Genomic DNA, 55,106 nt, shown 5'->3' with positions numbered 1-55,106 from the left:
AGGTCCTTCTTCCAGTCGAGCTTGATGGCGCCACGGATGTGGCCGGCGTCGTAGGCCGAGGCGTCCTCGTCGACCTCGATGAGGACGACCTTGTCGTTGTCGAGGTTCTCCTCGACCCAGTCGGCGGTGACCAGCGCGGTCTCGCGGCTCATTTCTTCTCCTTCAGTGGGGTGAATCGTGGGGATGGATTTCTCAGGCTCGCTGCGGCGCGACGCGACGCGCGAGCAGGTACATCTCGCAGCCGAGGCAGAAGCCGGTGGCGGCGTTGAGCAGGGCGGCGACGAAGGCGGCGGCCAGCGCCACGAGGGCGACGACCTCGCCTCCGGCCGCCGCCGCGATCAGCGCGACGACCGTGAAGGCCAGGCCGACCGTTTGCGCGAAGCGCGGCGGGCGGGCGTCCTCCAGCTCGGCCGGGGCCCCGAGGCGGGGCCGGACGAAGCGGGCGAACAACCGCGCGTACGGCGAGTACCGCACGCCGAGGAAGGCGCCGAGGGCGAACACGACCGCCTGGACCGCCGTCAGCGTGACGGCGACCTCGGGCAGCGCGGTCAGCGTCGCCACGGCGACGGCGAGCACGGCCGCCGTGATCGCGGCGGCGAAGCGCAGGCCGCGTGGATCGACCTGCCCGGCAGGGGACGTGGACATTCAGGACTCCTCGCGCCACAGGGGCGCATGACGAGAGACGGCTCGCGGCGGCGGGGCGGGCCGGGGACGGGATCAGCCGCGACGGGAGCGACACAACGCCGAGCGCGTACGGCAGTTGTCGACCGCCAGGCGCCGCGTGAGGTGCGTGTGTCCGAACATGTCCACCAATGTAGGCACTCCGCCCCAGGGGCACACCTCACCGTCTCACAATTCGGGACTACTGTCCACATTTCGATACGTCTTGCGTGATACGCCTGCGATTCCAACGATAGGAAAATCGCCGTCATCGGCCGTGTTCACTCGTCCACCACGGCCAGCGCTGCCTCGACCTGCTCGCGGCGCGGCGCTCCGGAGGCGCGTCCGCGCACGGCGCCGCGACCGTCGAGCACCACGACCGTGGGCGTCCGCAGCACCCCGAGACGGCGCACGAGGCCGAGGTTGGCCTCGGCGTCCACCTCGACGTGCGCCACGTCGTCACGGCCCGCCGCGACCTCGGCCAGCACGAGGCGCGTCGCCCGGCAGGGGGCGCAGAACGCGCTGGAGAACTGCAGCAGCGTGGCGCGCTCCCCCAGCGGGGCGCCGATCTCCTCGGCCGTCACGACGTCCACGTCCGTCCCCTCCCCGGCGGCCCGGAACCGGCCGTCCCACCACCGCTTCGCCAGCGCCACCGCCCCGGCGGCGACGACCGCCGCCAGCAGCACCCAGACGCCGGACATGAGTCAGGCCGACGCGCCGAGCTGGCCGATGAGGTGTACCAGCGGGGCGGCGAGCGCCACCGACATGGCACCGGGGAACCCCCAGCCCGAGGACGCGTGACGGCGCCCCTCGCCCCACGCCCGGCCGACCGCCTGGCCGAGGAGGGCGCCCAGGCTCACCTGCGTGCCCATCAAGAGGCCGAAGACCCACGTGTAGTAGCCGTCCTGCGCGTACGCGACCACCGCGCTGGCCAACGCGCCGCCGGCCATCGCGATGGAGGCGATGAGATAGCGGTCGCCCGGCAGGCACCACAGCAGCACCGACACCGCCGTGCCGACCGCGCCCAACGTCACGATCTCGACGCCCATCGCCTCGCGCGCGGAGGTGATCCAGCCGACCGTCAGGGTCGCCAGCAGCGCGGCGGTCGCGGCATGGGCGGTGGTGAGGACCAGCTCGCGTCGGCCGTCCTTGCGGAACATCTGCGAGATCAGCGCCACCACGACGCCGACCGCAGTCGCGGGGACCACCGCCATGATCGACCCGGGGACCACCGAGGCGATCTCGCCCGCGGTCGTGCCGTCGGCGCCGACCATGAGACGCGGCCACAGGGTCAACGTCGTCGCCGCCACAGAGGCCGCCACGACGGCCGCGAGCTTCGGAGCCCGGATCGTGCGGCCCCGCGCGTCGGCTGGATGCGGACCCACCGCGATCTGCGCCTGGACCAGCAGGACCGTCGCGGCGACCAGGATCGGGTCGGCGCGCACGGCCAGGGTCATCACGGCGACGAGGACCACCGTCCAGGCGGCGGGAGCGAGACGGGACACCCCCGCATGATGCCACCTGACACCGAACCGTCATCACCTCGACGCGCTTGTGACAGTCGTCACCGCCGCGCCGTCGACTGGATATAGGACCGACACCGTCGGTAACATGAACGTCGCAACGAGGCCCCGTGACCCCCGTCACCGCAGCCTTTTCCTGTTCTCGGAGCCCTTGCGCCGCGGAGGTGCCCATGTCCCACCTGCTCCTGCTGACCCGAAGTCCGCAGTCATCGGTGGAGGTGCTTCCCGCCCTCGCGCTGCTGCCGCATCAAGTGCGCATCCTGCCCGCGGAGGCCAGCGCCCTGCTCGACGCTCCCGCCTGCGACGCGGTGCTCATCGACGGCCGCCAGGACCTCGCGCAGGTGCGCAGCCTGACCCGGGTCGTCCGCGCCACCGGCGTCGAGGAACCGCTCCTGGTGATCCTGACCGAGGGCGGACTCACCGCCGCCGCCGCCGACTGGGGCATGGACGACGTCATCTTGACCAGCGCCGGACCGGCCGAGCTGGAGGCCCGGCTGCGGCTGTGCATCGGCCGGGTCCAGGCCGGCGCCGGGGACGACGGCGAGAGCCACATCATCTCCAACAGCGGCCTCGTCGTCGACGACGCCAGCTACACCGCCAAGCTGCACGGCCGTCCGCTCGACCTCACCTTCAAGGAGTTCGAGCTCATCAAGTTCCTGGCGCAACACCCGGGCCGGGTCTTCACCCGCCAGCAACTGCTGCAGGAGGTGTGGGGCTACGACTACTTCGGCGGCACCCGCACCGTCGACGTCCACGTGCGCCGCCTGCGCGCCAAGCTCGGACCCGAGAACGAGACGCTCATCGGCACCGTCCGCAACGTCGGCTACCGCTTCGTCGTCGCCACCCCCGACCAGGAGACCAGCGAGGCGTGAGGCCCGTCCGCGTCTGAGAGACTGCCCGCGTGGCCCACCTCACCGCGCATGACCTGATCGACCTCGTGCTCGACGCCGGCTCGGCAGAGTCGTGGGACGGGCCGGTCGACCTCTCCGACTACCCCGACGCCTACCGGCGCGAGGTGGAGGCGGCCCGTGAGCGGTCCGGCGTCGACGAGTCGATCCTCACCGGACGCGCGACCGTGCGCGGACGTCCGGTCGCCTTCGTCGTCAACGAGTTCCGGTTCCTCGCCGGGTCCATCGGGAAGGCCGCCGCCCTCCGCATCGTCGCGGCGGTGCGCCGGGCGACCGCCGAGGGCCTGCCGATCCTCGCCGCGACCGCGTCGGGCGGCACCCGCATGCAGGAGGGCACCCCGGCGTTCGTGCGCATGGTCGACATCAGCCGGGCGATCATGGACCACCGCGCGGCGGGCCTGCCCTACCTCGTCTACCTGCGCCATCCGACCACCGGCGGCGTCTTCGCCTCGTGGGGCTCGCTCGGCCATGTGCGCGTCGCCGAGCCGGGCGCGCTGCTGGGCTTCCTCGGCCCGAAGGTCTACGAGCTGCTCAACGGCCGCCCCTTCCCGCCGGGGATCCAGCTGAGCGAGAACCTGGCGCGGCACGGCATCGTCGACGCGGTCGTGCCGCCCGAGGAGCTGCCGCTGGCGGTCGACCGGGCGCTCGCGCTGCTGCTCGACGGGCCGCAGGAACGCTCGACGCGGCCGCGTCGCGGGACGGTCGGGCGGACCGTCGACACCTGGGAGGCCATCGGTCTCACCCGCGCCGCCGACCGCGCCGGAGTGCGCGAGGTGCTGCGCTACGGCAGCGACCAGACCGTCCGTCTGCAAGGCACAGGCGAGGGCGAGCGGGACGCGACGATGCTGATCGCGCTGGCCCGGATCGACGGCCAGCCCTGCGTCGTCATCGGCCAGGACCGCAGCACGCAGACGCCGGACTCCCCCATGGGTCCGGGGGCGCTGCGCGAGGCCCGGCGCGGCATGGAGCTGGCGAACGAGCTGGGACTGCCGCTGGTCTCCTTCATCGACACCCCCGGGGCGGCGCTGTCCCCGGAGGCCGAGCAGGGGGCCGTGGCCGGGGAGATCGCCCGATGCGTCAGCCAGATGTCGACCATGCGGGTGCCGACGGTCTCGGTGCTGCTCGGCCAGGGGTGCGGCGGCGGCGCGCTGGCCTTGCTGCCCGCCGACGTCGTGATCGCGACCGAGCACGCCTGGCTGTCTCCGCTGCCGCCGGAGGGCGCGAGCGCCATCGTGCACGGCGACGTCGAGCACGCCGCCGAGATGGCGCGGGCGCAGCGGGTCGGGGCGGTGGAGCTGGCCGAGGACGGGATCGTCCATCAGCTGGTCGCCGAGCACCCCGACGACGACGCGGAGTCGCTGGCGCGGGCGGTGGCCGCCGAGGTCGCCGCGCAGTTGGAAGCGCTGCGGTCGTGACGGACCTGCGGGAGCTGGCCGAGCGGGTCGCGGCGGCCGACGGGGTCGCACCGCTCAACGAGGCGAGCCTGCTGGCGCTCGACGCGGTCGAGGCGGCGCGGGTGGACGAGCGGGTCGAGGCGGACGGACTGCTCGTGGCCGCCGCCTACGCCCCCGGCGACGCGCCGGTCGAGGTGTTCGTGGATCCGGCGCGGCGGCGGGAGGGCTTCGGCACACGACTCGCCGCCGCCCTGGCGGAGCGTGGCGAGCGCCGGTTCTGGGCGCACGGCGACCTGCCGGGCGCCCAGGCGCTGGCCGCCCGGCTCGGGCTGCGGGCGGTCCGCACCCTGCTCGTCCTGCGCCGGGAGGACGCCTCGCCCGCTGAGGAGCGGACGCTCGCAGGCGTCACGATCCGGACTTTCCGGCCCGACGACGTCGACGCGATCCTCGCGGTGAACGCCCGCGCCTTCGCCGACCATCCCGAGCAGGGCGCCATGGACCGGGCCGACTTCGAGCGTCGCGCCGCGTCGGACTGGTTCGACCCCGAGGGGTTGTTCGTGGCCGAGCGGGACGGCGAGGTCGTCGGCTTCCACTGGACGAAGGTCGAGGGAGACGTCGGCGAGGTCTACGTGGTCGGCGTCGACCCCGCCGAGCACGGACGCGGCCTCGGGACGGCCCTGACCGCCCACGGCCTGCGCCACCTCGACGAGCGCGTGCCCGTCGTCGACCTCTACGTCGAGGCCGACAACGCTCCCGCGCTGGCCGTCTACCAACGCCTCGGCTTCACCGAACACGCCCGGGACACCCTGTACGAGGCGGCCCGCTGAGCTGAGGATCACACAGCCGTGCCCGCCACCTCGTTCATCGCGAGCTCGACCACCTTCTCGCTGAGCGCCACCCCGGCGTCGAAGGAGACGCCGCCCTCGGTCAGCGCCGCGACCAGATAGGTGCGCCCGTTCCGCTCGATCTCGCCGATGCTCGTGATATCCCACAGCCCCGTCGCCGAGCGTTGCAGGTAGCCGACTTTGAGCGCGGCGTCGCTCGGATCGTCGGCCGCCGCCGTCACGCCGAACCGCTGCTCGTCGACCACCTCGCTCATCAGCTCGCGCAGCGTGCTCTGCCCCGTCTCGGCCAGCACCGAGTCCTCGCCGAGCACGGCGTCCAGAAGCCGGACCTGATCCTCCGCGGTGGTCTGGGTGAGCCCCCAATAGCCGTCCGTCCCCGCCGTGGTGTCGGTGAGGCCGATCGACGCGTTGAAGGCGTCGAGCCCTTCGGCCCCGCCGATCGCCTCGAAGAGCGCGGTCGCCGCATCGTTGTCACTGCGTGTGATCATCGCCTCGGCGAGCTCCAGCTGTCCGGCGGTCAACTCCCCGTCCTGCTGAGCCAGCAACGCCGCGAGGATGTCGACCTTGACGATGCTCGCCGTGTCGAAGGTCTCGTCCACCTCGCCGAAGGACGTCATCTCACCCGTCCCGACGTCGAGCACGGCGACCGACCAGACGCCGTCGACACCGACCGCCTCCGAGTCGGCGACCGTCGTCACAGACGAGGCCTCGGTGGTGGTCGTGGTGGAGACCGCTGTGGACGACGCCGTCCGGGTCGTGTCCACGTCACGGGCGACCATGAGCAGCGACCCGGCGACGAGCGACCCGGTCATCACAGTGGCGAGCATCTGGCGAGTGAGAGTTCCCATGACGCAGATGCTGGGGGCCGAACCTCTGACCGCCCTTCGGCCCGCCTGTCAGCCACACGTGAACCGCACGCCGCCGACGGGGGACGGCGACGACGTCGATCAGCGGCTCCTCAGGACACCCCGCGCTGCAGGGCGGCGGCGATGCGGTCGACGGCGGCGGGGGCGGAGCGGCCGAAGGAGACCATGTTGGCGAAGCCGTGGATGAGGCCCTCCTCGCAGTGGTACTCCACCGACACGCCCGCCGCCCACATGGCGCTGGCGTAGGCCGCGCCCTCGTCGAGCAGCGGGTCGAAGCCGGCCGTCACGAGATAGGCGGGCGGCAGCCCGGCCAGGTCGCCGTGCAGCGGGGACAGGCGCGGGTCGTCCAACTCCTCCGCGCCGGTCAGGTAGGTCTCCTCGATCTTCGTCATGAAGCCCTCGGTCAGGTAGAAGCCCTCGCCGAAGCGCTCCCGGCTCGGCCGGCGCATCGAGAAGTCGGTCGCCGGGTAGATCAACAGCTGGAACACCGGCTGCCGGCCGCCCTCGCGCACCGCCCGCTGCGCCACTCCGGCCGCGAGGTTGCCGCCCGCGCTGTCGCCGCCGACCGCGATCTTCGTCGGGTCGATGCCCAGGCCCTCGGCCTCGGAGCGCACCCAGTCGAAGGCCGCCCAGCAGTCCTGCGGCGCCGCCGGGAACTGGGCCTCCGGCGCGAGCCGGTAGTCGACCGAGACCACCCGGACCTGCGCGCTCTCGGCGAGGTGGCGGCACAGCGCGTCGTGGCTGTCGAGGTCGCCGAAGACGAAGCCGCCGCCGTGGAAGAACACCAGCGCCGGGGACTCGCCCGCCAGATCGCGGGGCGTGTAGAAGCGCAGCGTGACCGGGCCGCCCGGACCATCGATCTCCCGGTCGGTGACCGCGCCGATCGGCGGCGTCCCGCCCACCAGCCGCGCGTTCGAGCGCAGCGCCCGACGACCCCGCCGGATGCTGACGTCCTCCACCGCCGGACCGTCGAGCCGCTGCAGCCTCAACAGCAGCGCCATCTCGTGGTCGAGGCGTCGTCCCTCGACTTCCACCCGGCTTCCGGCCGCCGCCTTCAACACCGGCGAGGGAAGCCGCATCAGGCTTCGAGCGGCCACACCGCGGACTGTCCCGACAAGCGTCATGACGGCCAAAGTACCGCACTTCGCCATGTTCACCTTCTCGCTACCTTGGCGTGCCACCATGACGCCCATGGAGAGCACCGGCCTGGAGGTCATCGACACCACATCCCCCGACGAGTTCGACGTCGACCCGCCCTTCGACACGACCCGGGGAGCGTTGCCCGACGACCGTTTCCTCGACCGCGAGCTGTCCTGGATCTCCTTCAACGAACGCGTCCTGGAACTCGCCGAGGACCCCTCGCTCCCTCTCCTGGAGCGAGTGCGCTTCCTCGCGATCTTCGCCAGCAACCTCGACGAGTTCTTCATGGTGCGCGTCGCCGGCCTCAAGCGGCGCATCGCGGCGGGGGTCGCGGTGCCGTCGGCCAGCGGCCTGCCGCCGAAGGAGGTGCTGGCCCGCAGCGTCTCGACGAGCCAGGAGCTGCAGCGCCGCCACGCCGCCACGCTCCACGACCATCTCGTCGGCGACCTCGCCGAGGCCGGCATCCACCTGCTCGGCTGGCACGACCTCACCGCCGAGGAGCGCAAGCTGGTCGGCACCACCTACCGCGAGCGCGTCTTCCCGGTGCTCACGCCGCTGGCCGTCGACCCCGCCCACCCCTTCCCCTACATCTCCGGGCTGTCGCTCAACCTCGCCGTCGTGCTGCGCAACCCGGAGACCGGCAAGGAGCACTTCGCCCGCGTCAAGGTCCCGCCGATCATCGACCGGTGGATGTCGGTCGGGCCGCAGCGGTACGTGCCGCTGGAGCAGGTCATGGCCGCCCACCTGCCGATGCTGTTCCCCGGCATGGAGATCCTCGCCCACCACGCCTTCCGCGTCACCCGCAACGAGGACCTGGAGGTCGAGGAGGACGACGCCGAGAACCTGCTGAAAGCGCTCGAGAAGGAACTGCTGCGCCGCAAGTTCGGCCCGGCCGTGCGGCTGGAGGTCGAGCCGGACATCGCAGGCGAGGTGTTGGATCTGCTGGTCTCGGAGCTGAGCGTCAGCCCCGAGGAGGTCGTGCGCCTCGACGGCCCGCTCGACCTGCGCTCGCTCCACGAGATCGCCGACCTCGACCGCCCCGAACTGCACTTCGAGGCCTTCGTCCCCGGCACCCACGAGCACCTGGCCGAAGTCGAGACGGCGAGCCCCGCCGACCTGTTCAGCGCGCTGCGCAAGCGCGACGTGCTCGTGCACCATCCCTACGACTCCTTCGCGACGAGCGTGCAGCGGTTCATCGAGCAGGCCGCCGCCGACCCGAAGGTCCTGGCGATCAAGCAGACCCTCTACCGCACCTCCGGCGACTCCCCCATCATCGACGCGCTCATCGACGCCGCCCGCGCCGGAAAGCAGGTGCTGGTGCTGGTCGAGATCAAGGCGCGCTTCGACGAGCAGGCCAACATCCGCTGGGCGCGCAAGCTGGAGCGCGCCGGGTGCCACGTCGTGTACGGCATCGTCGGCCTGAAGACGCACTGCAAGCTGGCCCTCGTGCTGCGCGACGAGCCGGACGGGCTGCGCCGCTACGCGCACATCGGCACCGGCAACTACAACCCCAAGACCGCGCGCATGTACGAGGACCTGGGCCTGCTGACCGCGAACCGCGAGATCACCCACGACCTCACCAACCTGTTCAACCACCTGTCGGGCTTCTCCCAGCAGACCGAGTTCGACACGCTGCTCACCGCCCCCACCGGACTGCGCGCCGGGCTCCTCGAACGGATCGGCCGCGAGGTCGAGCACCACCGCGCGGGCCGGGCGGCGCGCATCCGGATCAAGCTGAACTCGCTGGTCGACGAGGACGTCAGCGACGCGCTCTACGAGGCGTCCCGGGCGGGTGTGCCGGTCGACATCGTGGTGCGCGGCATCTGCGCGATCCGTCCCGGCGTGCCGGGTCTGAGCGAGAACATCCGCGTGGTCAGCGTGTTGGGCCGCTTCCTGGAGCACAGCCGTGTCTACTGGTTCGCGAACGGGGGCGAGCCGGAGGCGTGGATCGGCTCGGCCGACCTCATGCACCGCAACCTCGACCGCCGCGTCGAGGTGCTGGTGCGGGTGCCGGGCGAGGCGCACACGGCGCAGCTCGGCGAGTTGCTGGCGACCGCCGCCGACGGGCAGACCGACCACTGGACGCTCACCGCCGACGGCGTCTGGCACCGCGACACCGGCCCCCGCGACCTGCAGGCCTGGCTGATCGACAAGGCCCGCCACCGTCGGTCACGGACGAGCTAGGCCGGACAGGAGGCGAACACCATCGGACCGGTGAACGACATCAGCGCGACGGCCCTCTCCTGCCGTTCGAAGTCCAGCACGGCCACGTCCCCGGAGGCGCGATGATCCCGCAGCACGATCGAGTCCTCGACGTCGCCCGTCTGGCCGATGAACACGCCCGCGCTCAATCGGGCACGGGTCGTGGCCTGCTCGGCGGCCTGCGTGCCGGAGTCGAAGGCCATCGCGACCTCGAACCGCGCGGCCCGCGCGTCCATCCCGCGCAGCAGCCAGCGGTAGGCGCGCAGCTCCCCGACGGCGCCGACGGCGACGCGCGCCTGCGCGGCGACCTCCTCGCCCGCCTGCGCGGGGTCGGTCGAGGCGCATCCGGCGGCCTGGCCTTGCAGCGAATACGCTGCCAGACCGGCTCGGCGCGACCAGATCGAGGCGAGCGTCGGGTCGTCGGCGAGCGAGGGGCTGCGGCCTGCGGCGACGTCGGCCAGCTCCTCGACCACCGACGGCTCCTCCGAGGCCACCGCGACGCCGTGGTCGGGCAACAGTCGGACGTTCGTGAACACCGTCGGCGCGGACCGGCCGTCCCCGCGCAGGGCGGCGCCGTCGGCGTGCCACAGACCCGTGCCGTCCCGCTCGTAGCCGACGCGTCGCAGCCGTTCGGCGGTGGCGTCGGCCGACCCCGGCAGGGCGATCAGCGCCGCCGTACCCGTCGTGGTCTGGACGAAGGCCTCCCAGCGCACGGTCTCCGGCGTCCAGCCGAGTCCGTCGGCGATCACCTCGCCCGCGCCGGACAGGACCGAGCGGGCAGTGAGGTCGGAGTCGTCCGTCGCGTCGCCCCTCGACCAGTCCGTGACATCGATCGCGGCGACGTCGGAGGGGACCAGACGGGCGACGTCGTCGCTCCCGGCGTGGCTGGGACGCGCGCCGATCCACAGGCCCGCGGCCACCACGATCAGGGCGAGCGGCGCGGCCAGCCGTCGGTGTGCGTCCATCAGGAAGGACAATACGGCCATGGCGCGTGAACGGATGATCGTGGCGGCGGGCGGCGTCGTGTGGCGCCCGCGGCCGGGCAGCAGGGACGGCGTCGAGGTGCTGGTCGCCCACCGTCCGCGTTATGACGACTGGACCTTCCCCAAGGGCAAGCTCGACCCCGGCGAGTCCGTGCGGCAGACGGCCGTCCGTGAGATCGCCGAGGAGACCGGCTACCGCGTCCGGCTCGGCCTGCCGCTGCCGACGGTGCGCTATCGCGTCGGGGCCGGGCCGAAGGTCGTGCACTACTGGACCGCCCAGCTCGACCCCGACGAGCCCGGAGGGTTCGCGCCGAACAAGGAGGTCGACGAGATCGTCTGGGTGCGGCCGCGCGCGGCGAAGGCACTGCTGACCTATGCGCACGACCTCGACCTGCTCGCCGCGTTCCGTCGGCTGCGCGACCGGGGCGCGCACAAGTCGCGCGTGCTCGTCGTGACCCGGCACGGCAAGGCGGCGCCGAGGTCGAAGTGGCGCGGCGCCGACGACGACCGCCCGCTGTCCGACCTCGGCTTGCGGCAGGCCGTCGCGCTGGCCGCGTCGATCACGCCCTACGGGCCGGGGCGTGTGCTGACGAGTCCGGCGCTGCGCTGCCGTCAGACGGTCGAGCCGCTGGCCGCCAAGGTCCGGGTCGATCCCCGTCTGGCCGAGCCGGCCCCGCGCGGCGCGGTGACGGCCGCGGTCCGCGAGGCCGTCGCGCGCCGCCGGCTCACCGTGCTCTGCACCCACCTGCCGACGATGACGCCGGTCTTCGACGCCCTCTCGCTCCCCGAGCCCGATCTGGCCCCCGGCGAGGCCGTCGTCGTCCACCACCGCCACGGCCGCGTCCTCGCCACCGAACGCCTCCCCTGACCGCCCGGGGAGGTACCTCAGCAACCCTACGGACGGGTGGGAGGTACGTCAGCAACCTCACCTCTCGGCCAGCGGTAGACCTGGTACCTATCCCGCCTTCGGATAGGTACCAGCGCTACCTTCCGCGCCTTCGTAAGGTTGCTGACGTACCTCCCGAGCGCCTTGGAGGGGAGGAGCCGGGAGCCGTTGGAAGAGCGTCCGCCATCGCTCGCCGAACTCAGGCGCGGGACCGTCGTAACCTTCCTTGACCAACGCCTCATGCACCCTGCGGACGACCGTCACCAGATTGCTCGCGTGTTCCTTCGTGACCTGGACATAGCGCAGCCCGAGGTCGCGCAGCGGGCCGTAGCGCTCGATGTCGCGAAGGTACTGGCGGCGGTCCGTCTGGTGGTGCCGCCCCTCGTACTCGACGACGGTGTTCCACCGCAGGTACGCCAGGTCGACGATCGCCAGCACGCTCCCCCGGTCCGCGATCTCGACGTTCGACTCGGGACATGGCAAGCCTGCGAACACCAGCGCGGAACGGATACGCGACTCCGCGGGCGACCACGAGCGGCCGTCGAGATACGCCGCGACCCACACGGCCTGCGGCGACCCGTCACGCCAATGGTCGTGCCGAGCGAGCGCGACCAACCCCTCCACGCTCATCTGCCCTTCGCGGACCAACCAGTCGCCCACGAGGATCGCGTCGACCGCCGTGGCGACGGCGCAGTAGGCGATGAACGCGGCCGTCGGCGACACGTCCTCGCCGTCGCTCACCGGCATCCGGTCCGTTCGGTGCAACATGATCTCGTCGGGAGCGCGGTGGTAGTCACGGGCGACGACGAAGTGCATCGGGAAGCGCGGGCCGTGGTCGAGGCCGAGCCGCTGGATCCGGGTGATGCCGGTGAGCCGGGCGTCCCTCGGCAAGGTCAGCCGGGCCGCCGTCACCCAGTCGTCTGGCGTCAGGTCGTGGCCCCGGACCACCCACACGCGTGGGAAGACCCGGCGATACGCCGCTCCTTGCAACATGCGCGGCGAGACGCCCGCGGCCCGCGCTTGGGCGACGGAGAAGGGACGGCCACGAAGTTCGTCGGGGATGCGTGGTGATCGGGGCATGCCCCAAGAGCAGCGCAGGTTCTCGATTCACGCCACTGTTTATCCACAACCGACGAAACGACGCGCTCTGGCGGACAGCTGGGAGGTACCTCAGCAACCTCACCACGAGGCGAGAGGTAGGCCAGGGACCCTACGAGGTGATCGTAGGGTCCCTGGCCTACCTCTCGCCCGCCCGTAGGGTTGCGGAGGTACCTCCCCGGGCGGAGCCGAGCGGACTCAGCCGAAGCGGCCCTGGATGTAGGCCTCGGTCGCCTCGTTGTCGGGGTTGGAGAAGATCTTCTCGGTGCGGCCCGACTCGATGAGGCGGCCCGGCTGGCCGACGCCCGACAGGTTGAAGAAGGCCGTGTCGTCGCTGACGCGGGCGGCCTGCTGCATGTTGTGGGTGACGATGACGATCGTGTAGTCCGTCTTGAGCTCGTGGATCAGATCCTCGATGACGCTCGTCGAGATCGGGTCGAGGGCCGAGCAGGGCTCGTCCATCAGCAGGATCTCCGGCTGCACGGCCACCGCGCGGGCGATGCACAGCCGCTGCTGCTGGCCGCCCGACAGGCCCGAGCCGGGACGGTCGAGACGGTCCTTGACCTCGGCCCACAGGCCCGCCTGGCGCAGCGCCCGCTCGACCGTCGCGTCGGCCTCGGACTTCTTCAGCTTCTTGTTGTTGAGCCGGTTCCCGGCGAGCACGTTGTCGTAGATGCTCATCGTCGGGAACGGGTTCGGCCGCTGGAAGACCATGCCGATCAGACGGCGCACGTTCACCGGGTCCATGTCGGAGGCGTACAGGTCCGCGCCGTCGACGAGCACCTTGCCCTCGACGTGCGCGCCCTTGATGACCTCGTGCATGCGGTTGAGCGAGCGCAGGAAGGTCGACTTGCCGCAGCCGGACGGGCCGATGAAGGCCGTGACCGACTTGGCCGGGATGGAGATGTTGACGCCCTCCACCGCGAGGAAATCGCCGTAGTAGATGTTCAGGTCCGAGACGTCGATGCTCTTGGCCATGATGATTCCTTAAGTCTGTCGAGCGCTCTCAGCGCTCGCCCTTGGGGGAGAAGTAGTAGCTGACGAGACGGGCGACGAGGTTGAGCACCATGACGATGATGAGCAGCACCAGGGCCGCGCCCCAGCCCCGGTCGATGCTGGCCTCCGGCGGCACGCCCGGGAACTTGACCGCGTTGTAGGCGAACACCGGCAGCGTCGCCATGCGCTCGCCGAACAGGTTGTAGTTCACCGAGTCGGTCAGGCCGGCGATGATGAGCAGCGGGGCGGTCTCGCCGATGACGCGGGCGACGGCCAGCGTCACGCCGGTCACGATGCCGGAGATCGCCGTCGGCAGCACGACCTTGGCGATGGTGCGCCACTTCGGCACGCCGAGGGCGAGCGAGGCCTCGCGCAGCTCGTTCGGGACGAGCTTGAGCATCTCCTCGCAGGACCGCACCACGATCGGCACCATGAGCACGCTCAGCGCGACCGAGCCGCCGATGCCCATCCGGACGCCCTCGCCGAAGAACAGGACGAACAGGGCGTAGGCGAACAGGCCGGCGACGATGGACGGGATGCCGGTCATCACGTCGACGAGGAAGGTGATCCAGCGCGACAGCCGGTTGCCGTCGGCGTACTCGACGAGGTAGATCGCCGTGAACAGTCCGATGGGCACCGAGATGACCGTGGCGGCCGCGGTGATCAGCAGCGTGCCGACCAGCGCGTGGTGTATGCCGCCGCCCTCGCCGACGACGTTGCGCATCGACTGGGTGAAGAAGTCGGCGCTCAGCTGGGGGGCGCCCTTGCCGATCACGAGCCAGAGGATCGAGCCGAGCGGGATGAGCGCGAGCCCGAAGGCCGAGCCGACGAGCAGCGTCACCGCCCGGTCGGTGGCCTTGCGGCCGCCCTCGACCACCCGCGAGGCGATCGGGAGGATCCAGGTGAGCGTCCAGCCGAGCAGCACCGCTTGCGTGATCGACGCGCTGGTGGCGACCGCCGCCACGAGGGCGACGAGCGCGGCGCCGCCGAGGACCGCGTACGGCAGCCAGGCGGGCAGCTGGTCCTCCCGGAGTCGCTGCTCCAGGTCGCCCCGAGGCGGGGTCGGAGTCTGTGCCGTGGTGGTCATCAGTTGGCTCCCGAGAAGTCCTTGCGGCGCTCCACGATGGCGCGCGCGGCGAAGTTGGCGGCGAAGGTGATCACGAACAGCACGAGGCCGCTGGCGATCAGCACGTTGGTGTAGAGGCCGAACGCCTCCGGGAACTGCAGCGCGATGTTGGCCGCGATGGTGCTCGGGTTCGTGCTGCCGATCATGTTGAAGGTCACGACGCCGGAGGCCGACAGGACCATCGCGACGGCCATCGTCTCGCCGAGCGCGCGGCCGAGGCCGAGCATGGCCGAGGAGACGATGCCCGAGCGGGCGTAGGGGAAGACCGCGAGCCGGATGAGCTCCCAGCGTGTCGCGCCCAGGGCGAGCGCGGCCTCCTCGTGCAGCCGGGGCGTCTGCAGGAAGATCTCGCGGCAGATGGCGGTCATGATCGGCAGGACCATCACCGCGAGCACGAGGCTGGCGGTCAGGATGCTGTTGGCCGAGACGCCGCCGTTGGGATTGCCGGCGAAGAACGGGATGAAGCCCAGGTGGCGGTTGAGCCACTCGTAGAACGGGGCCAGCTCGCGCGACAGGAACAGCAGGCCCCACAGGCCGTAGACGACCGACGGCACCGCGGCCAGCAGGTCGACGACGTAGCCGAGCGTGGCGGCCAGGCGGCGCGGCGCGTAGTGCGAGATGTAGAGGGCGACGCCGATGGAGACCGGGACCGCGATGGCGAGGGCGATGACGGCCGCCCAGACGGTGCCGAAGACGAGCGGCCAGACGTAGGCGAGGAAGCCCTTGCCGCCGGTCTTGCCGCCGAGTTCGTCGGGCGAGGCGGTGATGCCGGGCAGGCCTTCGAGGGTCAGGAAGATCGCGACGCCGAGCAGCGTCAGCAAGATCAGCAGGCCGGCCGAGGTCGACAGGCCGTGGAAGATGGTGTCGCCGAGGCGCCGGACCGGCTTGTCGGCCTTCGGCTCCTGCGGGAGGGTGCTGCTCACGGCAGAGACCTTTCGAGTCAGAGGAGGGGGAAGACGGGGCCGGGGCCGCCCGGCGGGTCTCGCCGAGCGGCCCCGACCCGCGAGATCACTTCGCGGCGATGGTGTCGACCGCGGCCGCCGACTCCTCGGCGATCGTGCCGGTGATCGGCGCGGCGCCCGCGTCGGCGGCGGCGGCCTCCTGGCCCTCCGCGCTGACGAGGTAGGCCAGCCAGTCCTTCACGAGCCCGGCCTTGGCGGCGTCCTCGTAGGTCTGGCAGGCGATCGCGTAGGAGACGAGCACGACGGGGTAGACGCCGGCCTCGGTCGTGGTGCGGTCGATCTCGATGGCGAGGTCGGTCTCCGCGCGGCCCTCGACGCGGCTGGACTTCTCCAGGATCGCGGTGGCGGCCTCGGGGCTGTACTCGACGAACTCCTCGCCGACCTTGACGGCCGCGGTCGACAGGTCGCCGGCCTGGCTGGCGTCGGCGTAGCCGATCGAGTTGTCGGTGGCCTTGACGCGGTCGATCATGCCCGAGGTGCCCTGGGCGCTCTCGCCCTCGGCGGTCGGCCAGGTCTCGACCTCGCCCGCGGTCCACGCGCCGCCGGAGGTCTCCTCCAGGTAGGCGGTGAAGTTCTTCGTGGTGCCCGAGTCGTCGGAGCGGTGGACCGTGACGATCGGCGCGTCCGGCAGCGAGGCGTCGGGGTTGTCGGCGGCGATCTTCGGGTCGTTCCACGTGGTGATGGCGCCCTCGAAGATGGCGCCGATGGTGGCCGAGGACAGGTTGAGGTCGTCGACGCCCTCGACGTTGAACACGACGGCGATGGGGCTCACGTAGACGGGCACCTCGACGACCTCGCCGCCGCAGCGCTCCTTGGCGGCCGCCAACTCCTCGTCGTCGAGGTAGGCGTCCGAGCCGGCGAAGTCGATGCCGCCGGCGACGAACTGCTCACGGCCGCCGCCGGAGCCGACCGGGTCGTAGTTGACCGTGGCGTCGGAGTGCTCGGTCTGGAAGGCCTGCTTCCACGCGGCCACGGCGGCCTGCTGGGAGCTGGCGCCGGCGCCGTTGAGCGTGCCGCCGGAACCGGACGAGCCGCAGGCGCCGAGGGCGAGCGAGGCGGTCACGGCGGCGGCCGCGAGGGGGAAGATGTTGCGCTTCACGAATGGAATCCCTTCAGGGGATGGGAACTGACATACGTGAAGCTAGAGAAGGCAGGTGTATCGGCGGCCCGCCGGCGGTGAACGACGGGTGAACGGCGCCGGAACGCTCAGAACGGCCTGGTCAGGGCAGGAAGAGATGCGCGACGCCGTACGTGCCGGCGGCGACGAGCGCGGCGGCGGGGATGGTGATGACCCACGCCGTGACGATGCCCTTGGCCACGCCCCAGCGCACCGCGCTGAACCTCTTGGTGGCCCCCGAGCCCATGATCGCCGAGGTGACCGTGTGGGTGGTGGAGACCGGCGCGTGCAGACCGATGGCCATCACGTAGAGCGTCGTGGCGGCGGTCGCCTCGGCGGCGAAGGCCTTCGGCGGGTCGAGGTCGATAATGCGTCGGCCGAGGGTGCGCATGATGCGCCAGCCGCCCGAGTAGGTGCCTGCGGCGATGGCCGAAGCGGCGGCGAAGATGACCCAGAGGGGGACGTCGTCACCGCTGCCGTAGCCTCCCGCGACGAGCGCGAGCACGATGACGCCCATCGTCTTCTGCGCGTCCTGCAGGCCGTGGCCGAGCGCCATACCCGCCGCCGAGACCGTCTGCGCGTGGCGGAAGCCGCGGCTGATCCGCGACGGGTTCGCCTTGCGGAAGATCCACATGATCGCGGTCATGATGCAGAAGGCGCCGAGGAAGCCGATGGCCGGGGACAGCACCATGGGGATGGCGACCTTCTTGACGAGGATCGACCATTCGACCGTGGTCGACGAGGCCAGGCCCGCGCCGACGATGCCGCCGATGAGCGCGTGCGAGGACGACGAGGGGATGCCGAAGTACCAGGTGATGAGGTTCCAGGTGATCGCGCCGATGAGCGCCGCGAGCACGATGGTCAGCGCGTGCGGGGCGTCGGCGGGCGAGGCGGCGCGCTCCTCGATGTCGATGATGTCTTGAATCGTCTTGGCGACGCCGACGCCGAGCAGCGCGCCGACGAAGTTGAGCACCGCCGCCATCGCGAGCGCGACTCGGGGGGTGAGGGCGCGGGTCGACACCGAGGTGGCGATCGCGTTCGCGGCGTCGTGGAAGCCGTTGGTGTAGTCGAACACCAAGGCGATGACCACGACGGCGACGACCATCGCCAGGGTCAGGGACACGCTCAGGACTCCTTGACGGCGATCTGCTCGACGATGTTGGCCACCGTCTCCAGCGCGTCGATGGCGTGCTCGACGGACTCGACGACGTCCTTCATCTTGAGCACCTCCATCGCCTTGTACGAGCCTCCGAAGAGGTTCGCCAGGATGCGGCGGTGGTTGCGGTCGCCGTCGTTCTCCAGACGGTTGATCTCGATCCAGAACTCGTCGAGGTCCTTCATCGTGCGCAGGCGCGGCATGGACTCGGCGGTCAGCCGGGCGGCGCGCTGCAGCACCTCGACCTGCTCGGCGAAGTGCGGCGGGAACTCCTCGACGTCGTACAGCACGATCGAGTCGACGGCCTCGTCCATGAAGTCCATGACGTCGTCGAGCGCGCCGGCGAGCGCGTAGATGTCCTCGCGGTCGAAGGGCGTGATGAAGGTGCTGTTGACCCGGCGCACGATGGCGTGGGTGGTCTCGTCGGCCTGGTGCTCGGCCTCGCGCATCTGCTTCGAGACCGCGGAACGGTCGACGCCGTCCTCGAGGATCTTCGCGAGCAGATCGGCGCCGGCCACGAGATGGCTGGCGGATTCGGAGAAGAGGTCGTAGAACGACGTCTCCACCGGTCGGATGCGGAAGCGCACGCCTCACTCCTGTCCACGGTCGGTTGGCCGTGCCCATGCTAGGGGTTCGCCTACGCGTCACCACGTCCGGGCGGGCGCCGACCGGTCAGGAGCCCGAGACGCCCAGGATCTCGTCGACCTCGGCCTGGGTGAGGACGGCGGCTTTCGAGGTCGCGGCGATCATCAGCCGACTGGTCATCTCGATCTCGTCGAGCGCGTTATCGTCGCGCAATCGCGCGTCCAGCGGCTCCGTCATGGCTCTCCCTCGCAGTTCCTCCCCCCTTCCCCGCAGGCCAGCCTAGACCCCTTCGACCGCCCGCGCGGGGAATCGGCGAAAACTGTGGACAGGCGGGATGGCAGACTGTCCCGGTCAGGGCCTTTAGCTCAATTGGCAGAGCAACGGACTTTTAATCCGTGGGTTGTGGGTTCGAGTCCCACAGGGCCTACCGCAACGCCTCCCCCGTGGCGCAGTCGCTCACAGATGTCGCACAGGAACACCTAGGGAAGCTCACAATCCGACCGACCATAGTCGGGGACATGAGCAACCTTCCCGAACCAGAGACCACCCCGCTGGGGCCCGCCTACGAGGGGCGCCTGCTGCCCCGACCCGACGACGACCTCGCCGACCAGGGCGCGGCCTTCGACGTCACGACCCTCGTCACCCGGCGCCGCCTGCTGGGGCTGCTCGGCCTCGGCGCCGGATCGCTCGCCCTCGCGGCCTGCGGCGGCGGGTCGTCCTCGTCGTCGGGCACCGCCTCGGCCACGACGACGAACAGCTCCTCGGCCACCTCGGCCGGGACCGCCGACGGCGAGATCCCCCAGGAGACCAACGGCCCCTACCCCGCCGACGGCACCAACGGCGTGAACGTGCTGGAGGAGTCCGGCATCGTCCGCCGCGACATCACCGCGAGCCTCGACGGCGGGACGGTCGCCGAGGGGACGCCCCTGTCGTTCACCTTCACCATCACCGACATGGCGAACGGGGACGTCCCCTTCGCCGGCGCGGCCGTCTACCTCTGGCAGTGCGACGCGCAGGGCCAGTACTCGATGTACACCGAGGCGATCGCCGAGGAGACGTACCTGCGCGGCGTGCAGGTCGCCGACGCCGACGGGAACGTCACCTTCGACACGATCGTGCCGGGCTGCTACTCCGGCCGCTGGACGCACATGCACTTCGAGGTCTATCCCGACGTCGACTCCGCCACCGACGTCGCGAACGCCATCGCGACCTCGCAGGTCGCCTTCCCGCAGGACATGCTCGACGCCGTCTACGCCGAGTCGACCTACGACGGATCGTCCCGCAACCTCAGCCAGATCGGCAGCATGGACAACGACAACGTCTTCGGCGACGGCCACGACCTGGAGCTCGGGACCTTCTCCGGCGACGTCGCCTCGGGCTATGTCGGCTCGCTGGCGGTCGGCGTCGACACCACCACCGAGGCCTCCGCGGGCAGTCCGGGCGGCGGCTCCGGCGGCGGCCCTGGCGGCGGGGGCGGCGGCGGTCAAGCGCCGGGCGCCCCGAACTGACACCCCTCCCCTTACCCACCCCACCCCTAAGGAACCACCATGTTGCAGAACCTCACCGGATGGCACTCGCTCGTCATCCTCGCCATCGTCCTGCTCGTCTTCGGCTCGGCCAAGCTGCCCGCGCTCGCCAAGAGCGTCGGACAGTCGGTCCGCATCCTCAAAGAGGAGACCCAGTCCGACCCCGCCGCCCCGGAGCGTGAGGACGCATGAGCGCAGCCACCGCCGCGCGGGGGACGATGCCGCTCGCGGCCCACGCCCGTGAGGCCCGACGGCGCGCGACCCGTGCGGCGGTGGCCTTCGCGCTGTGCGTGGTCGTCGGCTTCTGGCTGGCCGACCCCGTGCTCGACGTGCTGCGCCGCCCGGTCGAGGAGTTGGCGCTCTCGCGCGACGCGAGCCTCAACTACGACACCGTCACCGGCGCCTTCGACCTGACCCTCACGCTCGCGCTGTCGACGGCCGCCGTGCTGTCGAGCCCCGTCTGGCTGACCGAGCTGTTCCTGTTCGTCACGCCGGGCCTGACCCGTCGCGAACGGCGGGTGGCGCTCGGCTTCGCGGCGGCCGCCCTGCCGCTGTTCCTCGCCGGGTGCGCCTTCGGCCTGATGATCTTCCCGCACATGGTCGCGATGCTGACCGGGTTCTCCTCCGACGCCGACAGCACGATCCTCAACGCCTCCTACTACGTCGGATTCGTCGTGAAGCTCATGCTCGCGACCGGCGTGGCCTTCGTGCTGCCGGTGTTCATGGTGCTGCTGAACGTGCTCGGCCTCGTCTCGGCGGCCACCCTGCGCCGAAGCTGGCGGGTGATCGTCGTGGTCATCACGCTGTTCAGCGCCCTCGTCACGCCCGCGGCCGACGTCCTGTCGATGTTCCTGGTGGCCGTGCCGATGTCGGCGCTGTTCGGCCTGGCGCTGCTGATCACCTGGGCGCACGACCGCCGCGCAGCCCGGAAGGAGACCTCATGTTCGGCCTGACCTTCGAGAAGCTGCTGCTGATCGGACTGCTCGCCGCGGTCCTCGTCGGCCCGAGCCAACTGCCCGTCCACGCCCGACGGCTCGGCCGGATCCTGCGCGAGGCGCGCGACCTCCTGGAGACCGCGCGCCAGCGGGCCGAGGCGGAGACCGGCGTCTCGCTCGACCCCCACCAATACGACGTGCGCCAGATCCTGCGCGAGGCCCTCGACGAGCCGCAGCCGGTCGGACAGCCCGCGCCTCCGAGCCCCGCCGAACGCCTCGCCGCCCTCGGCCTCGACCGGCACCGCCGCGAACGCCCTGTCGAGGAGGACGCTGAGCCCGACGAGGTGCGAACGGGCGCGTGACGCAGGATGATGGGTCAGGGTCGCCATAGCGGCCCAGAACCATCATCCTGCGTCTCCCGGCAGGCGGGCGACCTACAGGATCGCGCCGGGGGTGTAGGCGGCGGCCTCGGGGTCGGCGGCGACGACCTGCTCGATCCGGGCTACGACAGCGACGATTTGGTCGACGGCCGCGCCGGTGAACTCGATGGGGGCCGCGACCAGGGCGTCGAGGTCGGCCTCGGTCAGGCCCAGGCGCTCGTCGGCGGCGAGACGGGCGAACAGGTCGTTCTCGGCCGCGCCGTTCTCGCGCATGCCCAGCGCCACCGACACCGCGTGCTCCTTGATCGCCTCGTGCGCGGCCTCCCGGCCCACGCCCGCGCGCACGGCGGCCATCAAGACCTTGGTCGTGGCGAGGAAGGGCAGGTAACGGTCGAGCTCGCGCTGCACGACCGCCGGGAACGCGCCGAACTCGTCGAGCACGGTCAGGAAGGTCTCGAACAGGCCGTCGGCGGCGTAGAAGGCGTCCGGCAGCGCGACCCGGCGCACCACCGAGCAGGACACGTCGCCCTCGTTCCACTGGTCGCCGGCCAGCTCGCCGATCATCGACACGTAACCGCGGATGACGACCGCGAGCCCGTTGACCCGCTCGGCCGAGCGGGTGTTCATCTTGTGCGGCATCGCGCTGGAGCCGACCTGGCCCGGCTTGAAGCCCTCGGTGACGAGTTCGTTGCCGGCCATCAGGCGGATGGTCGTGGCGAGGTTGCTCGGCGCGGCGACGGTCTGCGCGAGGGCGGTGACCACGTCGTAGTCGAGCGAGCGCGGGTACACCTGGCCGACGCTGGTCAGCGTGCGCGAGAAGCCGAGGTGTTCGGCGACCCGCGACTCCAGCTCGGCCAAGCTCACAGGATCGCCGACGAGGTCGAGCATGTCCTGGGAGGTGCCGACCGGGCCCTTGATGCCGCGCAGCGGGTAGGCGGCCAGCAGCGCGTCGATCCGGTCGAGCGCGACCAGCAGCTCGTCGGCGACGGTCGCGAAACGCTTGCCGAGGGTCGTGGCCTGCGCGGCGACGTTGTGGCTGCGGCCGGCCATCACCAGATCGGCGTGCTCGGAGGCGAGGCGGCCGAGGCGCGCCAGCGTCGCGACGACCCGGGTGCGGACGATGCGCAGCGAGCTGACGATCTGCAGTTGCTCGACGTTCTCGGTGAGGTCGCGGGAGGTCATGCCCTTGTGGATGTGCTCGGTCCCGGCGAGCGCGCAGAACTCCTCGATGCGCGCCTTGACGTCGTGCCGGGTGACCCGCTCGCGCTCGGCGATGGAGGCCAAGTCGACCTGGTCGATCACCGCCTCGTAGGCCTCGATCACGCCGTCGGGCGTCTCGACGCCGAGGTCGCGCTGGGCGCGCAGCACCGCGAGCCACAGCTGGCGTTCGGCGACGATCTTGTGCTCGGGCGACCACACATGGGCCATGCGCGACGAGGCGTACCGGGAGGCAAGGACGTTAGGAGCGCTCACCGGGTCATTCTCGCAGGGGAACTAGCAAGTGGAGGCGAGGGGACTGCCCGCGACCGATGCGAGCTCCAACCACCAGTACTCGACCATTTCCATATTTCGTAATACGATTACGGCATGAAGAAGCGGATCATGGAGGGCCGCGAGGTCTCCGACGAACAAGTACAAGCGTGGGCCGATGAGGCTGAAGCTGGTTACGACCCTGATGAGTTGCTGAAACAGTGGAGTCGAGGCCGACCACCTCGAGCGGAAAAGGCCTCCCGCGTGGTCACGCTGCGGTTCTCCGAGGAGGAGTTAGCCGAACTGATGGCCCGTGCGGACCGAGAGGGGATCGACCGGTCTACGGCGATCCGTGCCGCCGTGCACGACTGGGCGACCGCCTCGTGATCGTCGCGGATTCCGCGCTCAAACACGGGATCACCGCGGAGGCTGCGACAGCCGCCGCTCAGTCGTCGCTCGCAGGCGGTCCGCTGGACCACGAGAACCCACAACGGGAGTTGCGGGTCGGTCTAGACGATGCGGGCCGACTGCTGGAGATCGTCGTGCTGCTCTGGGATGACGGCGAGGTCGAGATCATCCACGCGATGAAGGCCCGCGCCGCCTACCGAAAACTCGTCACTGGACAGAGAGGCCGACCATAACGATCGCTTCCTCGAACCGTGCCGCGATTTCCAGCTCAGACCTTGGCGTAGTAGTCGACGTTCTTGAGGAGGATGCGGCGGCTGAGCTGGCCGTCCCATTCGACGGTGACGCCGTGGCGCTCCAGGAGAGGGATGACCTCGTTCGTCATGAGGTCGACCACCGTGGACTCGTAGTGGCGGGCCTTCGACTGGAAGAGAGGCTTCTTGGTGGTGGGGAACGCCCCGTAGCCGATGTAGGTCTCGCCCGTCTCTATCAGCGAGTCGGTGTCCTGCATGTGGTAGAAGACGTAGCCGCGCCAGGTGCGCGAGTCGTCGACTTCGTCCCAGATCTCCGTGGAACCGCAGGTGCCGCAGCAGGTGAAGTTCTCCCGGGCGACCACGCCGATCTCGGCCAGCGCCTCGAAGGCCCGCGTCAGCGTCGTGGCGGTCTCGGCGTCGCTCCACTGGGCCTGCTGGGCGCGGCGGGCCGTGAGCGCGGCGTCGAAGATCTCCTCGCCCTGGCCGACGATCGCCTCGGCCTCGTCGGCGTCGAGGTCGAGCCGCTCGGGCAGCTCGTCGGCGATCAGCTCGATGAAGCCGTCGACGTCGAGGTCGCCCCGCACGATCTGCTCCCACGCCCGCCGACGCAGCAGCTCCTCGACCTCGGGGCTGAGGTCGAAGGGCAGCCGGAACCCCTCCGGCTGCTCGTTGTGCAGCGTCATCACTCCCCCTGGCTGGCCGCCAACGCGATGTCCGTGCGGTGTTGGGCGCCGTCGAAGCCGATCTCCGCGACCCCGGCGTACGCCCGCTCACGGGCCTGGGCGAGGTCGTCGCCGACGGCGGTGACGGCGAGGACGCGACCCCCGGCGGTGACCAGACGGCCCTCGTCGTCGAGGCCGGTGCCCGCGTGGATCACGTCGACGCCCTCGATGGCGTCGGCCGCGTCCACCCCGGTGATGACGTCGCCGGAGCGGGACGACGCCGGATAGCCCGCCGACGACAGGACGACGGTGACCGCCGCGCCGTCGGCCCACTGCGGCAGCCCGACCTCGGCGAGCGTGCCGGTGGCCGCGCCACGCAGCAGCGCCGACAGCGGGGTGCGCAGCAGCGCCATGAGCGCCTGCGTCTCGGGGTCGCCGAAGCGGGCGTTGAACTCGACCACGCGCACGCCCCGGCTGGTCAGCGCGAGCCCGGCGTACAGCAGGCCCGCGAAGGGCGTGCCGCGCCGCGCCATCTCGTCGACCGTCGGCTGCAACACCCGGCGGGCGACCTCCTCGACCAGGTCGTCGGGCGCCCACGGCAGCGGCGTGTACGCGCCCATGCCGCCGGTGTTCGGACCCTCGTCGCCGTCGAGGGCCCGCTTGAAGTCCTGTGCGGGCTGCAGCGGCAGCACCGTCTCGCCGTCGGTGATGGCGAACAGCGACACCTCGGGACCGTCGAGGAACTCCTCGATGACGACCCGGCCGCAGGCCAGCGCGTGCTCGACGGCCTCGTCGCGGTCGTCGGTGACGACGACGCCCTTGCCCGCGGCGAGCGCGTCGTCCTTGACCACGTAGGGCGCGCCGAAGGCGTCGAGGGCGGCCTCGACCTCCTCGCGGGTCTCGCACACGTGCGCCATAGCGGTGGGCACCTCGGCGGCGGCCATGATCTGCTTGGCGAAGGCCTTCGAGCCCTCCAGCTGGGCGGCCTCGCGGCTCGGACCGAAGCAGGCGATCCCGGCCGCACGCACGGCGTCGGCGACCCCGGCCACCAGCGGCGCCTCCGGCCCGACGACGACCAGCTCGGCGCCGAGCGACACCGCGAGCGCCGCGACCGCCTCCCCGTCGAGCGGGTCGACCTCATGCCGCTCGGCGAACGGCGCGACGCCCGGGTTGCCGGGCGCCACATGCACCTCGCCCACCCCCGGGTCGCGCGAGAGAGCCAACGCGAGCGCGTGCTCACGACCACCAGTTCCGATGACGAGCGCCTTCACGCCCGCCACACTAGCGGTCCGCGTCGGCTGAGCCCAACAGATCCAGCTCCGGGGCGCGCCCGAAGACCGGGCTCCGCGTCCCCGTCGGACATGACGGCACCAATGCCGACGGGCGGCGTCCCGGCTGGTGGAGCCGGGACGCCGCCCGTCGGGAGCGGCTGGGCGTCAGGCCGCCCGACGGCGGTGGCGCAGCGCGAGCACGCCGGTGGCGAAGGCGAGGGCGGCGGCCATCGCGGCCGCGGTCCAGGCTCCCGCGCCGGCCGTCGGCAGCGCCGCGCCCGCCGGAGGCGTCCCGGCCGTCTCGACGGTGTCCTCGACGGTCTCCAGCGTGCCGCTCGAGACCTCGCCGTTCGCGCTGGCGGTGTTCTGCACCGAGCCGTCGGCCAGGTCGGCCGTCGTGACCACATACGGGTCTGCGGTGAACGTCACCGAGCCTTGCGGGGCGTCGTCGGGGACGTCCTCCATCTCGGCCGGGTACAGCTCGGCGACCGTCTCCGGGGTGATGCCGGTGACCTTGTCGTCGGTGACGACGAGGTCGCGGATGACCATGTTGCCCGTGTTCGTCACGACGAAGGAGTAATTGATCGTCTCGCCGACGTCGGCCAGGCCGTTGCCGTTGGAGTCCTGCAGCTCGGCGGACTTCTCGAGGGTCATGCTCGGATCGGGGTCGACGCCGAGGGTGACCGGGTAGTCCTCGACCTCGCCGCTGGTGGCCAGGCCGGTCGGATCCGCGGCGGCCTCGCTCGTCGCCGCGATCCGCACCCGCAGGAAGGAGGACGCCGTCTCGTCCTCGAAGAGCGGCACCGCGTCCTCGGGGACGTCCCAGGTCAGATCGACCGACGACCCCGTGCACTCGCGGACGTCGGAGGACTCCGTCGCCGCGTCGAAGTCCCCGTCGGCGTTCCAGTCGAGCCAGCCGCTCACGAAGCCGGTGCCGTCCTCCGCCGTGCTGCACGCGACGTCCTCGAGGGTGTAGGAGCCGCCCGCCCGCGTCGGAATCGGGTCGGTCGGGAGCGTCACCCCGTCGTCGCCGGTCAGGTCGCCCTCGGCGGTCGCGTGGTTCCAGTAGACGCTGTCGGCGTCGATGTCGGCGCCGAGGCGCAGATCGGTGACGGGCGTGCCGTACTCGAATTCGTTGGGGTTGGTGTCATTGACTCCCTCGGGCACCTCGCCGCCGCTGAAGCTCGGGGAGAACAGCGCGGCCGCCTCGCCGTAGGAGACCGGGGCGTCGCCGAAGTCGACCGGCAGGACCACGCCGAGCGCGATGGCCGAGATGCCGCCGCCGTTGATCTCGAAGTCGGCCTCGGTGGCGCCGTCGAGGAAGGCGACGAAGTTCGGCCCGTTGGTGCAGCCCTGCACCTCGAAGCCCAGGGTCAGCTCCCCCGTGGCCGTGTCGTGGGTGACCGTCTGCAGGCCGTCGCACGACGTGCCGTCGGCGTTGGCGCTGATCCCGTCGATCAGACGCCAGGTGGCGTCATCGGCGTCCGCCCCGCTGGGCGTCGCGCTGACGTACTCCGAGCCGCTGTCGTTCGATTCGAGCTCGGAGAACACCAGGCCGCTGAGCGGCACCTCCTCGCCGTCGAGGGCCGCCGTGCAGGAGAAGTTCGACTCCGCCAGCGCGCTCGCGGCCATGAGGCCGGTGACCAGCGTGTTCGTCGACGTCGAGTCCGCGCCGCCGATGTTGTACAGGTTGTCGAAGCCCGTGCCGTACGCACTGGGGTTGTAGGCCGAGATGGGGACGTCGTTCGCGGGCTGCTCGACCTCGCAGGTGGTCGTGAGCGTCTGGCCGGCGACGGTGCGCGAGCTGGTCGCGGGGGCCACCATGCGCCCGGTGCCGTCGTCGGCGTAGGTCAGGGCCTCCAAATGGTCGCCCCACTCGAGCCAGTCGATCTCCCCGACGTAGCGGCCCTCGGAGGTGGCGGGGTCGGCGTAGCGCGCCTCGGCGGAGGTCGCGCCGACGAGGGCCAGACCCCCCGCCACTGCGGTCGCGGCCAGAACGGCCCAGGACTTCTTCACAAGTTCACCCTTCTCAGTCGGACGCACGGCTGAGGAATCTCAGAGAGGCCTCAGCCTTGCCGAGCGCCACCCTAACCCGAGAACACGGAGAAAGGGAAGCCGAGCGAACGCCGACGGGCGGCGTCCCGGCGCGTGGAGCCGGAACGCCGCCCGTCAGGAGCGGCTGGGCGTCAGGCCGCGGTGCGGCGCTGACGACGCAGCACGAGCGTGCCGACGGCGGCGGCCACGAGGGCGAGCAGCAGGCCCGCCGCGCCGACCTTGGCGCCGGTGGTCGGCAGGATGCCGGCCTCCGTGGCCTCCTCCGCCGGCGGGCCGTCGGTCTCGACGGTGTCGCTGACGCTGACCTCCTCGCCGCCGATCGTGCCCGTGGCGGTCGCGGTGTTCTGCACCGTGCCGTCGGTCAGGTCGTCGGCGGTGACCACGTACGGGTCGGCGGTGAAGGTGACCTCGCCGATCTCGGCGTCGGCGTAGGACGGATCGTCCGTGTCGACGCCCTCCGGCGCGAGCTGCGTCACCGAGGCCGGGGTGATGCCGGTGACCTTCGGGTCCTCGACCGTCACGTCGTAGGCCGACAGGTTGCCGGTGTTCGACACGACGAAGGAGTAGTCGATCGTCTCGCCGGCGTCGGCGTAGCCGTTGCCGTTGGCGTCCTGCAGCTCGGCGATCTTCTCCAGCTCCAGGCCGGGCGTCGGGTCGACGCCCAGGTCGACGGCGTAGTCCTCGACCTCGCCGCTGGTCGACAGGCCGGTGGCCGAGGCGACCGCCGCCTCGTCGGCGCCGACGCGCAGACGCATGAAGGACTCGACCACGTCGCCGTCGTACAGCTCCACGGCGTCCTCCGGGACGTCCCAGGTCAGGGCGACGGACTCCGCGTCGCACGGGAACGCGCCCGAGCCCTCGCCGTCGTCGAAGGCGCCGTCGGCGTTCCAGTCGATCCAGCCCTGGACGAAGCCGCCGGTGCAGGCGACCTCGAGCGCGTAGGAGCCGCCGCGCGCCGTGGGGATCGCGTTGTCGCCGACGACCGCAGCCGCGTCGATGCCGTCGTCGCCCGTGTCGGCGTCCGCCTCGGCGTCGTCCCAGTAGGCGCTGTCGCCGTTGATGCCGTCGCCGAGGCGCAGGTCGGTCGTCGCCGTCGCGTACGACGCGGCGTTCGGCTGATCGGCGTTCGGGTTCACGTCGGTCCAGGTGTAGGGCTGCGTCGGATGGGTCCAGGTCGACGTGTCGCTGGTCGGGTCGAGCTCGGTGCTCTCCGGCGTGACGCCGCCGTCGAAGGTCGGGGAGTACAAGGCGCCCGCCTCGCCGTAGGAGACCGGGGCGTCGCCGAAGTCGACCGGCAGGACCACGCCGAGCGCGAGGACCGAGCCGCCGCTGGCCGTGCCGAAATCCATCGAGACAGACGTCTGACCCGCGCCGACGTCGAGGAAGGACACCAGCGCCGGACCGGCGCCGTCCGGGCAGGCCGTGGGGTAGCCCTGGCCCGTCATGATCATCGTGCTGTCAGGGCCCGCCGTACGGGTGTAACGCACGTCCGTCTCACACGACGTGCCGTCGTTGTTCTTGCCGTACCCGTCGATGAGACGCCAGGTGCCCTCGCCGTGCGCCGTGGCCTGCAGCCACTCTCCCTCACGGTTCTCCTCGGCGTCGCCGACGACCAGGCCGCTCAGCGGCACGCTCTCACCGTCGTAGGTGACCGAACAGGAGACCGAGCCGTCGCCGCCCTCGGTCACACCGGGCACCAGACCGGAGATCAGTTCGTTGCTGTTGCCCACGCCACCGATGTTGTACATCTCGTCCAGCGTGTCACGACCCCAGGCGCCGGGGCGGTAGGCCTTCCACGCCTCGGCGTCGTCGAAGCCGCTGATCGTGCACGTGGTGACGAGGTCCTTCCCGTCGATTTCGCGAGTGTTGACCTTCTCGCCGTTGGTCACCGACGCCCCCGCCTCGTCGGACCACTCGAACCAGTCGATCTCCCCGACGTAGCGGCCCTCGGAGGTGGCGGGGTCGGCGTAGCGCGCCTCGGCGCTGACACCGGTGGCGAGCACGAGCCCGCCTCCCAGCAGCGCCGAGGCCGCCAAGGCGGCCAAAGTCTTCTTCATCGTCCTTGCTCCTCATTCCATACGGAATCTCGGCTGTCCGCCGTAGCCCGGACGGGCACAGCGATTCCTGATCTTCCATAAAGACGCGCGCTTGACGTGATGATGACGCCGGAAAACGGGTTAACCCCGGGTGAAAAGGCGACGTCAGTCGACGAGGAGGCTGGCGAGGAGGTCAGCCGAGCAGATCGTGCAGGACGACCGTCTGCTCGCGGTCCGGGCCGACGCCGACCGCCGAGACGCGCGCGCCGCTCATCTGCTCGATCGCCCGCACGTACCGCTGCGCGGCGTCGGGCAGGTCGCTGAACTCGCGGGCGCCGGAGATGTCCTCGCTCCAGCCGTCGAGGAATTCGTAGACCGGCTTCGCGTGGTGGAATCCGGTCTGCGTCGAGGGCATCTCGTCGACCCGCTCGCCGTCGACCTCGTAGGCCACGCACACCGGGATCTTGTCCCAGCCGGTGAGCACGTCGAGCTTGGTGAGCACGAAGTCGGTGACGCCGTTGATCCGCGCGGCGTAGCGGGCGACCGGGGCGTCGTACCAGCCGCAGCGGCGCGGGCGGCCCGTGGTCGTGCCGAACTCGCCGCCGTTGGCGCGCAGCCGCTCGCCGTCGGCGTCGAACAGCTCGGTCGGGAACGGACCCTCGCCGACGCGGGTGGCGTAGGCCTTGACGATGCCGATGACGCGGGTGATCTGGGTGGGGGCGATGCCCGAGCCGGTGCACGCGCCGCCGGTGGTCGCCGACGACGACGTGACGAACGGGTAGGTGCCGTGGTCGACGTCGAGCAGCGTGGCCTGGCCGGCCTCCAACAGCACCGTCTGGTCGTCGGCGAGCGCCTCGTGCAGCAGCAGCGCGGTGTCGGCGACCATCGGGCGCAGCCGCTCGACGTAGCCGAGCAGTTCCTCGACGATCTCGTCGACGCCGACCGCGCGGCGGTTGTAGACCTTGGTGAGGATCTGGTTCTTGACCTCGAGCGCGCCCTCGACCTTGGCGCGCAGGATCTTCTCGTCGAAGAGGTCCTGGACGCGCACGCCGAGACGGTTCATCTTGTCGGCGTAGGTCGGACCGATGCCGCGCCCGGTGGTGCCGATCTTGCGGCTGCCGAGGAAGCGCTCGGTGACCTTGTCGAGGGTGCGGTTGTAGTCGGCGATGACGTGGGCGTTCGCGCTGATCTTGAGCGCGGAGGTGTCGATGCCGCGCGCCTCCAGACCGTCGATCTCCTGGAACAGCACGTTCAAGTCGACCACGACGCCGTTGCCGATGACCGGCACGCAGCCGGGGCTGAGAATGCCCGACGGCAGCAGGTGCAGCGCGTACTTCTCGTCGCCGATCACCACCGTGTGGCCGGCGTTGTTGCCGCCGTTGAACTTCACGACGTAGTCGACGCGGCTGCCGAGCAGATCGGTCGCCTTGCCTTTGCCCTCGTCGCCCCACTGGGCTCCGACGATCACGACTGCGGGCATCGCAGCCCACCCCTCACACACATGAGACAGCCCCGCGAACCGGGGCCTTGCGACCGTAGTCTACCCATGATCGGCGCGGAAAGCTCGGACGTCACACCGCCGGTCCGGGAGACGACGAGCAGCCGCGTCAGCTAGCGAGTCCACGGGCCAGCGCCTCACGCGCGTACTGACTCGTGCTGATGCCCCGCCGCTTCGCGTTCTCAATCACCAGTTCCCACAACGCCGGAGGCACTCGCACCGAGTGGGTCTCCATCGACTCGCTGGTGATCCAGGTGGGCGTCGCTCGGGTGAACTCGTCGTCGGGGAAACCGGCGTCGGCCTCGGCTCCCCAGCGTTCAATGTCGGCGTCAGTGAAGGTGACGCCGTTGATGTCGGTGTAGGTGTTGCTCATCGTGCGTTCCTCATTTCCTTCCTGAAGCCTTCGGTGAGGTAGTTCGCGTGGATCACGAGCACCCCGTCTGTGGTGTGGATGATGACCAGTTGGATCTCTCGGGCCGTGTTGTCGAACCCGATCACGCCCCATCGTTGAGGGTCGGTGTTCTGGTCGCGGTTTCTGATCTGCGCGGCGTCGATGCCCGTCTCGACGGCTCTGACGATCTGCTCGGGGGTCAGACCATGCTTGAGCGCATGAGGGTGGATACCGATCCGCACACCTCCAGCGTACGGGAGGTATCGCGTCGCGTAAACGCCTCGCCGAGACTCACGAGAAGTGCCCACGAAATATGATCGCCAGTGGGTGGGGGAAGTGGGTTGACAGTGACGGGTTGGTTCAGAGGCGCCCGCGTCATAGACTCACGACATGTTGGACTCGACCATCTTGGAACGCGTCGATCAACTCAGCGCCACCGAGTTGATCGAGCTTCGTGACGCGATCGAGGTCAAACTCGGCCACGATGTCCCCGCCGGACAGTGGGCCTTGCTGGAACGGCGTGTCGCCGACGCCGACGCTCGCCCCGACGACCACATCACGCTCGACGAGTGGAAAGCTCGCCGCCGCGCGCGTCGCGCATGAGCTACGACGTCCATATCCTCGCGAACGCTCAACGAGACCTGACGGAGATCGAAGCCTTCTACGACGAGAACGCCCCTGAGGTGACTGAACGCCTCCTCGACGCGCTCCAAGCTTCGATGGACTGGATCGCGCTGCAGGCGCACACACCGGCTGTCAGCCGCTACGGCCTCCGCCACGTCAGCACCCAGGGGTACCCGTATCGCATCTGGTACCGGCTGTTCGAGGACGCCGCGCTGGTTCAAGGTCATCGCGGTGTTACACCATCGCCGGGGCGATGACGCCCTCAGCGACCGCCTGCGCTGAACGCCGGGAACCCACCATGCCAAGCGAGCGGACGCTCGTCGACCTTTTGCGGTCAGCCGACGAGGACGCGGTAGGCCTCCAGGCTGGACTCGCGCAGGAACTCGCGGCAGCGGTGGGCCTCGGCGACGTCGCCGAGACGCTGCGAGGCCTCGGCCAGCACGGCGAGGGAGCGCAGGAAGCCCTGGTTCGGCTCGTGCGACCACGGCACCGGGCCGTGGCCCTTCCACCCGTTGCGGCGCAGGCCGTCGAGCGAGCGGTGGTACGAGGTGCGCGCGAAGGCGTAGCCCTCCAGATCGCGCCCGTCGGCCAGCGCCTCGGCCGACAGCAGCGCCCACGCGAGCGTCGAGTCCGGATGCGCGGCGGCGACCTCGGCGATCGGCTCGCCGGCCTCCACCATCGCCGCCCCCGGGTCGGCGGGCAGCAGCGTCTCGGACGGTTCCCCCAGCAAATTGCTCATTGATCCACCCTAAGGCAGACCACGCGGGTCACCAACTGGCGTGCAGCGGGCGGCCCTCGTCGTAGCCGGCCGAGCTCTGCAGGCCGACGACGGCGCGGTCGGCGAACTCCTCCAGCGACCGGGCTCCGGCGTAGGTGAAGCTCGACCGGACGCCCGCGGTGATCTGGTCGATCAGATCCTCCACGCCGGGACGCTCGGGGTCGAGGAACATGCGCGAGGTGGAGATGCCCTCCTCGAACAGCGCCATGCGAGCCTTCTCGAAGCCCGCCGCGTCACGGGTGCGGTTGGCGACGGCGCGCGAGGACGCCATGCCGAAGGACTCCTTGTAAGGGCGTCCGTCCGGGCCGGTCTTGAGGTCGCCGGGACTCTCGTGGGTGCCGGCGAACCACGAGCCGATCATGACGCTCGCCGAGCCGGCCGCGAGCGCGAGCGCCACGTCGCGGGGATAGCGCACGCCGCCGTCGGCCCACACGTGCGCGCCGAGCTTGCGGGCGGCCTTGGCGCACTCCAGCACCGCCGAGAACTGGGGGCGGCCGACGCCGGTCATCATGCGGGTGGTGCACATGGCGCCCGGGCCGACGCCGACCTTGAGGATGTCGGCGCCCGCCTTGACGAGGTCGCGCACGCCGTTGGCCGACACGACATTGCCCGCCGCGACAGGGATCCGGCGACCGGTCGCGGCCTCGTGGGCGTCGCGGGCGGCCTTGACCACCGGCAGCGCGGCGATCATCTTGGCCTGGTGGCCGTGCGCGGTGTCGACCACCAGCACGTCGACGCCGGTCGCGAGCAGCGCCTCGGCCTTGCCCTGGACGTCGCCGTTGATGCCGACGGCCGCGCCGACGATCAGCCGGCCGTCGGGGTCGACGGCGGGCGCGTAGATCGTCGAGCGCAGCGCGCCCTTGCGGGTGACGAGGCCGACGAGCGCGTCGCCGTCGAGGACCGGCGCGAAGGGGACGTGCCGGGCGGCGAGCGCGTCGAAGTAGTCGCGCGGCTCCCGGCCCGCCTCGACGGTGGACACGTCGGTGCTCATCACCTCGTGGACCTGGGCGAAGCGGTCGACCTCGGCGCCGTCGCGCTCGGTGACGATGCCGAGCAGCCGGTCGCCGTCCGTCACGAGGGCCGCGCCGTGCGCCCGCTTGGGGATGAGGCTGAGCGTCTCGCCGACGGTGGTGTGCGCGCTGACCGTCACGGGGGTCTCGTAGACGGTGTGCGCGCCCTTGACCCGGGCGACCGTCTCGGCGACGACGTCGAGCGGGATGTCCTGCGGGATGATCGCGACGCCGCCGCGCCGGGCGATGGTCTCGGCCATGCGGCGGCCGGAGATGGCGGTCATATTCGCCACGACCAGCGGCAGTGTCGCGCCCGTGCCGTCCGGTGTCGACAAATCGACGTCGAAGCGGCTGGCGACCTCGGATCGTCGCGGCACCATGAAGACGTCGTTGTACGTCAGGTCATGGGCGGGACGCAGGTTGTTGAGAAACTCCACCCCGCGAGTCTAGGCGTCGGGTCCGTCACCGCGCCGGTCCGCTCGTCGTCCGTCGTCTTGCCAAGGTCTGAGCCACCGGCCATACTGAAGCCATACCGCCCGCCTCCTTCGTGGGGCGGGTTTAACTTTTCTCGGAACATCGCCCACACGATTCACCAAGGCGCCGGTTTCTCAAGTCGGCCGATCATGACGGGCAGTTGGGCGCCGAACAGATCCGCCGGGGTGAGTTGGTACCACCAGTGCCCTCCCACTCCATCGGCAGGAGCGCCGTTGAGCGCGCCCGCCGTGTACCCCTTCGTCGGGTTGATCGTGCCGACCGGAACGCGATCACGAGCTTGCCGGATCGGGAACTCCAGATCGCTGTCATTGCTGATGACGACCGCCGCGTCGACGCTGTGCTGCAGAACGTCGAGGAGGAGATGGGACGCGACATTGACGTCGCTCCCCTTCTCCTCCCGTCGAGCGACCGAGACCATGAAGGTGGCGTCCGGGATATCGGTCGTGCAACTCCCGTCCTTCACCATGACCGGCCAGTCAGGCCGGGCCAGCACCGGACGCCGCCGTCGGCTGGCGGTCGCCAAGGGCGCGGTGGCGACACGGCTGACATACGTGCCGTAGGCGATCTCGTCGACGGACCCCGACGCGGCCAACGCGCGCAAGTAGACCTCTTGCTCTCGCGGACCGGCGGCGCCCGGGTTGTTCGCGTCCGCCTTGATACGCGCCGTGCAATAGACGACGCGCAGCGACGTCACGGGAGGCCACCCCGCGTGAGCGGCGATCACCCGAGCGGCCAGGGAGCGCAAGTCGAGCCACCGCCACCCGGCGACGCCACCGCCGCCGACCATGAACTTCCCTCCGTAGTAGAGGTTGAAGCCGTCGACATAGACACCTACACGCATCGCGTTCCCCCGTCTCCCGTTCCCACAACGCTAGGCCGGCCGGCCCGGGGATGTCGACCATTCGCGCCGGCCGGAGACATCTGCCATCAGTGGAACTCGAACAGGACGGTGCCGTCGGGGGGGTCGTCGATCGGGAGGGCGGACTTGTCGACGAGGGCGCGGATCGCGCGGACCTCGCGGCGCAGGCGGAGGGTGGCCGCGCCGATGGCGTACTCGGCGAACAGCCGCCGCACCTGGGAGTCGAGCGTCAGCGTGAGGCCCCGCGCGGACTGCTCGCGGGCGAAGCGCAGCAGGCCGTCGAGGTCGAGCTCGTCCCACACGGCGAAGCGCTCGGTCTCCGGCGTCTCGAACAGACCGGACGCGACCAGCGCGGGCGAGGTGTCGCGGACCGCTCCGGTCGGTCCGAGCAGGGCGCGCAACTTGCGCATCCACGGCACCGTCTCGTCGTGGGCGCGGTAGACCGACGACAGCAGGCCGCCGGTCCGCAGCACCCGCGCGTACTCGCCGAGCGCCGTGTTCGAGTCGTCGAGGGTCGGCGCGAGCACGACGTCGAACGACGAGCTGACGAAGGGCAGCCGCTCGCCCGCCGCGCGCACGTACAGCAGGTCATCACGCCGCGCGACCTGCGCGTCCTCGCCGACGACCACCACCTCGTGACCCCGGTCGGCCAGCGTGTAGGCCAACGGGCCGTCGCCCAGATGCAGCACGCGGGCGTCCGTGCGGCCGACCAGCCAGTCGGCGACGCGCTCGTCCGTGGGGTCCGTCATCTGCTCAGCGTAAACGTCCGCGCGCTCCACGCGGCTACGATGCGGGCGTGTCCGCGCCGCCTGATCCGTTCATCGCCGCCGCCTCGCTCGAAGGCGTCCCGTCGGCCTTCGCCTCGACCCGCGACGGCGTCGACTCGCTGCTGCGCGACCGCGGCCTGCGCCGCACGACGCCGGAGGACACCGCCCGGGCGCTGCTGCTCGGCGCGGCGGCCAGCGCGAGCCTCGACGGCGGCGAGGTGACGCCCGACGAACTGGCCGACGGCGGCGGCGACGCCGCCGCGCGCGGGGCACTGCGCTTGTCCGGCCGACTGCTCGGCCTGCTGCCGGAGTGGCGGCGCTCCCCCGTGCAGGCCATCGCCCGCATGCACGCGCTCGCCGCGTCCGGGTCGGTCGCCGACGCCGAGCTGGGCCGCCCGGTCAAGCCCGAGGGCGTGGCCCGGCTGCGCGAGCTCGCCCGGCTCCTCGCCCTGCCGACCGAGGCCCCCGGCATGGTCGTCGCGGCGCTCGTCCACGCCGAGATCGCCGCCGCAGGGGCCTTCGCCTCGCACAACGGCGTGGTCGCCCGCGCGGCCGAGCGCCTGGTCTTCCTCGACAAGGGCGTCGATCCCGCCTCGGTGACCGTGCCGGAGGTCGGCCACGCCGCGATCCCCCAGGCGTACCGCGGCGCCCTCGACGGCTACGCGCGCGGCGACGCCGTCGGCGTCCACCAGTGGCTGCTCCACGCCGCGGAGGCGTACGCGCGCGGCGCCGAGGCCTCCCCCGTCGCGCGCGGCTGAGCGGGACACGCAAAGGGGCGGCGCCACCCGTAGGGGTGACGCCGCCGGGGTCCAGCTCGCTCGGCTACCAAGCGTGCACTTCGTCGTCATCGTCGTCCGGGTCCGCGATCTCCGAGATCGTGCGGATCGCCCGAAGCGACTGCCCTGTGGGACGGGTGATCGCCGCGTGGGTACCGAGCTGCTGGGCCGTCTGTGAAGTTGTGAACTGACTCCAGAGTGCCCTACGTGAGGCGCATCACACAAGGGGTTCGCCGAAGAATTTTCCCGGCAGCGGATCAGGCGCGGGCGAGCGCGCGACGCCGCAGCGTGTACAGCGTCGCCACGCCGGCGCCGGCGAGCGCGCCGGTGAGGGCCGCGCCGAGCAGCGCCTGGCCGGTGCGGGTGCGCAGGCTCAGCCGCGAGGTCAGCTCGACCGGACGGCGGAACTCCAGGACCGGCCAGCCCCGCTCGTCGGCGATCTTACGCAGGCCCTTGTCGGGGTTGACCACGAACGGATGGCCGACCGCCTCCAGCATCGGCACGTCGGTGACCGAGTCGGAGTAGGCGTAGCTCTGACCGAGGTCGTAGCCGCGCTCGGCGGCCAGCTCGACCATCGCCTCGGCCTTGTGCGGGCCGTAGGCGTACCGCTCGATCTCGCCGGTGTAACGGCCGTCCTCGATCTCCAGCGTCGTCGCGATCACGACGTCGGCGCCAAGCAGCACGCCGATCGGCTCGACGACCTCCGAGCCGGAGGCCGACACGATCACGACGTCCTGCCCGCTGGCCCGGTGCCGCTCGATCAGCTCGACCGCCTCGTCGTAGACCAGCGGGTCGATGATCGAGTGCAACGTCTCGGCGACCGCCTGGCGCACCGTGGCGACGTCCCACCCGGTGACCATGCGGGTCAGATAGGCGCGCATGCGCTCCAACTGGTCGTGGTCCGCGCCGCTGACGGCGAACATGAACTGGGCGTAGGCGCTGCGCAGCACCGCCCGACGGCTCAACAGCCCCTCGTCGAAGAACGGTCGGCTGAAGGCGAGGGTGCTCGACCTGGCGATGATGGTCTTGTCGAGGTCGAAGAACGCGGCTCCGCGCCCGCCTGACGGCTGATCCATGGACTCAGCATAGGCGCCGACCGGGGTGCGCCCGGTTATCCACAGGCGGTCGGCGACCTGTCGTCACACTGTCCACAGGCGCGGAAATAGGCCTGGACTCCTCCGACCCACGGCGCGAGGGTCGGGGCATGAACACCTCCACCATCGTCATCGCCGCCACCGACTCCCTCGTCCGCGAGGCCGCCGAACGCTGGATCGCCGCGCTCGGCGCGCACACCGAGACCGCCGGCTCGCCCGCCGCCGCCCGGCGGCACTGGGGCGAGGCCTCCGCCGTCGTCCTCGACCGGGCCATGGCCCGACAGCTGGTCGAGACCGGCGCGCCCCGCCGCCCGCACGTCCTGCTCGTCGACGACCGCGCCGACGAGGACGTCTGGCGGACCGCCGTCGAAGTGGGGGCGGCCACCGTGTGCCGTCCCGACGAGTCCGGGCGCGAGGAGGCGCTCGAACGGCTCGCCGTCGCGCTCGACGGGCGGGGCGAGGCCTGTGTGGTCGCCGTGGTCGGCGCGGTCGGTGGCGTAGGCGCCTCCACGCTCGCCGCGGGGCTGGCCGCCACCGGGGCGCGGCGGGGCTGGCGCGCGCTGCTGGCCGACCTCGACCCCTTCGGCGGGGCCGATCTGCTGCTGGGCGCCGAACAGGCGGCCGGGTCGCGGTGGGACACCCTCGACGTCGGCGGCGGACGGCTCCCCGCCGGGGCGCTGCTCGACGTGCTCCCGCGCCACGAGGGGGTCCACTTCCTCACCCGCTCGCGGGAGTCGTCGGCGCCGCCGCCCGACCCCGGCGACGTGCTCGCCGCAGCCCGTCGGGCGGTCGACCTGGTCGTGCTCGACGTGCCCCGCCATCCGGCCGCCCTGTCGGTCGTGAGCCGGGCCGAGCTGACCGTCGCCGTCGTGCCGGAGGACGTCCGGGGCGTCGCGGCGGCCCGGCACCTGCTCGACGCGGTCCAGGCGGTCGCCGGGACGGTGGTGGTCGTGACCCGGGCCGTGCCCGGAGGCCTGGGACGCGCGGCCGTCGCCTCGGCGGTGCCCGCGCCGGTCGTCGGACGGCTGCGGCGACGGCGCCCGCTCGCCCGCGACGTCGCGGCGGGCCGGGGTCCGGGCCGCGACCGGGGCCTCACGAAGACCGCCGACGCGGTGCTCGGCCTCGTCGGATTGGAGGCCGCGTCATGAGCGCCGCGCCGCCGGATCTGGTCGAACGGGTGCGCCGCCGGCTCGCGGCGGAGGCCTGCGACCCCACCGCCGACCACGTCGCCCGGGCGCTGCGCGCCGAACCCGGCGTGTTCGGCCCCGACACCGTGCTGGCCGTCGTCGACCAGGTGCGGCGCGACACGGCGGGCGCGGGACCGCTCGACCCGCTGCTGGCCCTCGACGGCGTCACCGACGTGCTGGTCAACGGGCCGCGCGCCGTCCACATCGACCGGGGGCGGGGTTTGGAGGAGGTGCCCTCGGTGCGTTTCGCCGACGACGCCGAGGTGCGCCGTCTGGCCCAACGTCTCGCCGCCCTCGCCGGACGTCGGCTCGACGACGCGAGCCCCTGGGTCGACGCGCGACTGCCCGACGGCACGCGCCTGCACGCGGTGCTCGCCCCCATCGCCCACCCCGGCACCACCATCAGCCTGCGGGTGCCCGCCCGGCGCACCTTCAGCCTCGACGACCTCGTCGCGGCCGGGGCGTTGACGCCGGACGCCGCCGCCGTGCTCCGGCAGGTCGTCGAAGCCCGCCTCGCCTTCATGGTCTCCGGCGGCACGGGCACCGGCAAGACCACGCTGCTGTCGGCGCTGCTGGCCGAGGTCGACCGGGCCGAGCGGTTGGTGGTCGTCGAGGACGCCGCCGAGCTGCGTCCCGAGCACCCGCACCTCGTGGCGTTGGAGGCGCGGCCGGCCAACGTCGAGGGGCACGGCCGGGTGGCGCTGTCCGATCTCGTCCGGCAGGCCTTGCGCATGCGGCCGGATCGCGTGGTCGTCGGCGAGGTGCGCGGCACGGAGGTGGTCGACCTGCTCGCCGCGCTCAACACCGGCCACGAGGGCGGCTGCGGCACGATCCACGCCAACTCCGCCGCCGACGTCCCGGCCCGCTTCGAGGCGCTGGCACTGTCGGCGGGGCTGCCGCGCGCCGCCACGCACGCGCAGCTCGCGGCGGGCCTCGACGCCGTGGTCCATCTGCGCCGCGACCGCGACGGACGGCGGCGCGTCGACCATGTCGGCGTGTTCGAGCCGACGCCTGAGGGCATCGTCGCCTGCCGTCCGGCGCTGACCTTCGGAGCCGAGACGCGGCCCGGCCCCGGCCACGACCGATGGCGCGCGGTGATGGAGCGGGGTGGGGCCTCGTGATCGCGCTGCCTTTCGCCGCCGAGCTCGCGGCGCTGTCGGCCGGCGGCCTGGTCGCACTGCGGTGGAGCGACCCGGCGTGGACGCTGGGCCACCGCCTCGACACCCCGCCGCCGGTCCGCTGGCCCCGCGCGCTCGCAGTCGTCGTGGCGGTGCTGCTCGCCGGGAGGCTCGCCGCTCTCCTCGACGGGCTGGCGATGGTCGTCGTCGCGCTGACGCTGGCCGGGGTGGTCGCCTTCGCGCTGGCCCAGGCCCGACGGTCCCGGGCGCGGCGGCGGGCGGCGGGCGCGCACGAGCAGGTGGCCGAGGCCGTCGACGTGATCGCCGCCGAGCTGCGCGCCGGCATCGTGCCGCACCGCGCACTGGTGTCGGCAGCGGCCGACCTCCCCGTCGTGGCGCTGCCCGCGCAGGTCGCGGCGATGGGCGGCGACGTGGCCGCGGCCTTGCGGCACGCCGCCGACGAGCCGGGCTGCGGCGGGCTGCGCACCGTCGCGGCGGCGTGGCAGGTCAGCGAGACCTGCGGCGCGCCGCTGTCGGCGGTGCTCGACCGGGTCGCCCGGTCGCACCGTTTCGAGACCGACCTGCGCGACGAGGTGCGGTCGGCGGTCGAGCCCGCGCGCGCCACCGGACGACTGCTCGCCGTGCTGCCGTTGATCGGTTTGTTGCTCGGCTCGGCCATGGGCGCCGATCCGATCCATGTCGTCACCCAGACGCTCCCCGGCGCGTTGTGCCTCGCGCTCGGCGCGGCGCTGGCGTGTCTCGGCGTGCGGTGGATCGAGTCGACCGCGACCCGGGCGGAGGCGCTATGACCACGCTCGCCGCGCTCTTCGCCGCGCTCGCCGCAGCCTGTGCTCTGCCGCCGGGGGCCGACCGCCGGGCACGACGCCTGTTCGGTCCGCCCCGGGTCCGTCGGGAGCTCGACCACGGCGTCGTCGCCGCAGGCGGACTGCTCGTCGTCGCGACGATGGTCACTGGCTGGCCGTGGGGCACGCTCGTCGCCGGACTGGCCGCGCCGGTGGTCCGCGAGCGGGTCAACCGGCGACGGCAGGCCCCGGTCTCGGGCCCCGGATCGGAGGTGTCGACCGCGCTCGACCTCGTCGCGGCAGCCCTGGAGGCAGGCCGCCCTCCCTCAGCGGCGGTCGCCGCCGCAGCGGCAGCGCTGGGCGGCAGCGTAGGGGCCGAGCTCGACCGCATGGCCGCCCGGCTGCTGACCGCCGCCGACCCGCAGACCGTCTGGCAGGACATGGCCGAGCACCCCGAACTGGCGCCGCTCGGCCGGGCCATCGTGCGCGCAGGACGCTCCGGCGCGGCCCCGGCGGGCGTGGTCGCCCAGGTCGCCGACGACCTGCGCCGCCAACGTCAGGCCGAACTGACCCGCCGCAGCCGTTCCAGCGGCGTGTCCACCGCCGCCCCGCTCGGCCTGTGCTTCCTGCCCGCCTTCTTCCTCGTCGGCGTGCTCCCCACCCTCTTCGGCCTGATCGGGGACGCCTTGGGCTTGTGAGGCGCGAGCGGGGACGCAGAATGATGGATTGCGGTAGCCATGGCTGCCGCAATCCATCTTCCTATGTCCTCCGGCAGGCGAAGAGCCGAGTTATCCACAGAAATCGTCGCAGCGCTCGTTTTCCTCGTCACACTGTCCACAGGCGGGAAATCAACCGTCAAACCAACGGCTCGAGAACACATCTTCTGAGTGTCCAACACCGAGAAGAAAGGTCTCATCATGAGCCGCATCACCACCCACCGCAAGGACGAGCGGGGCATGTCCACCTCCGAGTACGCCGTCGGCACCGTCGGCGCGTGCTCCATCGGCGGGGTGCTCGTCCAGATCGCGCAGAGCGACTGGTTCAACGACCTGCTCCAGGGCTTCTTCGAGCAGATCCCCGACCTGCTCCCGTTCTGAGCCGACCGTCGTGCACGGGTGGGCGGGGCGCTCTCCGCAGCGCCCCGCCCACCGGACAAGGAGAACATCATGAGAAGACTCATCACCGCGGCCTCGGACCGAGACGAGCAGGGCATGTCCACCTCCGAGTACGCCTTCGGCACGATCGGCGCCTGCTCCATCGGCGGACTGATCTACTGGCTGACCCAGGACGGCTTCTTCCTGGACATGCTCCGCAACCTGTTCCTCCAGTTCCATGGCGTCTGGCCGCGTCAAGGACTGAGGATCCTATGAAGCGCCCGCACCGCGACGAGGACGGCATGGCCACCGCCGAACTCGCCGTGGTCGCACCCTTCGGCGTGACCCTGCTGGTGCTGGCCCTGTGGCTGGTCTCGCTCGGCTACCACCAGATCCGGCTCACCGACGCCGCCCGCGAGGCCGCCCGGGTCGTCGCTCGAGGCGACGACCCGGGCGCCGCCGAGCAGTTGGCGCGCGAACTCTCACCCGACGGCGCGGAGGTCGAGATCGACCAGGAGGGCGGTCTGGTCACGGTCACGGTGTCGGCGCGCTCCAGCCTGCCCGGCGACTGGTTCGACGGAGCCCTGGGCCGCGACCTGGAGTCGTCGGCGGTGGCGGCCGTGGAGTCGCCATGAGGACGCGGAAAGAGCGCGGCTCGGCCTCGGTGCTCGCGCTCGCCGCGGCGGGCGTCGTGCTGGTCCTCGTCGTCGCGATCCTGGAGGCGGCGGCCGCCTACCGTGCCCGGCACACCGCCGCGAGCGCGGCCGATCTCGCCGCGCTCGCGGCGTCGCGGGCCGTCGAGTCGGGGCAGGACGGCTGCGCCGCCGCCGAGGACGTCGCCCGCCGCAACGGCGCCGACGTCGTCGACTGCCGACTCGACGCCGCCGTCGCCACCGTCCGCACGGAAGTCCACAGCGACCGGTGGTGGGGCGGCGGGTGGAGCGTCGAGCAGAAAGCCCGGGCCGCGCCCACGAGCTATCTCGAGGAGGGGTCGTGAGCCTCGCGCAGCACCGCGTCGAGCAGCCGCACCGCGCCGGCCTTGCGCAGTGGCTCGTTGCCGTTGCCGCATTTGGGCGACTGCACGCAGCCGGGGCAACCGCCGACGCACGGGCACGCGGCGATGGTGTCGCGGGTGAACCGCAGCCAGGAGGCGGCCTGCTCGTAGCCGCGCTCGGCGAAGCCCGCTCCCCCGGCGTGGGCGTCGTGGACGAACACCGTCAGCAGGCCGGTGTCGGCGTGCCGCACGGTCGACAGGCCGCCGAGGTCCCAGCGGTCGCAGGTCGCCAGCAGCGGCAGCAGCCCGATGGCGGCGTGTTCGGCGGCGTGCGCCGCGCCGGGCGACTCCAACGGGTCGAGGATCTCCTCGGCCGTCTGGTCGGCGAGCGTCCACCAGACGGCGGTGGTGCGCAAGGTGCGCGGCGAAAGGTCGAGCGGCTCGTCGCCCAACAGCTGGCCACCGACGGTCGACCGTTTGAGGAAGGAGGTCACCTGGCTCGTCACGTCGACCGTGCCGAAGCACAGGGTCGACACCCCCCAGTCCTGTTCGCGCGCCACCTCGACGACGTCGAGCTGCGTGGTCGACCGCGCCTGCGTGCTCCATCCGGGGTCGTCGCGCCGCACCACCGCGAGGTGGTCGTCGGGGGCGTACTCCTCCACCACGTACCGGGCGCCCTGATGCACGTAGACCGCGCCCTCGTGCACGATGCCGTCGGCGGCCTCGGCGTTCGCCGTGCCGACGAGGCGGCCGGTCTCCCCGTCGACGATCTGCACCGGCAGGCCGCCGCCCCCGCGCAGATCGGCCAGGTCGCTCGCCCGCTCCCGGCGGGTCCAATACCAGCCGCCGGGCCGCGCGCGCAGCCATCCGGCGGCGGTCAACGCCTCCACTCCGTCGCGGGCACGGGGTCCGAACCGTGTCAGGTCGGCCTCGGTCAGCGGGGCCTCCTGGGCCGCCGCCGCCAGGTGCGGGCCGAGCACGTGCGGGTTGTCGGCGTCGAAGACCGTGGCCTCCAGCGAGGCGTCGAAGACCGCCTCCGGGTGGTGCACGAGATAGGTGTCGATCGGGTCGGTCCGGGCGATGAGCACCCCCAGCGACTCCTGGCCGTCGCGCCCGGCTCGCCCCCACTGCTGGAACAGCGAGGCGCGGGTGCCCGGGTAGCCGACCGTCACGATGGCGTCGAGGCCCGACACGTCGATGCCCATCTCCAGCGCCGACGTCGAGGTGAGGCCGAGCAGGTCGCCCGAGCGCAGCCGCCGCTCCAACGCCCGCCGCTCCTCGGGCAGGTAGCCGCCCCGGTAGGTCGCGACCCGCCCCGTCAGCTCCGGGTCGACGAGGTCGAGCTTGCGCTGGACGCGGGCGGTCACCTGCTCGGCGGCGTGGCGCGAGCGGACGAAGCAGAGCGTCCGCACCCCGCCCCCGGCGAGGTCGGCGAGCAGATCGGCCGCCTCCTCGTTGGCCGGACGGCGCGCCGACGACTCCGACTCCTCGCCCTCGACCAACGGCGGCTCCCACAGGGCGACCGCGCGCTCGCCGCGCGGCGAGGCGTCCTCGGTCACCGCGACCGTCGGCAGGCCGGTCAGCCGCTCGCCGAAGGCCGCCGGGTCGGCAATGGTCGCCGACGAGCACACGACGACCGGCGCGGCCCCGGCCTGCTCGCAGAGCCGCAGCAGCCGCCGCAGCACCAGGGCGACATGCGCACCGAAGACGCCCCGGTAGTGGTGGCACTCGTCGACCACGATGAGCCGCAGCCCGCGCAGCAGCCGAGTCCAGCGCTGGTGCCCCGGCAGAATCACGTGGTGCAAGGTGTCGGGGTTGGTGAGCACCCAGGCGGCGTGCTCGCGCGCCCACTGCCGTTCCTCGGGACTGTTGTCGCCGTCGACCGTCGCCGCGCGGACTCCGGGGTCCAGCTCGCGGACCCGGCGCAACTGGTCGGCGGCCAGCGCCTTGGTCGGCGCGAGGTAGAGCACCGAGGGCATGCGGTGGCCGCGCAGCGCGTCGCCGTCACGCCCCGCGTCGAGGGCGGTGAGCGCGGGCGCCTGGAAGGTCAACGACTTGCCCGACGCGGTGCCCGTCGCGACGACCACGTGCCGTCCGGCCCGGATGTGGTCGAGCGCCTCGCGCTGATGCGCCCACAGGTGCGTGGCTCCCGTCGCCGCGAACGCCGCGCGCACTGCGTCCGGCGTCCAGTCCGGCCAGGACTCGACGACCGCGTCCCGAGCGGGCAGTCGTTCCAGGTGGGTCACCCGGTCCTCATGGCGCAGAGCGAGATCGACGAGACGCACCCGAGGAGTTTCCCATGCTCTCGACCACGTGACATGCCAGAATGGCGCGGAACAGAGGGAGCGTCATGGAACTCACGGTCGAGACCCGGTCGAAGCCGCCTTTTCACATCATCGAGGTCGGCGGCGAGATCGACGTGTACACCGCGCCGCGGCTGCGCGAGGCCGTCGTCGAGGCCATCGACGCCGGCCAACGGCGTCTGCTGATCGACATCGAACGGGTCGAGTTCCTCGACTCCACCGGCCTCGGCGTGCTGGTCGGCGCCCTCAAACGGGTACGGGCCGACGACGGCACCCTCGACATCGTATGCACACATGAGCGCATCTTGAAGATCTTCCAGATCACCGGGCTCGACAAGGTCTTCGGCCTCCACACGAGCGTCGAGGCGGCCGTCGGCGCCGATGGTTGAGCCCCGCGCGGCCCTCCCCGTCGAGACCCCGCCGGACACGGTCGTCGCCACGCTCGCCGACACCCTGCGCGCCGCCCAGTTCACCGCCGACGCCGTGGTCGGGCTCCTCGGCCTGCCCGCGCACGCCGCCCTCGGACGCAATGAGACGACCCCCGCCGTCCGGGCCACGGCCGACGGCTCGCCGCTGGCGACGCTGATCCGCCTCTTCACCCTGCAGCGCTCCGTCTCCCGCGAGGCCGCCGACCGGGCGCTCCCCGGCCTCGTCGACCCGCTCGCCCGTGCGGGCCTGCTCGCGACGTCGGCCGACGAGGTCCGCGCGCTCGTCGACGTGCGCCCCTACGGCGACGAGGACCACGACTGGTTCGTCGTGTGCGACCCGACGCCGGGACTCGACGCCCGTCCCGTCGAGGTCGGCCCCGAGCACGTGCTCGGGATCAGCGAGGCGTCGTCGTCGCTGGCCCGGCTGGTGGCCCGTCGCCCCGTCGGCCGCGCGCTCGACCTCGGCGCCGGCTGCGGCGTGCAGGCCTTGCACCTGGCCCAGCACAGCGGCGAGGTCGTCGCGACCGACGTGAACGAGCGCGCGCTCGCCATGGCCCGGCTCACCGCCCGGCTGAACGGCCTCGACGTCGACGTGCGCGCGGGCAGCCTCTACGAGCCGGTCGTGGGCGAGCGCTTCGACCTGATCGCCTCGAATCCCCCGTTCGTGGTGTCCCCGCCCGACGGCGAGCGGCTAGTCTACCGCGAGACGGGCTTCGACGGCGACGACGTGGTACGACGGCTGGTCGCCGGCGCCGCCGACCACCTGACCGAGGACGGCCTGTGCCAACTGCTGGCGTCCTGGGTCCATCCGACGGACGTCGACTGGCGGGAGCGGCTGGCCTCCTGGATCGCGCCGACCGGCCTCGACGCCTGGGTGGTCGAGCGCGAAGAGCTGGACCTGCCCGCCTACGCCGAGATGTGGTTGGCCGACTCGGGCCGTCGCGGCCGCCCCGGCTACACCGAGGCCTACGACCGCTGGCTGTCGTGGTTCGACGAGCAGAAGATCGCAGCGATGGGCTTCGGCTGGATCACGCTGCGCCGGGCCGAGCGCGACACCCCGTCGGTGCGGATCGAGTCATACCCCGGACCCGTGTCCGGACCGGTCGGCGACGACGTGCTGGCCTGGACCCGCGCCGCCGACGCGCTCGCCGCCACCCCCGACCCGCTCGCCCACGCCTGGCACGCCCGTCCCGACCTCGTGCAGGTCACCGCCGGGCCGGTGGGCGCCGGCGACCCCGCCTCCATCCGGGCGCGCGTCCCCCACGGCGTCCAGCGCGAGCGAACCCTCGACACCGTCGAGGCCGGCCTGCTGTCGGCCAGCGACGGCGACCTGACCGCCGGCCAGATCCTCGACGCCCTCGCCCACCTGCTCGACCTCGACGCGACCGACGTCCGCGCCCACTACACCCCGGCCGTCACCCGCCTCGTCACCGACGGCTTCCTGCTCTCCTGACGGGGGATGCAGTAGCCCGCCAACGCGTGTCGATAGGGTCTTCCTCGGGGACGCACAGGAAGTTGAACACATGTCTTTGGACACGGTCGGCACATGGGCAACGATCGTCGGCACGTTAGTCGCTCTGGGCAGCGTTGCCGCTGCCGTCATCGGCAAGACCTACAGCCGTGGCGTCGGCATCGGCTTATTCTCCCTCCTGCCCGCAGCCTCGCTAGCGCTCGGCTTGGTCCTGTCCTTCTGGCCGTGGTGGTACCGCGAGCACGTCGGCAACGTCCCGTGGACGATTACGGAATTCAGTAGCGGGCAGAACATGCTGGTCTACGGGTCGGCCATCGTCGGCATGGTGGCCGCACTGTTCTATGCGCTGCGGCGGGGACTCACCAACGAACTCTGGCGCTATATTCTCGCCGGATTAGTGATCGTGGCGTTGACCACCGGCCTCGCGGCCGCCGTCAGCCTGACCCAGAGGCCCGGCGACGTCCACGCCGAGCCGCTCGACTGCCACGACTCGCCCGTCGAGTCCGAGGTCGTCTGCGTCAACGGCACCCTCGACGGAGGTTGGACCTACGACACAGGCAGCAGCGGGACCTTCAAATGGGGGCCAGACGAATATAACCCCTCGGGCGGGTACTACAGCATCAGCTTCGATAACGCCGAACACGAATGCATGGACGCACATGCCCGCGTGTCACAGTCCGGCTTCACGCCAACGAGGAAAACCACCTGGAGCGTAGAAGACAGCACGCTCACCGACAATCCAGAGACCGACGAGGACGAGTCGCTGGTGGAGCGCGCATTCGCCACTGAGAGCGAAGACGGTCACCCGTTGATCTTCGCGGCCGGCCGCTACAACTGGACCGCTGAGAGCGTACGTGTGGACCATGACGACGAGAAATCCTATGACCGCGTGCGCATCTTCCACGTCGTTCTCGACGAGGATGTCACCGCGACCACGACACTGTTGGTTGTGGTCAACGAAGCCGACTGCTCGAAAGACCGTGAGGCAGAGCGTCTGGCTCTGCCTACTGAACTGCTGGAGAACATCCAGGTGACTGAGTCCGACACGGTCATGTCGGAACTGATCCGGGTGAACGGGGACCGCAAGGACGGCGAGGAGACCGTCGAACCGACCTTCAAGGCTACCGATCTGTCCGTCCCGATGGGCGAGAAAGTCGTCCCTCTTTGGAACGGCGGAGATTTCTCCGAATACGACATGGAACTGTATGCCTTGGTCACAGTGGGAGCGAAACGGTGGGACTGGCCCTATCGCGCCCACATCAACGTCTTTGACTGGTCCGAGTACGGCGACGACGCCACCCTCCTCGGAAAGCACATCGGGAACGGTTGGCATTTCGTAGAGGCCACCAAAGAAGACCCTGCCTACTATGCAGCCCTCTTCAAAGGCCCCGACAACGAGTTGGCCCGCGTAAGTTTCAGCCTCAGCGACTACGAGGGCGTCCCCCTCGGGGACATCCCGAACGCGGAAGAGGAGCAAAAGAGCATCGACCAACTGCTCGACGGCATCCGCATGTTCGGGGAAAAGCCTGTGTCTCCATCCTCCTAGCGGTTCTGCCGCTGGTGGATGCCTCCCCCTCCGTCTGGCTGCGCAGGCGATTTTCGCCTCCGTTGACCGGACGCGCTACCGTGTGGCCGCTGGGCGTCGCGCCCGGCGAACGAAAGGAACGCCCGTGACCAGCCTCGTCATCGTGGAGTCGCCGAACAAGGTCCGCAGCATCGCCGGCTATCTCGGTGACGGTTATGTCGTCGACTCCTCCGTCGGCCACATCCGCGACCTTCCGCAGGGCGCCGACCAGGTGCCCGCGAAGTACAAGGGCCTGCCCTGGGCGCGTCTCGGCGTCGACATCGAGAACGGCTTCGACCCGGTCTACGTGGTCGCGCCGGACAAGAAGTCGCAGATCACGAAGCTGAAGAGGCTGCTCAAGGAGGCCGACGAACTCGTCCTCGCGACCGATGAGGACCGCGAGGGGGAGGCCATCGCCTGGCACCTGCTCGACGAGCTCAAGCCGAAGGTGCCGGTCAAGCGCATCGTCTTCAACGAGATCACCAAGGAGGCGATCCAGCGGGCCATCTCGAACCCCCGCGACGTCGACATGGACCTCGTCGACGCGCAGGAGACCCGCCGCATCCTCGACCGCCTCTACGGCTACGAGGTCAGCCCCGTGCTGTGGAAGAAGGTCATGAGCGGGCTGTCGGCGGGCCGCGTGCAGTCGGTCGCGACCCGTCTGGTGGTCGAGCGCGAGCGCGAGCGCATGGCCTTCCGCTCGGCGTCCTACTGGGACCTCGACGCGACCTTCGACGCGAGCGAGAAGCACGACCCCCGCCTGTTCCCGGCCCGCCTGGTCACGGTCGACGGCCGCAAGATCGCCACCGGCTCGGCCTTCGGCCCCGACGGCCAACTCAAGAGCGCCGACGTGGCCTGCCTCGACGAGGCCCAGGCCACCGCGCTCGCCGCCGCGCTGCGCGGCCAGCCGCTGACGGTCGGCTCGGTGGAGGCCAAGCCGTACACCCGCAAGCCGTACGCGCCGTTCCGCACCACGACGATGCAGCAGGAGGCGTCCCGCAAGTTCGGCTGGGGCGCGGCCCGCACCATGCAGGTCGCCCAGCGGCTCTACGAGGGCGGTTTCATCACCTATATGCGCACCGACTCGGTGACGCTGAGCCAGACCGCGCTCGCCGCCGCGCGCGCCCAGGTCGCCGAGCTGTACGGCGGCGACTACCTGCCCGACCAGGCCCGCGTCTACACCGGCAAGGTCAAGAACGCCCAGGAGGCGCACGAGGCGATCCGCCCGGCGGGCGAGCGCTTCCGCACTCCCTCCGACTCCGGCCTGTCCGGCGACGAGCGCAAGCTCTACGAGCTGGTCTGGAAGCGCACCATCGCCTCGCAGATGAAGGACGCGCGCGGCGAGCAGCTGTCGATCAAGCTGTCCGGCGACGCGGGCGGCCAGGCGGTCGAGTTCACCGCGTCCGGCCGCACGATCACCTTCCACGGCTTCCTCAAGGCCTACGTCGAGTCGAGCGAGGACCCGCAGGCGCAGGGCGACGACCAGCAGACGAAGCTGCCGAGCCTGGTCGAGGGCGACACGGTGCTCGGCCACGAGCTGACGCCGAGCGGCCACCAGACCAAGCCGCCGGCCCGCTACACCGAGGCCAGCCTCATCAAGGAGTTGGAGGACCGCGAGATCGGCCGCCCCTCCACCTACGCCTCGATCATCAACACGATCCAGAACCGCGGCTACGTCTATAAGAAGGGCACCGCGCTGGTCCCGGCGTGGATCGCGTTCAGCGTGGTGCGGCTGATGGAGCAGCACTTCAGCCGGCTCGTCGACTACTCCTTCACCGCCCGCCTGGAGGACGTGCTCGACCAGGTCGCGCACGGGAACGAGCAGCGCGTCGCCGTGCTCCAGGGCTTCTGGGACGGCACGGGCGAGGACCAGACCGGCTTGAAGAAGCTGGTCGAGAACCTGCCCGACATCGACGCGCGCGGCCTGTCGACCTTCGAGCTCGGCGAGGACGTCGCGGTGCGGGTCGGCCGCTACGGCCCGTACGTCGAGGGCCCGCCGCTGGTCGACGGCAAGGACGGCGAGAAGGTCCCCACGCGGGCCAACATCCCCGAGGATCTGCCGCCGGACGAGCTGACGCTGGAGAAGGCCCAGGAGCTGCTGAAGAACCCGGCGGGCCAGGAGCAGCTGCTCGGCCAGCACCCGGAGACCGGCCTCGACGTCATCGCGCGCAACGGCCGTTTCGGCCCGTACGTGCAGGAGAAGCTGCCCGACGACGCCCCGAAGTCGGCCAAGCCGCGCACGTCGAGCCTGTTCAAGACGATGAGCCTCGACACGATCACCCTCGACGACGCGGTGCGCCTGCTGACGCTGCCGCGCGTGGTCGGCACGGGTGAGGACGGCGAGGAGATCACCGCGCAGAACGGCCGCTACGGCCCGTATCTGAAGAAGGGCTCGGACTCGCGCTCGATCGAGTCCGAGGAGCAGTTGCTGACGATGACCGAGGCCGAGGCGCGGGCGGTCTACGCCCAGCCGAAGACCTATGGCCGTCGGGCCGCGGCGGCCCCGCTCAAGGAGCTCGGCGACGACCCGGTCAGCGGCCAGCCGATCGTGCTCAAGGACGGCCGCTTCGGCCCGTACGTCACCGACGGCGAGCACAACGCCAGCCTGCGCAAGGCCGACGACCCGCAGACGATCACGCCGGAGCGGGCCCACGAGCTGCTGGCCGAGCGTCGCGCGAAGGCCCCGGCGAAGAAGGGCGCCAAGAAGTCGGCCAAGAAGACCGCGAAGAAGACGGCGAAGAAAGCTGCGAAGAAGTCTCCCGCCAAGAAGACGGCGGCGAAGAAGACCGCCGCGAAGAAGTCTCCGGTGAAGAAGACAGCCGCCAAGAAGGCCGCCGCCTCCGACTGACGGACCGGTCTCACCGGCCTATATTCAGGCCTATGAGAAGGATGTCGGGGGTCGTCGCGTCAGCGCTGCTCGCGACGGTCGGATGCGGTCCGGTCGACGCGGGCTCGGCCTTCGCCGAACAGTTCGAGCCCTACCTGGCCTCGAACGAGGCGGTCGAGACGTTCACGGTCTACGGCGACAACACCCTGCCGTGGACCGGCGGCGCCGACGTCGACGTGACGATGGTCGCAGGGCTGTCCGACGAGGAGCTGGTCGAGGAGGTCTGGGCGATCACCCACCACGAGGTCGAGCATCAGATCGGCTACAGCCTGGTCATCCGCTTCCCGTCCGTCGCCGGCGACGGCGCCCCGGCGACCACCTCGCTGTCGCTGTCGGTCGACGAGCCGGCCCCCGACGACGGCCGCGCGCGAGAGCAGATCGCCGAGCGGGTGCGGCTCGGCCGCGACGTCGCGGCGCTCGGCCGGGGTCCGACGACCTTCGAGGTCGGCTCCTGGGACGCCACGCTCACCACCGACGCCGATCCGGTCGCCACGGCCACCGCGCTCGACCGCCTGATCGACGAGACCGGCGACGAGTGGTCGCAGCACCTGACGGTCGCCTCGGGTCCGGCGATCCTCCCGGACGGGTCGGTCGAGTTCGCGGCGGGCGAGACCGGCGGCGCACTGGCCGAACTCCGCACGGTGCTCGACGCGGCGGCCGCGCTCGGCCCGGTCGAGTCGTGGACCGCCGACGTCACCCACGGCCAGCCCACGACCCTGAACGTCGTCTACGCCACCCGGCCGGCCGATCTGGTCCCGCTGACCACCCTCGCCGCCGAGAACGACGTCGCCCTCACCGTCGTCTGACGGCGCACGGCCTCGTAGCCTCTCCCCATGGGCGGCAGAGGACGCATGATCGCTGCGGCGGCGCTGATCTCCAGCGTGGTCGCGTGCGGACCGTTGCTCGACTATGACGAGCGATATGTGCTGTTCACCGATGATTTCCGGCAGTTCCTCCTCGACCGCGAGAACGTCGTGGCCAGCGAGGTCAGCAGCATGGTCCCGAGATACGCGGCGCGTGCCGAGGCCAGGGCGACGCTCGCGGCCGGTCTCGACGACGAGCAGATCGTTCGTGAGATCTGGGAGATCACCCACCACGACTTCCGAGAACAGATGCAGTACAACCTCACGGTGGAGTTCCCGGCCACGACCGACGACGACCATGCCACCATGACGGCGATCGAGTTGGGCGTGCCGAGCCGGGCGCCGGACAGCGACGAGGCACGCGAACAGATCGCCCACAAGGTCGACGTCGCGCGGGCCATCGTGGCGGAGGGCCGGGGCGAGACCACCTACCAGTTCGTCGAGTACGACCTGGTCGACCGAGAGTTGAGGTCCGAGCGCGATCCCGTCGAACTCGCGCAAGCGCTGTGCGCGGCCGACCTGCTCGAGGACGAGGGCCTGCCCCGCCTGGCCCCCTCACCCGACCTAGGCGTCTTCTCCGCCGAGGGCGTCCGACCCTCCGGCGCCGTGCTGTTCCACGACGAGGCGAGCTGCGACGTCATGGCCGATCCTGTCGCTCTGCTGGACGCGGCGCGATCCGAGGGCGAACTCGTGGACTACTCGATCGATCTCCGCTCCGAGGAGGACCAGCTTCCCTCGGTGCGGCTGCGCTTCGCCGCCCCGCCACCGCACGCCGAGGCCCTGCGGGACATGGCCCTCACCTCCCTCGACGTCAGCCTCTTGATCGACTGACCTCACCGCTCGCGCAGGTACTCCAACTGGGCCTCGACCGAGCGCTCGGCGGCGGGCCAGAGGGACGGGTCGACCGCGGCGTAGACCTGCTCGACCACGTCGCGCGCGGTGACCGCTCCGGCGGCGACCGCCGCGCGGACCTGTTCCAACCGCTCGAGGCGGTGCGTCCGGTAGAAGTCGACGACGCCCGCCGCGTCGGGCAGCACCGGACCGTGCGCGGGACACAGCCTCGCGACCCGGCCGGAGTCGATCAGCGCGCCGATCCGGTCGAGCGAGTCGAGATAGGGACCGAGCGCGCCGTCGGGGTGGGCGATGATCGTCGTGCCGCGACCGAGGATCGTGTCGCCGGTCAGCAGCGCGGCATCGTCCTCGGCCAGCAGGCAGATCGAGTCGGCTGTGTGGCCGGGCGTGTACACGACCTCGACCCGCAGACCGTCGACCTCCACGACCTCGCCGTCGGCCAGCGGCACGGCGTCGCGGCACCATTCGGCGCTCTGCGCCCGCGCCGGCGCGCCCGTGCGGCGGACCATCTCGTCGATGGCCTCGGTGTGGTCCGGATGCCAATGCGTGTACAGCACCACCGCGACATCGCCCGCGACCTCCAGCACCGCGTCGAGGTGCGCGGCGTCGTCCGGGCCGGGGTCGACCACGACGCTGCGGCCGCCCGGCGCACGCAGAACGTAGGTGTTCGTGCCGTCGAGCGTCATGATGCCCGGATTGTCGGCCGTGACGACGCTCACCCGGTCGCTGATCGACTCGCTCACAGGTCCTCCAACGGATTCTCGATGAACCAGGCCCCGTCGACCTGGACCGCCTGCGGCTCGATCGGCTCGACGACCCGGTCGGCGGCGACCCCCACGACGTCGCGCGCCGCCACCCCGGCCAGGTCGCGGCAGACCGCGATGGTCGGCGGCAGCATCACCATCTCGCCGGCCCGCACGGCGTCGAGCGCGGCGGCCGGGCGCGTCCACTGCGACCGGTCGGCCTCGCTCGGCAGCGGCCCCACGGCCTGTCCCTCGGGGACGGCCGCGACGAAGAACCGCGTGTCGTAACGCTTCGGCTCGAAGGCTGGCGTGATCCAGTGCGCCCACGCGCCGAGGAGGTCCGCACGCAGCGCCCAACCCTGTTCGTCGAGCACGTTGGCGAGACTGCGGCGCCCCTGGTCGAGGTCGACCCGCACGCGTCCCCACTCCTCGGTGCCGAGGCCGGCGGCCGTGGTGCGCTCGTCGGGTCCGGCGAGCAGGATGCCGGACTCCTCGAAGGTCTCCCGGACCGCCGCGACCACGAGCGCCCGCGCGACCCCCGGCGCGCAACGAAGCCGCTCAGCCCACTCCTCGGGCGACGGGCCAAACCAGCCGATCGACTCCTCGTCGCCGGCCTGGACGGCCCCGCCGGGGAACACCGACATGCCCGCCGCGAAGACCATCGTCGGCTGACGGCGCAGCAGATAGGTCTCGGCCCCGGCGTCGGTGTCGCGCAGCAACACGACAGTCGCCGCGTCGCGCGTCGGCGCGACCTGGCCCGGCGCGGGCGGCCCCCAGCCCTGCGGCATCGGGAATCTCATGACCGCTCCTCAGGCCCGGGTGGCGACCTGCACCTCGACCTCGACCGGCGAGCCGAGCGGCAGCTCCGCGACGCCGACGGCCGACCGCGCGTGCACCCCGGCCTCGCCGAAGGCGTCGGCGAGCAGCTGGCTCGCGCCGTTGGCGACGGCCGGCTGTCCGGTGAAGCCCGGCGCGCTCGCGACGAACACGCCCACCTTCACCACCCGCACGACCGTGTCGAGGTCGACGACGCTCCCGACGGCGGCCACCGCGTTGAGCGCGGCGG

Annotated in this window: 60 protein-coding genes and 1 tRNA gene (2 of these 61 only partly in view); 29 read left to right on the top strand and 32 right to left on the bottom strand. The window is 71.4% G+C overall.

Annotated elements, in window-relative coordinates; all coding sequences use genetic code 11:
- From QM621_RS00775 to QM621_RS00760, 4 genes are all read right to left on the bottom strand, one after another.
- Positions 1–152, bottom strand: the 5' end (the start) of a protein-coding gene (locus tag QM621_RS00775; protein ID WP_414988436.1) for a sulfurtransferase. Its footprint begins 697 nt before the window's first position; only the first 152 of its 849 coding nucleotides appear in the window; its start codon is at positions 150–152; its stop codon lies off the left edge, out of view.
- Positions 153–192: 40 nt separating this feature from the next.
- Positions 193–645, bottom strand: a complete 453-nt coding sequence (locus QM621_RS00770) for a DUF4395 domain-containing protein (protein ID WP_414988435.1) — start codon at positions 643–645, stop codon at positions 193–195.
- Between the two features lie 296 nt (positions 646–941).
- Positions 942–1,361, bottom strand: a complete 420-nt coding sequence (locus QM621_RS00765) for a thioredoxin family protein (protein WP_414988434.1) — start codon at positions 1,359–1,361, stop codon at positions 942–944.
- A 3-nt stretch (positions 1,362–1,364) separates the two neighbouring features.
- Complete coding sequence (locus QM621_RS00760) at positions 1,365–2,165, bottom strand: hypothetical protein (protein ID WP_414988433.1); 801 nt, start codon at positions 2,163–2,165, stop codon at positions 1,365–1,367.
- A 188-nt stretch (positions 2,166–2,353) separates the two neighbouring features.
- On the opposite strand from QM621_RS00760, the gene QM621_RS00755 reads away from it, so the two are divergent.
- Genes QM621_RS00755 through mshD form a run of 3 tightly spaced genes read left to right on the top strand, consistent with a single transcriptional unit; the run spans position 2,354 to position 5,312 of the window.
- Positions 2,354–3,055 carry a winged helix-turn-helix transcriptional regulator gene (locus QM621_RS00755; RefSeq protein WP_414988432.1) on the top strand — a complete coding sequence of 234 codons (702 nt, stop codon included), beginning with the start codon at positions 2,354–2,356 and terminating at the stop codon, positions 3,053–3,055.
- A gap of 29 nt (positions 3,056–3,084) precedes the next feature.
- The gene (locus QM621_RS00750; protein ID WP_414988431.1) at positions 3,085–4,506 is read left to right on the top strand and encodes a carboxyl transferase domain-containing protein; all 1,422 of its coding nucleotides are present in this window, start codon (positions 3,085–3,087) and stop codon (positions 4,504–4,506) included.
- The gene (gene mshD / locus QM621_RS00745) at positions 4,503–5,312 is read left to right on the top strand and encodes a mycothiol synthase (protein ID WP_414988430.1); all 810 of its coding nucleotides are present in this window, start codon (positions 4,503–4,505) and stop codon (positions 5,310–5,312) included. The genes QM621_RS00750 and mshD overlap by 4 nt, the downstream gene beginning before the upstream one ends.
- An 8-nt stretch (positions 5,313–5,320) precedes the next feature.
- On the opposite strand, the gene QM621_RS00740 is transcribed toward mshD, so the two are convergent.
- Positions 5,321–6,178, bottom strand: a complete 858-nt coding sequence (locus tag QM621_RS00740; RefSeq protein ID WP_414988429.1) for a serine hydrolase — start codon at positions 6,176–6,178, stop codon at positions 5,321–5,323.
- A 110-nt stretch (positions 6,179–6,288) separates the two neighbouring features.
- Positions 6,289–7,293 (bottom strand): alpha/beta hydrolase, encoded by a 1,005-nt coding sequence (locus tag QM621_RS00735; protein WP_414988428.1) that lies wholly within the window; start codon positions 7,291–7,293, stop codon positions 6,289–6,291.
- 94 nt (positions 7,294–7,387) lie between these two features.
- Between QM621_RS00735 and QM621_RS00730 the strand changes: the two genes are divergently transcribed.
- A complete protein-coding gene (locus tag QM621_RS00730) occupies positions 7,388–9,520 on the top strand; it encodes an RNA degradosome polyphosphate kinase (RefSeq protein ID WP_414988427.1) in 2,133 nt (710 codons plus the stop codon).
- Here the strand turns inward: QM621_RS00730 and QM621_RS00725 are convergent.
- Entirely contained in the window at positions 9,517–10,503 is a 987-nt protein-coding gene (locus QM621_RS00725) for a hypothetical protein (RefSeq protein ID WP_414988426.1), read from the bottom strand. The genes QM621_RS00730 and QM621_RS00725 overlap by 4 nt on opposite strands.
- Positions 10,504–10,522: 19 nt before the next feature.
- On the opposite strand from QM621_RS00725, the gene QM621_RS00720 reads away from it, so the two are divergent.
- The gene (locus QM621_RS00720) at positions 10,523–11,389 is read left to right on the top strand and encodes an NUDIX hydrolase (protein WP_414988425.1); all 867 of its coding nucleotides are present in this window, start codon (positions 10,523–10,525) and stop codon (positions 11,387–11,389) included.
- 87 nt (positions 11,390–11,476) lie between these two features.
- On the opposite strand, the gene QM621_RS00715 is transcribed toward QM621_RS00720, so the two are convergent.
- The 8 genes from QM621_RS00715 to QM621_RS00680 all read right to left on the bottom strand — a co-directional run bounded on the left by QM621_RS00715 (position 11,477) and on the right by QM621_RS00680 (position 18,684).
- On the bottom strand, positions 11,477–12,487 hold the full coding sequence (locus tag QM621_RS00715; protein WP_414988424.1) for a hypothetical protein: 1,011 nt from the start codon (positions 12,485–12,487) through the stop codon (positions 11,477–11,479).
- 216 nt (positions 12,488–12,703) lie between these two features.
- Positions 12,704–13,483 (bottom strand): phosphate ABC transporter ATP-binding protein PstB, encoded by a 780-nt coding sequence (gene pstB, locus QM621_RS00710; RefSeq protein WP_414988423.1) that lies wholly within the window; start codon positions 13,481–13,483, stop codon positions 12,704–12,706.
- Between the two features lie 28 nt (positions 13,484–13,511).
- The gene (gene pstA / locus QM621_RS00705) at positions 13,512–14,588 is read right to left on the bottom strand and encodes a phosphate ABC transporter permease PstA (protein ID WP_414988422.1); all 1,077 of its coding nucleotides are present in this window, start codon (positions 14,586–14,588) and stop codon (positions 13,512–13,514) included.
- A complete protein-coding gene (gene pstC, locus QM621_RS00700) occupies positions 14,588–15,550 on the bottom strand; it encodes a phosphate ABC transporter permease subunit PstC (RefSeq protein ID WP_414988421.1) in 963 nt (320 codons plus the stop codon). The genes pstA and pstC overlap by 1 nt, the downstream gene beginning before the upstream one ends.
- A gap of 85 nt (positions 15,551–15,635) precedes the next feature.
- Entirely contained in the window at positions 15,636–16,688 is a 1,053-nt protein-coding gene (pstS, locus tag QM621_RS00695; protein WP_414988420.1) for a phosphate ABC transporter substrate-binding protein PstS, read from the bottom strand.
- Between the two features lie 121 nt (positions 16,689–16,809).
- On the bottom strand, positions 16,810–17,829 hold the full coding sequence (locus tag QM621_RS00690) for an inorganic phosphate transporter (RefSeq protein ID WP_414988419.1): 1,020 nt from the start codon (positions 17,827–17,829) through the stop codon (positions 16,810–16,812).
- 2 nt (positions 17,830–17,831) lie between these two features.
- Positions 17,832–18,449: a DUF47 domain-containing protein gene (locus QM621_RS00685; protein WP_414988418.1), complete on the bottom strand. Its 618-nt coding sequence runs from the start codon at positions 18,447–18,449 to the stop codon at positions 17,832–17,834.
- Positions 18,450–18,534: 85 nt separating this feature from the next.
- The gene (locus tag QM621_RS00680) at positions 18,535–18,684 is read right to left on the bottom strand and encodes a hypothetical protein (RefSeq protein ID WP_414988417.1); all 150 of its coding nucleotides are present in this window, start codon (positions 18,682–18,684) and stop codon (positions 18,535–18,537) included.
- A gap of 117 nt (positions 18,685–18,801) precedes the next feature.
- On the opposite strand from QM621_RS00680, the gene QM621_RS00675 reads away from it, so the two are divergent.
- The 5 genes from QM621_RS00675 (at position 18,802) to QM621_RS00655 (ending at position 21,270) form a co-directional block, all read left to right on the top strand.
- Positions 18,802–18,874 (top strand) — tRNA-Lys (locus QM621_RS00675).
- Positions 18,875–18,965: 91 nt separating this feature from the next.
- Positions 18,966–19,955 (top strand): 3,4-dioxygenase subunit beta, encoded by a 990-nt coding sequence (locus QM621_RS00670; protein ID WP_414988416.1) that lies wholly within the window; start codon positions 18,966–18,968, stop codon positions 19,953–19,955.
- Between the two features lie 39 nt (positions 19,956–19,994).
- On the top strand, positions 19,995–20,165 hold the full coding sequence (locus QM621_RS00665; protein ID WP_414988415.1) for a twin-arginine translocase TatA/TatE family subunit: 171 nt from the start codon (positions 19,995–19,997) through the stop codon (positions 20,163–20,165).
- On the top strand, positions 20,162–20,926 hold the full coding sequence (gene tatC / locus QM621_RS00660; RefSeq protein ID WP_414988414.1) for a twin-arginine translocase subunit TatC: 765 nt from the start codon (positions 20,162–20,164) through the stop codon (positions 20,924–20,926). The genes QM621_RS00665 and tatC overlap by 4 nt, the downstream gene beginning before the upstream one ends.
- Positions 20,914–21,270 (top strand): twin-arginine translocase TatA/TatE family subunit, encoded by a 357-nt coding sequence (locus QM621_RS00655; RefSeq protein WP_414988413.1) that lies wholly within the window; start codon positions 20,914–20,916, stop codon positions 21,268–21,270. Before tatC ends, QM621_RS00655 begins: the two co-directional genes overlap by 13 nt.
- A 72-nt stretch (positions 21,271–21,342) precedes the next feature.
- Here the strand turns inward: QM621_RS00655 and purB are convergent, their stop codons facing one another.
- Complete coding sequence (gene purB, locus QM621_RS00650; protein WP_414988412.1) at positions 21,343–22,761, bottom strand: adenylosuccinate lyase; 1,419 nt, start codon at positions 22,759–22,761, stop codon at positions 21,343–21,345.
- Between the two features lie 114 nt (positions 22,762–22,875).
- Here purB and QM621_RS00645 point away from each other — a divergent pair, with 114 nt between their 5' ends.
- Together QM621_RS00645 and QM621_RS00640 are read left to right on the top strand one after the other, a co-directional pair.
- Positions 22,876–23,145 (top strand): ribbon-helix-helix protein, CopG family, encoded by a 270-nt coding sequence (locus QM621_RS00645; protein ID WP_414988411.1) that lies wholly within the window; start codon positions 22,876–22,878, stop codon positions 23,143–23,145.
- Positions 23,142–23,399, top strand: coding sequence for a hypothetical protein (locus QM621_RS00640; protein WP_414988410.1), 258 nt, complete (start codon positions 23,142–23,144; stop codon positions 23,397–23,399). The genes QM621_RS00645 and QM621_RS00640 overlap by 4 nt, the downstream gene beginning before the upstream one ends.
- 35 nt (positions 23,400–23,434) lie before the next feature.
- On the opposite strand, the gene QM621_RS00635 is transcribed toward QM621_RS00640, so the two are convergent.
- The 7 genes from QM621_RS00635 to QM621_RS00605 form a co-directional block, all read right to left on the bottom strand.
- Positions 23,435–24,100, bottom strand: a complete 666-nt coding sequence (locus QM621_RS00635) for a DUF6891 domain-containing protein (protein WP_414988409.1) — start codon at positions 24,098–24,100, stop codon at positions 23,435–23,437.
- Positions 24,100–25,350, bottom strand: coding sequence for a phosphoribosylamine--glycine ligase (gene purD / locus QM621_RS00630; RefSeq protein ID WP_414988408.1), 1,251 nt, complete (start codon positions 25,348–25,350; stop codon positions 24,100–24,102). The genes QM621_RS00635 and purD overlap by 1 nt, the downstream gene beginning before the upstream one ends.
- A gap of 165 nt (positions 25,351–25,515) precedes the next feature.
- Positions 25,516–27,366, bottom strand: coding sequence for a CshA/CshB family fibrillar adhesin-related protein (locus QM621_RS00625; RefSeq protein WP_414988407.1), 1,851 nt, complete (start codon positions 27,364–27,366; stop codon positions 25,516–25,518).
- Between the two features lie 170 nt (positions 27,367–27,536).
- Positions 27,537–29,462, bottom strand: coding sequence for a CshA/CshB family fibrillar adhesin-related protein (locus tag QM621_RS00620; protein WP_414988406.1), 1,926 nt, complete (start codon positions 29,460–29,462; stop codon positions 27,537–27,539).
- Positions 29,463–29,634: 172 nt separating this feature from the next.
- On the bottom strand, positions 29,635–30,921 hold the full coding sequence (locus QM621_RS00615) for an adenylosuccinate synthase (RefSeq protein ID WP_414988405.1): 1,287 nt from the start codon (positions 30,919–30,921) through the stop codon (positions 29,635–29,637).
- Between the two features lie 127 nt (positions 30,922–31,048).
- Positions 31,049–31,312 carry a hypothetical protein gene (locus QM621_RS00610; RefSeq protein WP_414988404.1) on the bottom strand — a complete coding sequence of 88 codons (264 nt, stop codon included), beginning with the start codon at positions 31,310–31,312 and terminating at the stop codon, positions 31,049–31,051.
- Positions 31,309–31,572, bottom strand: coding sequence for a hypothetical protein (locus tag QM621_RS00605; RefSeq protein ID WP_414988403.1), 264 nt, complete (start codon positions 31,570–31,572; stop codon positions 31,309–31,311). The genes QM621_RS00610 and QM621_RS00605 overlap by 4 nt, the downstream gene beginning before the upstream one ends.
- 148 nt (positions 31,573–31,720) lie before the next feature.
- Between QM621_RS00605 and QM621_RS00600 the strand changes: the two genes are divergently transcribed.
- Together QM621_RS00600 and QM621_RS00595 are read left to right on the top strand one after the other, a co-directional pair.
- The gene (locus QM621_RS00600) at positions 31,721–31,933 is read left to right on the top strand and encodes a hypothetical protein (RefSeq protein ID WP_414988402.1); all 213 of its coding nucleotides are present in this window, start codon (positions 31,721–31,723) and stop codon (positions 31,931–31,933) included.
- Complete coding sequence (locus tag QM621_RS00595; protein ID WP_414988401.1) at positions 31,900–32,211, top strand: hypothetical protein; 312 nt, start codon at positions 31,900–31,902, stop codon at positions 32,209–32,211. Before QM621_RS00600 ends, QM621_RS00595 begins: the two co-directional genes overlap by 34 nt.
- Positions 32,212–32,288: 77 nt before the next feature.
- Here the strand turns inward: QM621_RS00595 and QM621_RS00590 are convergent, their stop codons facing one another.
- The 4 genes from QM621_RS00590 to QM621_RS00575 all read right to left on the bottom strand — a co-directional run bounded on the left by QM621_RS00590 (position 32,289) and on the right by QM621_RS00575 (position 35,845).
- Positions 32,289–32,693, bottom strand: a complete 405-nt coding sequence (locus QM621_RS00590; protein ID WP_414988400.1) for a DUF3151 domain-containing protein — start codon at positions 32,691–32,693, stop codon at positions 32,289–32,291.
- Between the two features lie 28 nt (positions 32,694–32,721).
- Entirely contained in the window at positions 32,722–34,179 is a 1,458-nt protein-coding gene (locus tag QM621_RS00585; RefSeq protein WP_414988399.1) for a GuaB1 family IMP dehydrogenase-related protein, read from the bottom strand.
- Positions 34,180–34,331: 152 nt separating this feature from the next.
- Positions 34,332–35,078, bottom strand: a complete 747-nt coding sequence (locus QM621_RS00580) for a hypothetical protein (protein WP_414988398.1) — start codon at positions 35,076–35,078, stop codon at positions 34,332–34,334.
- Between the two features lie 86 nt (positions 35,079–35,164).
- Positions 35,165–35,845, bottom strand: a complete 681-nt coding sequence (locus QM621_RS00575) for a class I SAM-dependent methyltransferase (protein ID WP_414988397.1) — start codon at positions 35,843–35,845, stop codon at positions 35,165–35,167.
- A 47-nt stretch (positions 35,846–35,892) separates the two neighbouring features.
- Between QM621_RS00575 and QM621_RS00570 the strand changes: the two genes are divergently transcribed.
- Positions 35,893–36,621 carry an oxidoreductase gene (locus QM621_RS00570; RefSeq protein WP_414988396.1) on the top strand — a complete coding sequence of 243 codons (729 nt, stop codon included), beginning with the start codon at positions 35,893–35,895 and terminating at the stop codon, positions 36,619–36,621.
- Positions 36,622–36,896: 275 nt separating this feature from the next.
- On the opposite strand, the gene QM621_RS00565 is transcribed toward QM621_RS00570, so the two are convergent.
- On the bottom strand, positions 36,897–37,715 hold the full coding sequence (locus QM621_RS00565; protein WP_414988395.1) for an HAD family hydrolase: 819 nt from the start codon (positions 37,713–37,715) through the stop codon (positions 36,897–36,899).
- 128 nt (positions 37,716–37,843) lie between these two features.
- On the opposite strand from QM621_RS00565, the gene ssd reads away from it, so the two are divergent.
- The 8 genes from ssd (at position 37,844) to QM621_RS00525 (ending at position 42,932) form a co-directional block, all read left to right on the top strand.
- Positions 37,844–38,881 carry a septum site-determining protein Ssd gene (gene ssd / locus QM621_RS00560; RefSeq protein WP_414988394.1) on the top strand — a complete coding sequence of 346 codons (1,038 nt, stop codon included), beginning with the start codon at positions 37,844–37,846 and terminating at the stop codon, positions 38,879–38,881.
- Positions 38,878–40,041: a TadA family conjugal transfer-associated ATPase gene (locus tag QM621_RS00555; protein ID WP_414988393.1), complete on the top strand. Its 1,164-nt coding sequence runs from the start codon at positions 38,878–38,880 to the stop codon at positions 40,039–40,041. Before ssd ends, QM621_RS00555 begins: the two co-directional genes overlap by 4 nt.
- Positions 40,038–40,847 (top strand): type II secretion system F family protein, encoded by an 810-nt coding sequence (locus QM621_RS00550; RefSeq protein WP_414988392.1) that lies wholly within the window; start codon positions 40,038–40,040, stop codon positions 40,845–40,847. Before QM621_RS00555 ends, QM621_RS00550 begins: the two co-directional genes overlap by 4 nt.
- The gene (locus QM621_RS00545; protein WP_414988391.1) at positions 40,844–41,539 is read left to right on the top strand and encodes a type II secretion system F family protein; all 696 of its coding nucleotides are present in this window, start codon (positions 40,844–40,846) and stop codon (positions 41,537–41,539) included. Before QM621_RS00550 ends, QM621_RS00545 begins: the two co-directional genes overlap by 4 nt.
- Before the next feature lie 219 nt (positions 41,540–41,758).
- Positions 41,759–41,938, top strand: a complete 180-nt coding sequence (locus tag QM621_RS00540; RefSeq protein WP_414988390.1) for a DUF4244 domain-containing protein — start codon at positions 41,759–41,761, stop codon at positions 41,936–41,938.
- 69 nt (positions 41,939–42,007) lie between these two features.
- Entirely contained in the window at positions 42,008–42,211 is a 204-nt protein-coding gene (locus QM621_RS00535) for a DUF4244 domain-containing protein (protein WP_414988389.1), read from the top strand.
- Positions 42,208–42,570 carry a TadE family type IV pilus minor pilin gene (locus QM621_RS00530; protein WP_414988388.1) on the top strand — a complete coding sequence of 121 codons (363 nt, stop codon included), beginning with the start codon at positions 42,208–42,210 and terminating at the stop codon, positions 42,568–42,570. The genes QM621_RS00535 and QM621_RS00530 overlap by 4 nt, the downstream gene beginning before the upstream one ends.
- On the top strand, positions 42,567–42,932 hold the full coding sequence (locus QM621_RS00525) for an Rv3654c family TadE-like protein (RefSeq protein ID WP_414988387.1): 366 nt from the start codon (positions 42,567–42,569) through the stop codon (positions 42,930–42,932). The genes QM621_RS00530 and QM621_RS00525 overlap by 4 nt, the downstream gene beginning before the upstream one ends.
- Here the strand turns inward: QM621_RS00525 and QM621_RS00520 are convergent.
- On the bottom strand, positions 42,911–45,214 hold the full coding sequence (locus tag QM621_RS00520; protein WP_414988386.1) for a DEAD/DEAH box helicase: 2,304 nt from the start codon (positions 45,212–45,214) through the stop codon (positions 42,911–42,913). The genes QM621_RS00525 and QM621_RS00520 overlap by 22 nt on opposite strands.
- Before the next feature lie 65 nt (positions 45,215–45,279).
- Here QM621_RS00520 and QM621_RS00515 point away from each other — a divergent pair, with 65 nt between their 5' ends.
- The 6 genes from QM621_RS00515 (at position 45,280) to QM621_RS00490 (ending at position 53,276) form a co-directional block, all read left to right on the top strand.
- Entirely contained in the window at positions 45,280–45,621 is a 342-nt protein-coding gene (locus QM621_RS00515) for an STAS domain-containing protein (RefSeq protein ID WP_414988385.1), read from the top strand.
- Entirely contained in the window at positions 45,614–47,113 is a 1,500-nt protein-coding gene (locus QM621_RS00510; protein ID WP_414988384.1) for a methyltransferase, read from the top strand. The genes QM621_RS00515 and QM621_RS00510 overlap by 8 nt, the downstream gene beginning before the upstream one ends.
- Positions 47,114–47,183: 70 nt before the next feature.
- Positions 47,184–48,677: a hypothetical protein gene (locus tag QM621_RS00505; protein WP_414988383.1), complete on the top strand. Its 1,494-nt coding sequence runs from the start codon at positions 47,184–47,186 to the stop codon at positions 48,675–48,677.
- 124 nt (positions 48,678–48,801) lie between these two features.
- The gene (gene topA, locus QM621_RS00500; RefSeq protein WP_414988382.1) at positions 48,802–51,543 is read left to right on the top strand and encodes a type I DNA topoisomerase; all 2,742 of its coding nucleotides are present in this window, start codon (positions 48,802–48,804) and stop codon (positions 51,541–51,543) included.
- Between the two features lie 32 nt (positions 51,544–51,575).
- The gene (locus QM621_RS00495) at positions 51,576–52,388 is read left to right on the top strand and encodes a hypothetical protein (protein ID WP_414988381.1); all 813 of its coding nucleotides are present in this window, start codon (positions 51,576–51,578) and stop codon (positions 52,386–52,388) included.
- A gap of 27 nt (positions 52,389–52,415) precedes the next feature.
- Positions 52,416–53,276 carry a hypothetical protein gene (locus QM621_RS00490; protein ID WP_414988380.1) on the top strand — a complete coding sequence of 287 codons (861 nt, stop codon included), beginning with the start codon at positions 52,416–52,418 and terminating at the stop codon, positions 53,274–53,276.
- 2 nt (positions 53,277–53,278) lie between these two features.
- Here QM621_RS00490 and QM621_RS00485 read toward each other — a convergent pair whose 3' ends face one another.
- The 3 genes in view from QM621_RS00485 to QM621_RS00475 are tightly spaced (at most 9 nt apart) and all read right to left on the bottom strand, a layout consistent with a single transcriptional unit that may run on beyond the window.
- Positions 53,279–54,040, bottom strand: coding sequence for an MBL fold metallo-hydrolase (locus QM621_RS00485; protein WP_414988379.1), 762 nt, complete (start codon positions 54,038–54,040; stop codon positions 53,279–53,281).
- Positions 54,037–54,840 (bottom strand): NUDIX hydrolase, encoded by an 804-nt coding sequence (locus tag QM621_RS00480; protein WP_414988378.1) that lies wholly within the window; start codon positions 54,838–54,840, stop codon positions 54,037–54,039. Before QM621_RS00480 ends, QM621_RS00485 begins: the two co-directional genes overlap by 4 nt.
- Positions 54,841–54,849: 9 nt before the next feature.
- Positions 54,850–55,106, bottom strand: partial view of a RidA family protein gene (locus QM621_RS00475; RefSeq protein WP_414988377.1) — the 3' portion only. The gene runs 205 nt beyond the window's last position; the window shows 257 of its 462 coding nt (coding positions 206–462); its start codon lies off the right edge, out of view — the gene reads right to left on this strand; it ends in the stop codon at positions 54,850–54,852.

It is taken from the genome of Aeromicrobium sp., from assembly GCF_047606445.1.
In the GTDB taxonomy this organism is placed as follows: domain Bacteria; phylum Actinomycetota; class Actinomycetes; order Propionibacteriales; family Nocardioidaceae; genus Aeromicrobium.
Note: the sequence above shows the minus strand (reverse complement) of the source record. Positions and strands in the feature narration are given on the sequence as shown.

Coding starts and splice junctions, on each gene's coding strand:
- pstA (WP_414988422.1), bottom strand. CDS start 14,588: ATGACCACCACGGCACAGACTCCGACCCCGCCTCGGGGCGACCTGGAG.
- QM621_RS00740 (WP_414988429.1), bottom strand. CDS start 6,178: ATGGGAACTCTCACTCGCCAGATGCTCGCCACTGTGATGACCGGGTCG.
- QM621_RS00635 (WP_414988409.1), bottom strand. CDS start 24,100: ATGACGCTGCACAACGAGCAGCCGGAGGGGTTCCGGCTGCCCTTCGAC.
- QM621_RS00755 (WP_414988432.1), top strand. CDS start 2,354: ATGTCCCACCTGCTCCTGCTGACCCGAAGTCCGCAGTCATCGGTGGAG.
- QM621_RS00565 (WP_414988395.1), bottom strand. CDS start 37,715: ATGGATCAGCCGTCAGGCGGGCGCGGAGCCGCGTTCTTCGACCTCGAC.
- QM621_RS00670 (WP_414988416.1), top strand. CDS start 18,966: ATGAGCAACCTTCCCGAACCAGAGACCACCCCGCTGGGGCCCGCCTAC.
- QM621_RS00540 (WP_414988390.1), top strand. CDS start 41,759: ATGAGCCGCATCACCACCCACCGCAAGGACGAGCGGGGCATGTCCACC.
- QM621_RS00765 (WP_414988434.1), bottom strand. CDS start 1,361: ATGTCCGGCGTCTGGGTGCTGCTGGCGGCGGTCGTCGCCGCCGGGGCG.
- QM621_RS00600 (WP_414988402.1), top strand. CDS start 31,721: ATGTTGGACTCGACCATCTTGGAACGCGTCGATCAACTCAGCGCCACC.
- QM621_RS00580 (WP_414988398.1), bottom strand. CDS start 35,078: ATGCGTGTAGGTGTCTATGTCGACGGCTTCAACCTCTACTACGGAGGG.
- QM621_RS00620 (WP_414988406.1), bottom strand. CDS start 29,462: ATGAAGAAGACTTTGGCCGCCTTGGCGGCCTCGGCGCTGCTGGGAGGC.
- QM621_RS00680 (WP_414988417.1), bottom strand. CDS start 18,684: ATGACGGAGCCGCTGGACGCGCGATTGCGCGACGATAACGCGCTCGAC.
- QM621_RS00645 (WP_414988411.1), top strand. CDS start 22,876: ATGAAGAAGCGGATCATGGAGGGCCGCGAGGTCTCCGACGAACAAGTA.
- QM621_RS00535 (WP_414988389.1), top strand. CDS start 42,008: ATGAGAAGACTCATCACCGCGGCCTCGGACCGAGACGAGCAGGGCATG.
- QM621_RS00655 (WP_414988413.1), top strand. CDS start 20,914: ATGTTCGGCCTGACCTTCGAGAAGCTGCTGCTGATCGGACTGCTCGCC.
- QM621_RS00490 (WP_414988380.1), top strand. CDS start 52,416: ATGGGCGGCAGAGGACGCATGATCGCTGCGGCGGCGCTGATCTCCAGC.
- QM621_RS00715 (WP_414988424.1), bottom strand. CDS start 12,487: ATGCCCCGATCACCACGCATCCCCGACGAACTTCGTGGCCGTCCCTTC.
- QM621_RS00770 (WP_414988435.1), bottom strand. CDS start 645: ATGTCCACGTCCCCTGCCGGGCAGGTCGATCCACGCGGCCTGCGCTTC.
- QM621_RS00480 (WP_414988378.1), bottom strand. CDS start 54,840: ATGAGATTCCCGATGCCGCAGGGCTGGGGGCCGCCCGCGCCGGGCCAG.
- QM621_RS00545 (WP_414988391.1), top strand. CDS start 40,844: ATGACCACGCTCGCCGCGCTCTTCGCCGCGCTCGCCGCAGCCTGTGCT.
- QM621_RS00505 (WP_414988383.1), top strand. CDS start 47,184: ATGTCTTTGGACACGGTCGGCACATGGGCAACGATCGTCGGCACGTTA.
- QM621_RS00615 (WP_414988405.1), bottom strand. CDS start 30,921: ATGCCCGCAGTCGTGATCGTCGGAGCCCAGTGGGGCGACGAGGGCAAA.
- ssd (WP_414988394.1), top strand. CDS start 37,844: ATGAACACCTCCACCATCGTCATCGCCGCCACCGACTCCCTCGTCCGC.
- QM621_RS00725 (WP_414988426.1), bottom strand. CDS start 10,503: ATGGACGCACACCGACGGCTGGCCGCGCCGCTCGCCCTGATCGTGGTG.
- QM621_RS00510 (WP_414988384.1), top strand. CDS start 45,614: ATGGTTGAGCCCCGCGCGGCCCTCCCCGTCGAGACCCCGCCGGACACG.
- QM621_RS00525 (WP_414988387.1), top strand. CDS start 42,567: ATGAGGACGCGGAAAGAGCGCGGCTCGGCCTCGGTGCTCGCGCTCGCC.
- QM621_RS00530 (WP_414988388.1), top strand. CDS start 42,208: ATGAAGCGCCCGCACCGCGACGAGGACGGCATGGCCACCGCCGAACTC.
- QM621_RS00590 (WP_414988400.1), bottom strand. CDS start 32,693: ATGAGCAATTTGCTGGGGGAACCGTCCGAGACGCTGCTGCCCGCCGAC.
- QM621_RS00515 (WP_414988385.1), top strand. CDS start 45,280: ATGGAACTCACGGTCGAGACCCGGTCGAAGCCGCCTTTTCACATCATC.
- pstB (WP_414988423.1), bottom strand. CDS start 13,483: ATGGCCAAGAGCATCGACGTCTCGGACCTGAACATCTACTACGGCGAT.
- QM621_RS00720 (WP_414988425.1), top strand. CDS start 10,523: ATGGCGCGTGAACGGATGATCGTGGCGGCGGGCGGCGTCGTGTGGCGC.
- QM621_RS00610 (WP_414988404.1), bottom strand. CDS start 31,312: ATGAGCAACACCTACACCGACATCAACGGCGTCACCTTCACTGACGCC.
- QM621_RS00555 (WP_414988393.1), top strand. CDS start 38,878: ATGAGCGCCGCGCCGCCGGATCTGGTCGAACGGGTGCGCCGCCGGCTC.
- QM621_RS00495 (WP_414988381.1), top strand. CDS start 51,576: ATGAGAAGGATGTCGGGGGTCGTCGCGTCAGCGCTGCTCGCGACGGTC.
- tatC (WP_414988414.1), top strand. CDS start 20,162: ATGAGCGCAGCCACCGCCGCGCGGGGGACGATGCCGCTCGCGGCCCAC.
- QM621_RS00730 (WP_414988427.1), top strand. CDS start 7,388: ATGGAGAGCACCGGCCTGGAGGTCATCGACACCACATCCCCCGACGAG.
- QM621_RS00575 (WP_414988397.1), bottom strand. CDS start 35,845: ATGACGGACCCCACGGACGAGCGCGTCGCCGACTGGCTGGTCGGCCGC.
- QM621_RS00665 (WP_414988415.1), top strand. CDS start 19,995: ATGTTGCAGAACCTCACCGGATGGCACTCGCTCGTCATCCTCGCCATC.